Below are 56,985 nucleotides of genomic sequence, written 5' to 3'. Positions count from 1 at the left end.
TCCGCGCCTGCCACCTGCTGATTGAGATTGAGGGCCACATTGCCTCCTGGTGAACGGGTGACCCACCGTTGGGTCTTGAAGGAAGACTCTAGCCACAAAAATCTAGTGTGACTAGGTTTTGAGCGAAAAAGTCGAGTGATACTCGATTTTTGAACCTTCAAATAGACTGAACGGATGTCAACATCCAGGGCTCGGGGCCAGTACGCCAAGGGCGCCGAACGCCGCGAACAAATCATCCAGACAGCTACAGATGTCTTTGCCACGGAGGGCTTCGAAGGCACTGCCCTCAAGCACGTCGCCGAACTGGTGGGCGTCAAGGAAGCCACTCTGTTCCACTATTTCAAGGGCAAACAGGAACTGCTGACCGCAGTCCTGGCCGAACGGGATCGACGGTCACTCGCAGTTGGTGGCGAATCCGAGGTGGGGTTGAGCCTCATGCCGGGCATCGCCGAGCGCAACGAGCGTGAGCCCGGCCTGACCACGCTTTACGCGGTGGCCTCCGCCACGGCCAACGATCCCGGGCATGCCTCCCACATGTACTTCAAAGAGCGCTACGAAACAGTAGTGCGGGACGTCGCCGTGGACATTGAGCGGCGACAGAAGGCAGGCGAGGTACGGACCGACGTCGGGCCTGAAGCGCTCGCGAGGCTGGTGGTGGCCGCTTTCGATGGTTTGCAGTTGCAGTGGCTCTACGACAAATCCGTGGATATGGCAGAGGGACTGACTCAAATGGTGGAAGTCCTGCTGGCACCGACTCACCCAACTAAGTAGCAGTCAAGGCCGTTCTGAGAGCTCAGAACGGCCTTAAGTGCTACTTAGTTGGGGGCGTTGCCCGGGGTGACCCTAGCGGCCGGTGCCGCCATAGACGGTGGCCTCAGCGTCGCCGTCGAGCTCGAACGCATTGTGGATGGCGCGCACGGCGTCGTCCAGGGCATCGGCGCTGGTGACTACGGAGATGCGGATTTCCGAGGTGGAGATCATGTCGATGTTGATGCCGGCGTCGGAGAGGGCCTTGAAGAACGTGGCCGAAACGCCGGGGTGCGAACGCATGCCAGCGCCGATCAGGGAGAGCTTGCCGACGTGCTCGTTGTATTCAATGCTCTCGAAGCCGATCTGGCCTTCAGCTGCACGCAGGGCGGCCAGGGCGTCGGCGCCTTCAACGATGGGCAGCGTGAACGAGATGTCCGTGCGGCCGGTGCCGTGGGTAGAGACGTTCTGGACAATCATGTCGATGTTCGAGTGCGCATCAGCGATCACCTGGAAAATCGCAGCAGCCTTGCCGGGGATATCCGGGACGCCTACTACGGTGACCTTGGCTTCGGACCGGTCGTGTGCAACGCCGGAGATGATTGGCTGCTCCAAGGCAACTCCCTCTTGAATGTTGAACTTTTCGTCGGCACCCGGGATGACCCACGTGCCTTCGTGCTGGCTGAATGAGGAACGGACGTGCAGGGGCACACCGAAACGGCGGGCGTACTCCACGCACCGCAGGTGCAGGATCTTGGCACCGGAAGCGGCCAACTCAAGCATTTCTTCGCTGGAGATACGGTCGATCTTCTGGGCGGAGCTCACAACTCGGGGATCGGCCGTGTAGATGCCGTCCACATCTGTGTAAATTTCGCAGACATCAGCCTCAAGTGCGGCGGCCAAAGCAACAGCGGTAGTGTCCGAGCCGCCGCGACCAAGCGTGGTGATCTCGTTGGTGCTGCGGCTCATGCCCTGGAAACCGGCCACGATTGCGATGTGTCCCTTGTCCAGCGCGGTGCGGATCCGGTGGGGGTCGACGTCGATAATCCGGGCCTTGCCGTGGATGCCGTCGGTAATCATGCCGGCCTGGGATCCAGTGAAGGACTGTGCGGAAGCGCCGAATTTGTTGATGGCCATGGCGAGCAGGGCCATGGAAATTCGCTCGCCTGCGGACAACAACATGTCCATTTCGCGGGCGGGAGCCGAGTCCGTGACCTGGCTTGCGAGATCCAGGAGTTCGTCTGTGGTGTCACCCATTGCGGAGACAACAACCACAACCTCGTTGCCGGCCTTCTGCGCATCCACGACGCGCTGTGCGACCCGCTTGATGCCATCAGCATCGGCAACCGAGGAACCGCCGAACTTTTGAACGATCAGCTGCTTGGTAATGGCAGCCTCGTTGGAGAGCTCTTCGATCTTCACTTCGGTAGTGGGCATAGTCATGCGCGCACCCTCACTGCATCAATAGGGTTCGAACGCGGCATGCTGAATTCCAAATTGGAGCACGCCTGCGTAGCTTATTTGCCCAGTTTATCGCCGCGTGCAGGGCTGGTAGGAATTGTGACCACATAGCGGCCACGTGCTCTCCCTACCACCCGGCAGTGCTCGGACCGCCCTTGAACGGGCCGACGATCTGCCGTGTGATCCAGCCGCCGTAGAAGTCGCCTTGCTGGAATGTCACCTGTTCGCCGTTGATCTCGCAGGAATCCATATGGTTCGGGTAGAGGGCCACCCGGCTGCTGAGCGCCTCGAAACCGCGGGCCGGTTTGGTGTAGGTCCACCCGCCACGGGATACGGCGAAACCGCCGGCAACGACGTCGAAATAGCTCGCTTCGCCCTTGAACTCGCAGAAAGTGGTGCCCCCAACAGGGACGAGCACACCGCTCCGGAAGGCATCCAACGGCACGTAGTAGACAGGCGGATGGCTGGTCTCCAGGACCCGCACAGCGTTGGCGGTGTCAACGATCACCTGACCGCCAAGCCGCACCACAATCCGTTCCGAGCGTGCTTCGATCCTCGGCGGACGCGGGTAGTCCCACACCGATTCCTGACCAGGGCCCGGTTTGATGGGACGGGGGCGCCGAAAGACGCCGTTGCTGGAGACCATGAGCCATGGTGGCACGCTCGGCTGGGATCTCGCCTTGAATTCGTGAAATCGGGGCATACTCCGGACGCTAGGATTATTGCCCATGGATGCGAAGGAGAAGGAACACCTCAACCGGTTGCTGAACCGTCCGTACTACTACGGGTACACCATGAGAGGTAAAACCATCTTTGCGTACACGAAGGAAGAATGGGGCATCGGTGCGAGTTCCGGCGGCGGCGACTACAACCTGATCCGCTCCTTCTATTTCAGTCTGGCACTAACGATTCTGATGGCGCCAGTTGCGCTGGGCTGCCTGATTCTTGCATTTGTCCTCTTGATCAACCTGCAGATCACGGCCCTGATTATGGCATTTTTCGGGCTCATCTTTGGCTTCGCCCTCCTCCAGTGCTACTTCAACGTCAAGGAAGAATGGCTGGGGAGGAAGGCGCGAAAACTCAAGGGCCTTCCGAAGCCTTGGTGGAAAGCGTCCGATGACCAGGCCTACGAATGGTTCTTGACCCACCCATCGCCTCACATCCACATGACCCTGGAGTACTTCCCGGATTCCGTGAAACTCCGGCAGATAGCGGACAATACCGCAGGGAACTAGCCCAATCGATCTAGAGGCCGCACGTTCGCCCGGCGTACCATCCAATTCATGAGGTTTGTGAGCGGCGATGTCCGGCGTTCGTGACCAAGAGGGCGGCTCGGATCCGGGCCGGGCTGAACCCGAATACGAAGTGATCGGCGGCGTCATCGACGATCATCCTTCCAGCACTGCCCGGAAGGCGGATTCGGGGCGGCCGCGCGCATCCGGAACCTTTAAGATGACCGCGGGCGAGGCATGGAGGAACACCCGGAAATCCTTCACATCGTGGTGGTTCTGGTTGGCTTGCGCACTGGGGATTGCGCTCGCGTGGGGGATGGCCGCCGCACTCATTGTTATGGGAGAGGCCAACGGCTGGTTCGAGACCGAGGTTGCCGGCGCCGTGTATTTGCTGATGGCGGCATTCCTGGCACTGGCGGCTGCCATGCTGGGTGCTGCTTGGGGCTTCCGGCATACGAAGGGAAGCATCCCTGTTCTGCTGCTGTCAGGAGCCATGAGGGGGTGGCGTTGGCTGCGACGGGATGCGGTGCGTTGCTCCTGGTGGGCCTCAGCTTCGGCGGACCAATGGCGCTGGCCGGTGACGCCGTCGTCGTCATTGTTCTTGAAGTAGCGCTGTTCGGGCTGATCGGTGCCGGTTCGCGGAGATGCTTCGCCAAGGCAGCTCCCGGTGCGGCTTTGGCTGTGGTGCTGGTGGCTTTCTTGTGCATTGGCAATGTGGTGGTCACGCTCCTGCTGATTCCCGCGACCGCGGGAACAGTCCAGGTTTCGGTGCCCGTCAACATCGAGCGCGACGACTCCGGAAGAGTCATCGCGTACGAATGCGTAGGCAGTCTTCGTACAGTTGAGGTGGCGCACACGGATCGGATTGCCTGGCTGGCCACGTCCAACCCTGTCCTGCTCCTGGGAAGCGTGGGCGGTGAACTGGCAGCTACGGACAACCCGGTTGGATGGATGTTATCCGGACTGCAATGGGCTGCCGACGGTCCCTCACGCGAAGTCCCGTGCCTCGGCGGGGAATCAAGTGCTGGCCTTGCGCCTTCGATCCCCGTCGCTCTGACCGGCTTGGCACTGCAGGGGCTGCTGGCTGCGCTGGTGCTTGTTGCGGGACGCTGGCAGGCCACCCGGCGGGCGGCGGCTAGTTCGGGGCCCGGGTAACCGGCTGACGCACGTACTCGGAAATTACGACGCCTGAGCCGAAGGCCGTCGTCGACACCTCGCTGAAGGCGCTGGGCTGGTAGGCCCCGGGCGCGAAGAGCGGGATCCCGTCACCAAAGAGCAGCGGGCTGCGTTTGAGCACAAGCCGGTCGATTTCACCGGCGAGCTGCGTTGCGAGTTGCCCTCCGCCACAGAGCCAAATCGCCTTCCCGGGCTGTGACTTCAACCGGCGCACAACGTCTACGGGGTCTTCATCGGTAAGCGTCAAATTCGGGTGCTCGCCCGGAATGTCCGCGTCGGTGCGCGTCCGGCTAAACACTATTTGTTCGAGGTGCTGATACGGGCTGGTCATGCCCGCCGGAAGGCCCACGGCGTAGGTATTCCAACCCATCACCACCGTGTCGAACATCGTCCCGTTCCGTTGGATGCCCATGGCGTCCGCGATCACGGTAGGAATGGCGTCAGGGAAGCGTTGATTCTGTGCGGCCATGTGGTCGCCCTCCACTGGGAAGGCATCGAACTCGCCTCCGGGGCCTGCAATGTAACCATCCAGGCTTACGGCAACGTAGTAGACAAGTTCTCGCACGGGACCCCCATCGCGGCTGATGTTGTGATTGCGAGATTACAGCAAAGCGTTGCGCCTGCCCTCGAACGCGCGGCCCAAAGTGACCTCATCGGCGTATTCAAGGTCTCCACCCACGGGCAGGCCCGACGCCAGTCGCGTTACGGTGATTCCGATCGACTTGAGCATGCGGGCAAGGTAAGTGGCCGTAGCCTCACCCTCGAGGTTGGGGTCCGTGGCGATGATGATTTCCTGGATGGCGCCGTCGTTGAGGCGTGTGAGGAGCTCACGGATGCGCAACTGCTCCGGACCGATACCCGCGATCGGATTGATGGCACCGCCAAGCACGTGATAACGGCCGCGGAAGGACCGTGTGCGCTCAACGGCCAGGACATCCTTGGACTCCTCAACGACACAAATGACCGACGGGTCACGGCGCTGGTCGCGGCAAATATTGCACGTTTCCTGCTCTGTCACGTTGAAGCACACACTGCAGAACTTCACGCGTTCCTTCACCGTGGTGATGGCCGTGACCAGGCGCTTCATGTCCTCGGGATCCGCCTCAAGGATGTGGAACGCCAGGCGCTGCGCTGATTTGGGGCCCACACCAGGAAGCCGGCCGAGCTCATCAATCAGCTCTTGAACTGCACCTTCGTACACAATGTCCTCGTTCGGTTGAAATCAATGCTGGAGTCAGCGGGGTTGCAGGGGAGAACCGTCCAAGGCGCGCTCTTCAATCAGCTTCCCGCCCAGAATACGCTCCACCGCGGCGCGCCCAAATACCCGGGACTCCTCGATGGTTTCGTCTTCCGGGCTGGGAATGTCCTCCGCCACCGACTCCGGCTTCGCCTGGGTCCTCACCGGCGCCTGGACACGGCCCGCTTGGGCTTCGGGGCTGTTCGTCAAACGCTGATACAGGCTCTGACGGCCAGTTGGACTGCCCGACGGCGCAGCCTCCTCGAGCGTCGCAACGGAGCCGTGCGCTTCCTCGGGTTGAGTCGCCAACGACGGCCAGGCCGCCGGGGCGTTGCTGGTTGCCGGGGCGGGCATGGATTGCGCTGCGGGCCAGCTCGACGCCGGTGCGACGTCCCAGCTGGAGCTCGGGTTCTCCTCGGCGTTGGTGGGGTGACCATAGGTTCCGGACGCCGTTGCCGGAGCCGGTGCTTGCGCCGCGGCCGGTTCATAGTCCGGGGTGTTAGTCGCGGGCGCGCTTTCTTCGACGTCCTGCGCGGGTTGCTTGCCCACGTTGGACTCCGTACCTACAACCCAGGTTCCCGGCGCCTGCTCGACTGCGCGCGACCACGGATCGTCGGACGCAGTGGTGCTCGAAGCGGGTGACGTTGTGGCTGCGGCCGGGGGTGCGGTTGTGGACGTCTGGGCCGGTGTTGAGGGTGCCGATCCCATTGGGCTTGCCGGCGCTGAGGCCGCCGGTTGGGAGTTCGTGCGGCTGTAGCCCGCGGGTGGTTCCCAGTCCGCCGGAGGCTCTTCGTCCAGCGGAGGGGCGTCCTCGTCGAGCGGCGGACCCCAATCATCGTCGGGGTACGAGTAGTCGCCGGAAGGCTCGGCCGCGGGGGGAGCGGCGGGAGTTGAGGCGGCTGGTGCTGGTACCGGCGCAGCTGGGGCGGGGGCAGCTGCGGTCGCGGTGGGCTCTGCTCGCGCGGGGGTGGACACCGATGGCTCGGGTGCTTCTGCTGGCGCGGATGCGGCGGATGCGGTCGGGGCGGCTGTGGGAGAAGCTACTGGCGCGGAAGCGGGCGCAAGACCCCAAGCGGAGTCGACAGCTGACACTGGTGCCGGCGCCGAAGCTGTTTCCGCAGGCGCTGACGTGACACCTGTGGCTGTGCCCTGGGGGGATCCACTGCCAGACGACGCCGGGGCGCCCACGGATGATGCGGCAGCCGGAGTTTCCCTGCTAGTAGGTGCTTTTGGGTTTGGCTCAGAGCTCGCTGAGCTGTTGCCGCCAGCCACTGCGACGATCTGGCAGTCGATGCCGATGGTCTTGTGGATCGCCTGCCGAAGGTTCTCGGAGTGATCGGCACGTCCGAACGCACCTGCAAGGCCACCGGTTGTGAAGGCGAGCGTCAATACCTGGCCATCAAACTGTGCCACTTGGGCATTCGGTTCAACAAGTGCCCAGGTGCTGCGCTTGATCTTGGTCAGCGTCTGCAGGACGTCCGGCCAGGCGCGGCGCAATGCTTCCACATCGCCGCTGCCTCCGGTAGCGGGAACCGGAGCAGCAGCCGGCTGCGGAGCTGCAGCAGGTGCCTGTTGCGGTGCGGGCGTTGGCTGTGGCTGAGACTGGGCTGCTTGGGATGGGGCAGCTTGCTGCGAGCGGCCCGCAGCCGGACGGTCTTCGACGGGCCAATCGTTGGTGGACACTCGAGGTGCTGTGATGGCATCCCGCGAACCAGCGTCTGTGGACGGATGTGCAGGGGACAGCTCCGGAGCGGACGCGGACTGCTCGGGCGCGGCAGATGCTGCAGCAGGGGCTTGCCGGGAAACGGCCGGTGTCGCCGGGACAGCCGGGACAGCCGGAGTTTCACCCTGTGCCGGCACTGTAGGTGCGATCGGCGTAGTAGCCGTAGGAACCGGTGGGGCAGCAGCCACAGCCGGGGCGCCGTCGTCGCCGGTGTAATTCAGACGACGTTCCACGCGGTCGATGCGGGCAGCGATGCCACGTTCGGTCTGCTCGGCACTGGGCAGGAGGATGCGTGCGCACAGCAGTTCAAGGTGAAGGCGCGGCGACGTAGCACCGGTCATCTCAGTGAGCGCCGTGTTGGTGACATCTGCGGCCCGGGACAGCTCCGCCGCGCCCAAGTTGGTTGCCTGATTGCGCATCCGGGCGATCTGGTCGGCTGGCATGCCACGAAGAATGGCCTGCGCGCTCTCGGGCATCGCCTGGACGATGATGAGGTCGCGGAATCGTTCCAAGAGGTCCTCGACGAAACGACGGGGGTCGTGGCCGGTCTGGATGACGCGGTCCACGGCACGGAACACAGTGGCAGCATCTGCCGCAGCAACGGCATCCACGATGTCGTCCAGCAACGAAGCATGCGTATAGCCGAGCAGCGCAACAGCGAGCTCATAATCCAGGCCATTGGGGCCGGCGCCGGCCATGAGCTGGTCCAGGACGGACAAGGTGTCGCGAACGGAACCGCCACCTGCGCGGATGACGAGCGAGAGCACGCCGGGAGCCACGGGAACGTTCTCCTGCTGGCAAAGGAGCTCGAGATACTGCATCAGCGGCTCGGGCGGCACCAGCCTGAAGGGGTAGTGGTGAGTACGGGACCGGATGGTTCCGATGACCTTGTCCGGCTCGGTTGTAGCGAAGATGAACTTGATGTGTTCCGGCGGCTCTTCAACGATCTTGAGGAGCGCGTTGAAGCCGGCGGACGTGACCATGTGGGCCTCGTCAATGATGAAGATCTTGTAGCGGTCGCGGACCGGGGCGAAGGTTGCGCGCTCGCGGAGATCGCGGGCGTCGTCCACGCCACCGTGGCTGGCGGCGTCGATCTCGATGACATCCAGCGAGCCGGAGCCGCCGCGTGCGAGTTCGACGCAGCTGGGGCATTTGCCGCAGGGAGTATCAGTGGGGCCTTCGGCGCAATTGAGGCAGCGTGCAAGGATGCGCGCGGACGTGGTCTTGCCGCAACCGCGGGGGCCGGAGAAGAGGTAGGCGTGGTTCACGCGGTTCTTGCGGAGCGCCGTCATCAGCGGCTCCGTGACGTGTTCCTGCCCGATAACGTCCGCGAAAGAGTCCGGGCGATACCTTCGATACAGGGCAGTTGTAACAGTCACAAGTGAAACCTACCTATAGGGACTGACAGTTAAAGTAAGTGACCCCTCATGCACCCGCCAGAGCCCATCTACCCTTGCTACCTTCCGGTCCTGGGGGAGTTCAACAGGATGACGCCACATGAGGGGCCGTCGACAAGCTTACCCGAACTTGGGTTGCGGTTCGAATCGGCTGGAAGGGCTGTGGATAAGGCTCGACGGCGGTTGGCTGGCCTTCTCATTTTGTCGGGGCTGGCTGGTAAACCTCGTACTGCAGGAGAGGTTCGTCGGAAAGGTGTAGCTATGGTGCGGGATGGGTATGTACTGCCCCTGTGGATCCAACGGTGCGCAGTTGAGAGTGGACGGCACTCCCAGGAATTCGTCCCAGCGAGCCAAGATCCTTCTACGCGACGCACGTCGGTGCCCGGGTCAGCATGAATTATTCAGAGGGCGGCGGTAGCTGTTGTCACTTGTCAACACTTTGGAATATTCTCAGACCATGAATACCGAGCAGCCCTTCGAAGTGCGTCTCCGTTTGGGGGAACTTCCCGAGCCGGTTGAAGACCTGCTCGCGGAACAGCTTGATGCGATCGTGTCTCGCTTCGCTGGAGTGCCCTATGTGACTGTCCTGCAGGATGCCGCAAGCGGCACGGAGGCCGCCCATAGGGTTGTTGACCAGATTCGTCATCTCGGTGGAGAGGTTCACGCCGTTGATTTCGACTATGTCACAAGGGGTGAGATTGCCGAGCGGCTGGGAACGACGCGACAGGCTGTGGCTCACTGGATTGCTGGCCAGCGGCAAGCGGCCTTTCCATTCCCTCGTCCAGCCATTCAGGCGGGAGTCTCGCTTTGGTGCTGGTCGGACGTCGTCAACTGGGCAACAGTCTCGAGCCATGCCGTCAGCGGGGATGTAAGGCTGTTGTCCGCCGATGAGATCGCAATGATCAATGGAGAATTGGCTGCCGGGCGAATGCCCATCTTTGCCTGACCTGCTCCCCGTTACCGCCAGCCATTCACCGGCCACGTCATGAAGGCAGGCTCCTCATAAGGGTGCGCGGCCCGCAAAGCCCGCACCACGCCGTCGAGCGTGTCCTCCTGAACAACGCACTCAACCCTGGTTTCGGGCACCTGCTCCTCGATCCCCACCTCACCAACAAAGGGGCGCGCTCCAGGCAGTGGCGTGAAACGGCCAGTGCCTGGCGAAGTAAAGGCGCAGTGGGAGTAGTCGCCGATTCGCCCGGCGCCTGCGTCGCCAATGGCCAGGAGGACTTCCTCGATATGCGTCTCAGGAACGTAGACAACCAGGGCATGCAGCTGAGCCATAAGGACATCCTGTCAATGAACTTCGGCTACAAACAGGTCTCAACCATTGCAAAACGAGGGACCGCAGCGGACCATGGGTATGTACACCGATTGGGGCAATCTCAAGGTTGTGAGCTGCGGGGCCTGGGAGCGAGGGGCCGGACCCGGCAGCTCAACGGTGATACCGCAAGAATGGGCGCGTTGGGGGCGTCCATTTTTCCGTTAACGGGCTTATCTTCGAGCCCTTCTACAGGCGGTGATTCGGCCCGATTACACGATGCCGAAATTCTCAGGTACAGTAGTATCTGCTTTCGAATCGGAAGCAAGGAGAATTCGCCTAGCGGCCTATGGCGCACGCCTGGAACGCGTGTTGGGTTAACGCCCTCGGGGGTTCAAATCCCCCATTCTCCGCGTTTGGCCCCAGTCCTCGGACTGGGGCCTTTTGCGTTCCCGGAAGCTAGTCGGCGTCAGCCTGCTGCTCGGCATCCTGCTGCTGTGTTGCCGCGACCCTCTCCAGCACTTCGCGGCAGGCTGCGGTTGCAGGGTGGATGCGGCCGGCGGTCCTGGTGGACGTGAAAACGGTTCGCTTCGGAAGGCCCGGGAGGTCCAGGAGTTGGACGGTGCGGGTTCTGCCCGTCCACACCAGGTCAGGCATGAGCGCCACGGCGTTTCCGGATTCAATGAGCCGGATCTGTGCTTGGAGGTCGGCCGTTTCGTAACGTACGTCGGGCTCGAACCCCGCTGAACGGCACGCCTGCTCAGCCCAGTGCCTGGAGGCGGCCCCCCGGGGTTCCATGACCCACGGCATTGAGGCGGTGTCCGCAAGCGAAGAAACAGTTTCGCCGCCCAATCCCACCGGGGGAGTGGCCAGGCGGATGGCGTCGCTGGTGAGGATCACACGGTCCAGGCCGCTGTGATGCGGGGCGGCGTGGCCTGGGTATTGCTCTGCCACCACGAGGTCGAAGTCGCGCGCCCAGGTTTCGTAGAGTGCAGTCTCGGGCTCGCGCTGCGTCATCTCCACGCGGACCTCTGGATACTCCTGGCGCATGATGCTGAGGAAATCGGGCAGCAAAGCCAACGCGGCCGACTGGAAGACGGCGAGCCGGACAGTGCCCGTGACCATGGAGAGCGAGGCCGCGAGCTCGGTCTCCGCGCGCTCCAAGGTCTCCAAGAGAGCGGCCGTGTGGGCTACGAGGATCTCCGCTTGCGGAGTCAGCTGCACTCGCCGCCCGGCTTTGCGCAGCAGTTCCACACCCGCTTCCTTCTCCAGCAACGTCAGCTGCTGCGAAACCGATGAAGGGCTGTACTGCATCGCGTCGGCGACTTCGGCCAAGGTTCCGCGGATCTTCAATTCGTGCAGCAAACGCAGCCTGCGGACGTCCAGCAAGGCGGCCTCCAAAGGTTCGGGATGGGTAATCAATATTCGTCAGAAAAGATCGCTTTTCCTAACGTGATTGTAGATCCATACTGATGGAAACAAACAAACTTCTCCGCCTCAGAAGGAGCCCCCATGACCAGCACCCTCCCGGATGCCACCGCCCCGCGCACCCAGGATTCCGGGCAGTTCGATGCTTTGGCTCAGGAAGCCATCGCCTTGGTCCGCCACTGGCTTACTGAAGCCAGCAAGATCCCCGTGGATGTGTCCGCGCAGCGCCTCGCCGGCGTCCTGAAGGACCCGAACGGCCTTGACTTCACTGTCGGATTCGTCGACGGCGTCATCCGCCCCGAGGACCTGTCGGTCGCCGGCCGCAAGCTCGCAGAGCTCGCTCCCAAGGTGCCCAAGTTCCTCCCGTGGTACATGCGCAGCGCTGTACGCGTAGGTGGCGTCATGGCTCCGATCGTCCCGCAGGTAGTCATCCCGATCGCCCGCCGCGTGCTCCGCGAAATGGTGGGCCACCTGATCGTGGACGCCACCGACGCCAAGCTCGGCCCGGCCATCGCCAAGATCCGCCAGGACGGTGTTCACCTGAACGTGAACCTCCTCGGTGAAGCAGTCCTGGGCGAACACGAAGCCCAGCGCCGCCTGGATGGAACGCTCAAGCTCCTTGCCCGCGATGACGTGGACTACGTTTCCATCAAGGAATCCTCCACCGTGGCACCGCACTCCCCGTGGGCCTTCGACGAAGCCGTCGACCACGTGGTGGAGAAGCTCACCCCGCTGTATCGCCTGGCTGCATCCTTCCCCAAGCCCAAGTTCATCAACCTGGACATGGAGGAATACAAGGACCTCAGCATGACCATCGCGGTATTCAAGCGCATCCTGGACATGCCCGAGTTCAAGAACCTCGAGGCCGGCATCGTCCTCCAGGCCTATCTCCCGGACGCCCTTGGTGCCATGCAGGAACTCCAGGAGTGGGCTGCGGCCCGCCGCGCCCAGGGTGGCGCTCCCATCAAGGTCCGCGTGGTCAAGGGAGCCAACCTCCCCATGGAGCAGGTTGAAGCTTCCCTGCACGACTGGCCGCTGGCGACCTGGGGCACCAAGCAGGACTCCGACACCAGCTACAAGAACGTCATCAACTACGCCCTGACTCCGGAGCACATTGACGCCGTCCGCATCGGCGTCGCTGGCCACAACCTGTTCGACGTCGCCTTTGCGTGGTTGCTCGCCAAGCAGCGTGGCGTCACGAAGGGCATTGAATTCGAGATGCTCCTGGGCATGGCAACCGGCCAGGCCACGGCAGTCCGCAAGGACGTCGGCAGCCTCCTCCTGTACACACCCGTGGTCCACCCGGGCGAGTTCGACGTCGCCATCGCCTACCTGATCCGCCGCCTTGAAGAGGGTGCCAGCCAGGAAAACTTCATGTCCGCAGTCTTCGAGCTCAGCGAAAATGAAGCCCTCTTCAAGCGCGAACAGCAGCGATTCCTTGATTCTCTCGCCGGAATGACGGACGAGGTTCCTGGGCCCAGCCGCCAGCAGGACCGCCGCCTCCCCGCAGAGCCCGCACCGCTCGAGGGCTTCAGCAACACCCCGGACACCGACCCGGCCCTCCCGGCCAACCGCGCCTGGGGCCGCGACATCCTCAAGCGCATCCCCGGCTCCACCGCGGGCAACAAGATCGTCGAATCCACCAAGGTCTCCGACGCCGCCGAACTGGACCGGATCATCGCCACCGCCGTGGACCACGGCAAGGCCTGGGGTGCCCTTCCGGCCGCCGAACGCGCAGCGATCCTGCACCGCGCCGGCGACATCCTTGAGGCGCGCCGTGCGGAGCTTCTTGAGGTTATGGCTTCCGAAACCGGCAAGACCATCGACCAAGGCGACCCCGAGGTCAGCGAAGCAATCGACTTCGCGCACTACTACGCCGAGCGCGCCAAGGACCTGGAAACGGTCGACGGCGCCACGTTCGTCCCAGCCAACCTCACCGTGGTGACCCCGCCGTGGAACTTCCCGGTGGCGATCCCCGCAGGCTCGACGCTCGCAGCGCTTGCCTCAGGTTCCGCCGTCGTGATCAAGCCTGCAAAGCAGGCCCGCCGCTCCGGTTCCGTCATGGTGGATGCCCTCTGGGAAGCCGGCGTGCCCCGTGAAGTCCTGGCCCTCGTGCAGCTCGAAGAGCGCGAACTCGGCACCCAGCTGGTCTCGCACCCGAGCGTTGACCGGGTCATCCTCACTGGTGGCTACGAAACCGCTGAACTCTTCCGTTCCTTCCGCCAGGACCTGCCGCTGCTCGCGGAGACGTCCGGAAAGAACGCCATCATCGTCACCCCGAGCGCTGACCTGGACCTGGCTGCCAAGGACGTTGTGTACTCGGCATTCGGCCACGCAGGCCAGAAGTGCTCGGCTGCCTCGCTGGTGATCCTGGTGGGCTCGGTGGCCAAGAGCGCCCGCTTCCACAACCAGCTGATCGACGCCGCACGCTCGTTGACCGTCGGTTACCCGGAGGATGCCACCACCCAGATGGGGCCGATCATCGAGCCGGCCAACGGCAAGCTCCTTAGCGCCCTCACCACCTTGGGAGACGGCGAGGCGTGGGCCATCAAGCCCGAGCGCCTCGACGAAACAGGACGTTTGTGGTCCCCGGGCATCCGTTCGGGCGTCAAGCGTGGCTCCTACTTCCACCTCACCGAGTTCTTCGGCCCGGTCCTGGGTGTTATGACCGCAGAGACCCTCGAGGAAGCCATCGCCATCCAGAACGAGATCGAGTACGGCCTCACCGCCGGCCTCCACTCCCTGGACTCCGCTGAAATGGGCGTCTGGTTGGACACCATCCAGGCCGGAAACCTGTACGTCAACCGCGGCATCACCGGTGCGATCGTCCAGCGCCAGCCGTTCGGCGGATGGAAGAAGTCGGCAGTCGGCGCCGGAACCAAGGCCGGTGGACCGAACTACCTGATCGGCCTGGGCAGCTGGCTCCCCGCCGAGGCCAAGGCCAAGCGCGGCACGATGCTTCAGGGTGCTGCCGCGCAGATTCTCGCTGCTGCAAAGTCGGTGGACGTGTCCGCTGAGGAACTCCAAACCCTGCAGCAGTCACTCTTCAGTGACGCAGCAGCCTGGGAAGCCGAGTTCGGCACCCGCAAGGACGTCTCAGCCCTGTCCGCAGAGCGCAACGTCTTCCGCTACCGCTCCCTCCCTGTCACCATCCGCCTCTCCGAAGGCGAGCGGCTCGCTGAGCTGCTCCGCGTGGTGGCAGCCGGCGCAGTGGCTGGTTCGGCGCTCAAGGTGAGCTCCGCCGTCGTGCTTCCCGACGCCGTGGTGACTGTGTTTGCGAACCTGGGCGTCAGCGTCCGGATCGAGGACGACGCCGCGTGGCTGGCCCGTGCAGCAAAGTTCGACGCCGGCCGGATCCGCCTGATCGGTGGCGACTTCGCCGCGCTGAGCGCAGCCATGGGTGGTCGCCCGGACGTCGCGGTCTACCACGGTGCTGTGACCCAGGCCGGCCGGATCGAGATGCTGCCGTTCCTCCGCGAGCAGGCCGTGTCCATCACCGCCCACCGCTTCGGCACCCCGAACCACCTGTCGGATCACCTGATCTAGCCGTTGGATACGGAGGCCGGGCAGGACGGATTCGCTCCGACCTGCCCGGCCTTCGTTGTTATCGGTCCACCAAGCCCATCAGGCGGCGTACCCCAGCCTCTGCAACCTTCGCCGGGCAGCCTGCTCGCTGGGTCCATGGGAGCCCAAGGCAAACCGGACCATGCCCAGCACGGCCCGGGCAGCGGTGATGACGGGCAAGGGAATCGGACCAATCCCGGCACGGCGAATACCGAGCATCTCCCGGTACTTGGGCTCAAGACTTGCCACTGCGGCGGAAAACAGGATGGTGTACCCGGGCTTGAGAAGCGGGCTCAGGGGCGGGTAGCGGATGAACGACACCGTCTCGGCCAAGCGCTCATCAGCCCGGAGTATCCCGGAGGCGCACCACTGCTCAAGCTCGTCACGGACCTGGGCCTCGGTCAGAGGAGGGTCCTCCACTCCCATAAGCCGCCCGGCAGCTGCCCACTCGCGAACGTAGGCGTCGGGCCCGCCTGGGATGGGCCGGCCCCAGATGCGGTTGGCGGTGATGAAGGAGTCAGCGTAGGTGACGTGTACCCAGCGGAGGAGTTCGGGGTCGTTGGCGGCGTACTCACGTAAGACTCCGTTGCCGTCCACATAAGTACCCCGGACGCGCTCGTGGATCTTGCGCACGCGTGCGGTCGCTGCTTCGGCGGCCTCCGTGGAACCGTAGGTCACCGTGAAAATCCATCGGACCGTGTTAGCCAACCGTCCCAGAGGGTCTTTTTGGAAGCCTGAGTGCTCGTAAACTCCGGCCAGCGCGCCGGGATGCAGGGCCTGCATCAGCAGTACCCTGATCCCGGCCACGATGGTGGCAACATGGCCGTGCACGGCCCAGACGGCCGATCCCGGCAGGTGATATCCGGCGTCGTTCCCTTCCGCGAGGCGCGGCACCCACTCTGGAGGCGTGCCCGACGTTCCTGTGAAGGTGCGCTGCAGTTCGTGCCTGTACTCCGTGAGGTAGTTCCTCATAGGTCCCATGAGACCTCGCAATTGCGCCCATGTACAGGGGAAAGCGCGGAGCTTAGGAGCGGACGCGGCGCCGCGACGGTGCTGCCGCAACCAACAGGGCGGCGATGGCGACGGCGGCACTCAGGATGAGGCCCGGACGGTACTGTTCCAGCATGGCTTGGGCGCTGACAGTTCCGGCGGCCTGGCCGTGACCGCTGACCAATGCCGTGGTGACCGCCAAAACCAGGGCCGCCCCAACCTGGGTGCTGGTCTGGATCAAACCCGCAGCCAGCCCCTGCTCTGAATCCTTGATCCCGGCCGTCGCTTGGACGTTGATGGACGGGAAAGCCAGCGCGAAGCCGATGCCCAGCAGGACCACGGACGGCAGGATATCCAGCACGTAGTTCGGCGTGGTGCCCACCCGGAGGAACAGGACATAGCCCAGGCCGAGGGCCGTGAGCCCGGTCAGAATCAGTTGTGTGGCCCCAAACTTCTCAATGAGACGGTCCGCGAACGGCGCGCTCGTAGCCACCAACAGACCTGCCGGCAGCAGGGCCAGAGCCATTCCCAGCGGCGTCCAGCCCAGCACGGACTGCAGGTACATGGTGACGATGAACTGGAAGCTGAGGTAGGAGCCGAACAGTCCCACGGCGCTGAGATTGGCTCGGGCTACCCAGCCCTCCTTGAGGATGCTGAAGCGGATCAGCGGATGCTTGACCCTGTTCTCTATCACCGCGAAAGCCGCCAGCACGGCGATGGACACTGCGAATCCGGCGATTGTTGCCACAGATCCCCAGCCCTGCTCAGGTGCTGAAACCAAGGTGTACACGAGGCCGAGCATCCCCAGCGCGAGAGTGACGGCGCCCCAAATATCGTGCCCGCTGTTCTCCGCCGACGGCTTGTCCTTCGGGATGAACTTCATGCCCAGGAAGACCACGACGACGGCGATGGGCACCGAGACCAGGAACGTCCAACGCCAGCTGAGGCTGGTCATCAGGCCGCCCACCACCAGGCCGAGCGAGAAGCCACTGGCGCCGAACGTGGTGAAGATGGACAGCGCCTTGTTGCGCTCGCGGCCTTCCGCGAAGTTGGTGGTGATGATGGAGAACCCGGTGGGTGCGGTGAAGGCAGCGGCAAGTCCCTTGATGAACCGGGTGGCGATCAGGATGGCGGGATCGTCCACCAGCCCGCCAAGGAGCGACGCTGCGGCGAATACGGTCAGCGCAATGAGGAAGATTCGACGCCGGCCCAACAGATCGGCGAGACGGCCACCGAGGAGCAGGAGGCTTCCGTAGCCCAGGACGTAGGCGGAAACAATCCACTGCAGGGAGTCGGTACCCAGGTTGAGTTCCTGTCCGATGGAGGGCAAGGCAACGCCGACCATGGAGACGTCCAGCCCGTCCAAAGCCAGGACGGTGCACACAACCATGAGCAGCAGCCACTGGGCACGCGTCCAGTGAACGGCTGAAACCAAAGGCGGCTCAGTTGAGGTTTTGAGGGTGGTGGGTGATGTCATGGACTCGAATCTACATGACGCGTCATTCAATGACAAGGAATATGATGTGGAATATTATGACGTGGATTCTAACGTCGAAATGAACTAGAATCAGGGCATGGCAACGACGCGTGACCGTCAACTGCATGACCGCCAATTGGTTGAGCAGTGGCGCAGCATCCAAAACTCCTACTTCCGCACCGCAGGAGCGATTGACCGCGCCCTCGAAGCGAAGTTCGACATTGGCCTCAACGAGTTTGAAATCCTGGACCTCGTTGCCGAAAGTGAAGAGTCTGCGTGCCGGATGAAGGCCTTGGGGGAGCGGACCCCCATGACCCAGAGTGCTGTCTCAAAGGTGGTGGACCGACTGGAAAAAGCCGGCCTGGTGTCCCGCGAAACCTGCGCAGATGATCGCCGTTCCCTCTTCCTGGAACTAACTGAGGCGGGCCGTGCGCTACATGCCAATGCCGCCGTCGAACACCGTGCCCTGCTGAAGGAAAACCTGGGCTCTTAGCCCCGAAAACAAAGCTCAAGATTCTTGAGCCAAAACTGAGCCAACCTTTCGGTAGGCGGCACCCTGGAAGCCTTTCTTTCTCCCCTGATTCCCGCAACAATGGTGCTTGCACGCCAGGCTGGGGTTTGGTGCCGCTGGCTTTGGGGAGTGTATTGTGGGCAACCATCATGAATCAGACCGGGCAGTGGATTTGATCCGCGCCGTAGGCTTCCATCGCGTTCTCATCGCGGGATGCCTCGCCGTCCTGGCTTTCTTTGCGTTTGGCTTCCAACCCTTGAATTCCGTCTCCAGCAGCTCTGTTGGCGGAGCACTGGCGCAGGGGGTGGTGGAACCAACGGCTCTAGGCACCCTGGTGCCGCCGGAAGCCGAGACCTTGGTGATCGACTCCACGCCGGAGCCGCCCGAGCAAATACCCGCCACGCCCATGGTCTACTTCGACCGCGCTCTGGTAAGAACCGTCAGCAAGGACGGTTCCACAGGACTGACCGTTGCCTCCGCAGGCCTTTCGCGACCACCTGCAGGGAGCCTCTACTCACCGCTTGAGGTCCTCAACAAGAGCTCGTCTTACGGCTACCGCTACAGTCCCTTGACTGGCCTGGCCGGAGAATTCCACTGGGGTCAGGACTACGCAGCCGCCTGCGGTACGCGGGTCTACGCCGCAGACGCCGGCGTAGTGCGGGCTGTCGGATGGCATGTGTGGGGCGGTGGCAACCGGGTTGAAATCGAGCATGGCAACGGCTTGGTCACCACGTACAACCACCTTCAGGCAATCGGCGTCACGCAAGGCCAATCGGTGCGGGTGGGCGAGGTTATCGCAGAGGTTGGGACCACGGGCTGGTCCACAGGATGCCACCTTCACTTCGAGACGATCGTCAACGGTCTCCATACTGACCCCGCGAACTGGACACTGCTGTCCATTCGGCAGACTGATCCGCTGCAGACCATCGCCATGGTGAACTACCAGCCCGGTGTCGGAAATGGCGCCTCCGGAACCCCGCAATGGGCCGTTCCTGTATCGGATGGAACCAACCGGGCCGTCATCGGTGGAGAGCACGAACACGACGAACCGCTTCCTGTTCCACCGCCGGCCCCGTCCGGCAGCACTCCGCCGGCCACTTCAACGCCGGGCAACCCCGGCGGAACTCAAACCACTCCGCCGGCCACCTCGACGCCGGGCACCCCCGGCGGAACTCAAACCACGACGCCGACACCCTCACCTTCCGTGACGGCCACACCGACGCCAACCCCGACAACCACTGCTACGCCAACGCCAACGGTTACGCCGACTCCGACGACCACTGCAACGCCGACTCCGACTGGCACCTCCACGCCGTCGCCGTCGACCAGTGCCCCGGAAACCAGTACCGTCCCGCCGACGCTGACCACGGCCCCGGTGGCACCATCTCTTCAATCGGCCATCGCCCCGCCGCCGGCGGTTGTTGAACCGGCTCCGCTCGCGCCCGCGGTCGTGGAGCCAGCTCCGGTAGCTCCCGCTCCGGCGCCGGCAGTGCTTGAACCGGCGCCGGTTGTGCCGGCTCCAGCGCCCGTGATGGTGGAACCAGCGCCCGTTGTCGTGGCGCCAGCACCGGTCATTGTGGAACCAGCGCCGGTAGTTACCCAGGCCGTTCCGCCGGCTCCTGCACCTCCGGTGGCGCCCGCACCTGCGCCCGTCGCTGTCCTTCCAACTGCGCTCCCGGTGGTGGTGCTTCCGCCCGGATACATCCTGATAGCACCGGACCTGGTCCAGCGGCCGGATGGTGTGATCGTGCCGTTGTCCACGCTGATCCTCCCGGCACCCTAAGCCGGACACACGCTGACGGCACGTGAAACGCCGGATAACCCTGCATTTCGCGGCCCCAAGCCAGCTCCCGTAAGCTCGATGGCGGCAAACCCGCCAGACGACGTCGTCAGGAAGCGAATCCCATGTCCAGCCTTTACAGCATTCCCCTCACCTTCAACGATGGCACCGAAGCAGACTTCGGCCGGTTCGAGGGCAAAGCGGTGGTGGTGGTGAACGTCGCTTCTGAGTGCGGCTACACACGCCAGTACGCGGGCCTGGAAGAGCTGTACGGCAAGTACCGGAGCCAGGGGCTGGAGATCCTCGGAGTGCCCTGCAACCAGTTCGGCGGGCAGGAGCCTGGCGCAGACCACGAAATCGCAGAATTCTGCGAGCGCAACTTCGGAGTGTCCTTCCCCCTGACCAGCAAAGCCAACGTCCTTGGCAAGCAGCAGCATCCCCTGTTCGCGGAGCTGGCCCGGGACGAGGACGGGCAGCCGGCCAAGGTGAAATGGAACTTCGAGAAGTTCGTCATAAACCGCGGTGGCGAACTCGTGGCAAGGTTCCCATCCGCAGTGGAGCCTGACTCCGAAGACCTTGTGAAAGCAGTGGAAGAAGCGCTGGCATAGAGCCACCAGTCCTGAAAGGAGGAAAGTAATTTTCCAACATTCCGCCGGAAATTAGCCAGTTGTTGGCTTGTTGTCTGGTTGGATTGGCCCTACTGGATTGATACGGGAGAAGCCGTCTCCCACCAAACGCTAAGGCGAAGCTATGGAGCTCATCGAGGCCGAATACCCCAAACCAGGTCATGTGCTTTTGCACCTGAGCGATCTTCACCTGGTGGGGGGTCCGGGCACGCTCCACGGCTCGGTGGACAGCGCAGCCAGGCTCCAGGAGATCTGCGAGCAAATCATCGCCTCCAGGATCAGGCCCGAGGCCATCATTTTCACCGGAGACCTCGCAGACAAAGGTGAGCTGGAAGCCTACAAGCAACTCCGCGAGATGATTGAACCTCTGTGCGCGTCACTGGGAGCCAAAGCCATCTGGGCCATGGGCAACCATGACAACCGGGCAAACTTCCGTTCCGCGTTCGCCGATGCCTCTGCGGCCAGCAAGCCACAGGATCCCGTGGACCGCAGCTACTTTGTCAACGGACTCCGCATCATCACCCTGGACACCACGGTTCCCGGCCACCACTACGGCGAACTGTCAGAATCCCAGCTGGAGTGGCTGGCCTCTGAACTGGCCACGCCAGCCCCGGACGGCACCATCCTTGCCCTGCATCACCCGCCCGTCCCATGCGTGCAGGACCTCGCCGTGATGGTGGAGCTGCGCGGCCAGGCCGCACTGGCCGCCGTCGTCCGTAACACAGACGTCCGCACCATCCTGGGCGGCCACCTGCACTACTCCACGACGGCGAGCTTCGCAGGCATCCCGGTATCGGTCGCCTCAGCTACCTGTTACACGCAGGACCTGGCGGTGCGCGCCGGCGGACAGCGCGGACGTGACGGGGCGCAGTCCTACAACATGATCCACGTCTACGAGCACACGATCGTGCACTCCGTGGTTCCGATGTCCGGTGGCGTCACCGTTGGGGAGCCCTTGGATGCAGCCGAGGTTCAGCGGCGCCTGGCGGCCGCCGGCATTCGCATTCCGCACGAGTCCCGAGTGGGAGCCCACACTTCGCCGGGCACGCACACCTCGTCGCTCCCGCTTGTTTCTCCCGGTGGCTTTACTTCTCCCAAGGCGCCTTGACGGGGAAGTACTTCTCCAGGAAGTCGGTCACCAGGTCGGCTCGTTCATTTGCCTCGACTTCGGGGAAGCTGCCGTCGTTCAGGCAGAAGAAGTCCATGTGGCGCTTGGCCAGGAGCTTAGGCAGGTAGTGCAGTCCGGCCCACATGGTGGAGTCCACATACCTGACTTTGGCACTGGTCTGCGTGACCGCGCGACCGGTAAGCAGGGCGTAGTAGTGGTAGAACGAGTTGGTCACCGAGATGTTGTCCGCGGCACGGAACCGACTTCCGGCGGTCTTTGCGAACTCGGCCGGGAATTCCTTCTCCATTTGGGCCACCACGCTGCGGCGCAGCGGCGCGGCCGTGTGCTCAAGGTGCCTGGTGGTGATCCGGCCGAAGCGCTCCCACAGCAGCTTGCGGTTCACACGGGCTGCGTTCTCAAAACCGCTGCGTTCGGCGTCATTCTCGCCCAGCCCAATGCGGGTGTCAGCTTCGATGAACTTGGTGATGCCACCGGGCGTGAAGAACATGTCAGGGCCTACGGGGCGGCCAAAGAACATATCGTCATTGGAGTACAGGAAGTGCTCTGAGAGGCCCTTGATGTGGTGCAGCTGGCACTCCACGGCCTGCGAGTTGTGGGTGGGCAGCACAGAGGGGTCTGCGAAGAACTCCTCGCTGCGCACAATGGTCACTGAAGGGTGGTCGGCCAGCCATTCCGGTGCGGGGGAGTCGGTGGCGATGAAGATCCGCCGGATCCAGGGCGCGAACATGTGCACGGAGCGCAGTGCGTACTTCAGCTCGTTGATCTGCCGGAAGCGTGCCTCATGATCGTCGCCCTCGCCAAGGACAGCCTCGGACTGCTGGGCACGCCTCCTGGCGATGTATTCGGGGTCGCTGCCATCCACCCACGAGAAGACGATGTCGACATCGAAGTCGATGTCGCTGGCGTGGTCAGCGAACATGTTCTCGATGGTGGGCCAGGACAGGCCGTGCCGTTGTACTGTGCCGCGCACCGCGTCCTGGCGAAGCATGGTGCGACGGGTGAGGGAATTCTCCACGGGGAGTTCCAAGTGATCGCCCTCAAACCGCCACAGCTCAAGCTGCACGCCCAAGGCCGGGCCGTACCAGAGCCCGCCGCCGATCTCGACGCGCGGCCGGTACAAGCGGAAGATGCGGGCTTTTCGGTTAGCCGAGAGATCGCCGTCCGCCACCAACATGGAGGTCTTCTTCTTGGCGTCCACGGTCATGGAATAGAAAGGCTCATTCCGGAACGCAGTGACCAGCGCCTCCCGAACGTCCTTGCGTGACTCCCAGTCAACGGCGATAACGGGCCGCTCATCATTACCGCGCACCAGGATGAAATCGATACCAGCAGCGTCCAAGGCGGCCCTGACCGCCAGAAGATCGGACACCATGGCCTGTTGCGGAGTCAGGTCGCCGTTGACCAGGGCGTACCGCCCGCGGTGACGGACGACGTCGGACCTGTGCCTAAGATGCGCGACGACGGCAGGCGAGATCGCCTCAGCAATCGTGTCCTCTTCGATGGACGGGCTGCCGTGGTAAATCGGATCGACCTGTGCTTGTGTGATGGCTGTATCTCCGGGATCGTTGCGGTGCAGGTTGCTCTAAGACGTTAAAACTATGATGCGCTGGAACTTAGATCGAAAGGGCTTCACGCCAGCTGCGGAGGAAAGCGCCGCCGGCGTCGTCGTGGATCACGTCATCCGCCAGTTCAAGGTCGGCTGCCGTCAAAATGGTGTAGGGCTTCACCGGTACGCCGTCTGCGGGCCGGACGTCCACGTGCTTCACATCGTGATCGTTGTGGTGAAGCCAGTCTGCCATGGCGTAGTCCGTGCGGGAATCACCTACCGTCCGCCAGGAGAGCGGAGTAATGCCCTGGGCTGCCAGGAGTTCAACCGCGCGGCTGGCTCCGAGGTCCTTGCCCAGTCGGACCGATTCGATGTCCGTGGAGATGATGGTGGGGTCCAGGCGGTAGTCCGCGGCGTCATCGGACTCAGGTGCGTGGTGGTCCAGGATGGCCGCGTTGAGGCCGTGGCGTCCCATGATGTCCAGGGCATCGGCGTCGAAGAGTTTCTGCTCGGCCAGGTAGTCAGCGCTGGCCACGTCCAGGTGCTGCTCCACCGAAACCATGGCGCGCTTGGTCTCGTCGAAGAACATATGTGCTGAATAGTCTTCAGCAACAAGCCTGCGGATATCGTCGCCGTAGGCCTTGGGAACTGCGAGTTCGTGGTCCACGTGGATGGGGCCGGGGCCTTCGGCTGTGTAGCTGAACCACACGGCGCCCTTCTCGCAAATAGCGTGAATGACAGTGTCCGCCGGCATGCCCGCTGCAATCATGGGTTCCATGACTTGCTCACTGATGAACGCGTCAGAGCGGCCCGTGTTGAAGATGACGGGGATCCCGGCCGAAGCCAGGGCCACCATGTCCGCGATGATGTCAGGCTTGACGTCCCGCGTTACAGGACTGGCGATAGGACCGTCGACATCCAGCAGCAGCGCCAAAGCGGGCGTGGCGCGGGCAGCGGTCCGGTCAGTACCTTGCAGCGGTTGAGTCATGATCCCATTCTGTCAGTCCCGGCGGTTCCCATCACAGCTATGACGCGCGACGTCGGATAGTCACCTTTTGGCCACAAGGTGCCTGTGCTGCGGGTCACAAGTTCCGTTAGCGCGGCTTCTTCCATAGGCTTGCAGAGTGATCTTCAAAGCTGTGGGCGAGGGACGCCCGTACCCTGACCATGGATACTCTGCGCCGCGGGACTGGGCTGCCCTGCCCCCGCGTCCTATCCGCCTCGATGAACTCGTTACTACCAAACGGACCCTGGACTTGGAGGCACTGTTGGCTGAGGACTCAACCTTCTTCGGTGATTTGTTCCCGCACGTCGTCCAGTATCAAGGCGTTATGTACCTCGAGGACGGGCTTCACAGGGCGGTCCGCACGGCACTCCATCAGCGGACGGCCATTCACGCACGCGTATTGGTGATCGATGGCTAGCAAGCGCAGGCGTCCCAAAGATGTGACGCAGCTCCACGGCCACCATGTAGTGACGGGCCCGGAGCTTCGGGCAACCTTTGCCGAGGACGCCCAGGCGCACAAAGGCCGCTTCCGGCGGCGGCTGTTCCATGGAATCGTCCTGGTGCTGCTGGTTGGCGTCATAGCGGCCGGAGCCGTTGGTGCGTGGGCGATCATGAACGGCGTGGTCAAGGTTCCCAGCTCAATCGCCAGCAAAGCACCCACCAGCCTCTGTCCCACCACCACGTTTGACTATGTCCCCAACGAGACCGTGGCCCTCAACGTTTTCAATGCCACGTCCCGCGCCGGGCTGGCCAGCACAGTTGCTGACCAGTTCACGGCGCGTGGCTACAAGGTGGCCTCCGTCGACAACAGCGATACCGCTTATTCAGGCGTTGGAGTGGTGGTCTCCGGGGTCAAGGGCCAGGCAGCGGCGTTCAACGTCCAGAGGAATCTTGCCGGAACGGACTACTTCGAAGACAACCGTGAGGACGAGTCCGTGGATGTCATCCTGACGCCTGGTTTCGAAGGCTTGGTGGAGCCCCAATTGGTGGACCAGACCCCGGGAACGCTGCAGTGCCCGCGTGAGGACCTGCGCATTGCGGACAACTCCAAGTGGCCCATCATTCCCACGCTCCCCGCGGATCAGTAGCCAGCTGGGTTCAGTAGCTAGCTGGCGAGGGCGTCGTGGGCCGGCGAATCCAAGCGCACTGGCGTGCCGGCTTGGTCGAAGCGGGCTCCCGCGCCCAATTGGATGAACCGCACTGTTTGTGCCGTGTGGAGTTCGATGGCCGTGTGAACTTCGACGGCTGTGTGAAGCTCGACGTCGGAGGCTGGCGGCGGCGGGGGAGTCCCGCCGTCGGGCGTTCGGTTGCGTCGTGCGGCGCTGGCGGAAAGCGTTCCATGAATGAGCCGCGCCAACTGGGCGACGTCGGTGTCCGGAAGGTAGCCCTGCTCCACACCGTCCTGGAGGATGTCCTGAAGCAGGACGTTAAGGTCACCCACATGGTCTGCGAGCTTCGCGAAGGAACCGGGGGAGAGGACGGCGGCCATGGCCGGTCCTGGCGGCAAGTGGCGGCGGCTGAGATCCTCCACCTGGGCCCGGACATAAAGGGCGAGCCTGTCAACGGGGTTCTCCAGTGCAGCCAGTGAATCGCGGAGGTCCACGATGAAACGCTCGGTTTCGTCCAAGGCGTACGCGATGAGCAGTTGCTCCATATCCGCGTAATAGTTATAGACCGCGGTGCGTCCCACGCCCGCGTGCCGGGCCACATCCGTCATGGTCAGTCCCGGGAGGCCGTGGGTGAAGAGGAGCTCTCCAAAAGCGGTCAGAATCCGACGTTGGGTCTCGGCGCGTTGGGCAGCATTCGTGGCGGCCGTGATCCTTGGCATATAGACACTTTACAGCGATCTGTCACTAAGAGCCGTGAGGCCTCAGCATCAGGTTGCTGCTGGTGCCCGGGCGGTGGTTTTGCGGAGGACCAGGTGCGGCGTTCGGACCACGCTGCCCGGTGACTTTGCCCCTTCGATCCGGTCCACGGCGCGGCCAACGGCGGCGGCGGCAAGGAGCGGAGCGTCCTGGCTGATGGAAGATAACTGGACGTAACTGAGCTTGGCGAAATGGCTGTCGTCATAGCCGAGTACCGATACATCTGCCGGAATGCTGATTCCGGCGGCTCTGAAGCTCGCCATGATGCCGAGGGCCGACCTGTCGTTGAAGGCGATGACAGCCGTGGGCAGATCAGCCTGAAGGATCTGCCCGGCTCCCATGCCATCCTCTTCTCCAGGACCACCAGGGACAACCACGGGTTGGAGCCCGCGTCGGATCATTTCCGTGCGGTATGTCTCCCGGCGTCTGTCAGAAGAGACGGCAGCGCCGCCGTCGACGTGGACGATCCGGCTATGGCCGAGACCAACCAGGTGGTCAACGGCTATCGCGATGCCTGCGTAATCGTCACTGCTGACCGAATCCACGAGGTCGCCCACGTTGTCGCGAAGGAGGCTCACCACCGGCACTTGGCGGGCATGTAGTGCGAGGTCCTCCACGTTGAGGGTGGGCGCGATGATGATCAATGCCTCCGCGCCGACATCCAGCAAGGTTTCAACGGCGCGGGCCTCGGGCCGACCGCTGGCCACCGCGCTCAGGGCTATTTCATAGCCCCTGGCGGAGGCTTCGGCGTAGGCGGCATCCACAATTTCCGCGTGAAAGGGCTGTGAGCTGGAAAAGATGAGGCCCAGGAGCTTGGTCCTGCTGCTCCGCAGCAGCCTCGCCCGGGAGTCTGCCCGATATCCGAGTTGGCGGGCCGCGTCCAATACTCTTTGTCGCGTCGATTCCGCCGCGCCGGGTGCACCCCGCATCACGATGGAAACCAAGGCGCGGGAGACGCCGGCAGCCTCGGCTACGTCCATCAAAGTAGGGCGGCGCTGCAATTCCGACATATTTCCTCCTGGGTGCGAACAGTCTATAGAACGATCTAGACGTAGGGCGAATGACATGTCAGGATGGTGCGACTAGAACGATCTAGAAGACTATTTCAGGAGCTACCATGGGTTACCTTCAGCATCCGGTCACCGAAGACCGGCCCGTTCGTATCGGACTGATCGGAGCGGGATGGATCGGAAGCTTCCACGCTGAGTCCGTTGCGCACCGCATCCCCAATGCCCGGCTTGAAGCAATCGCGGATCCTGCCCTTCCGGCCGTCGAGGAACTGGCCGGCCGCCTGGGCGTTGCCAAGATCAGTAGTGACCCGGCAGATGTGCTGAACGATCCTGATGTGGATGCTGTTCTCATCGCCGCGCCGGCGCGCTTTCATGCGGGGCTGATCGCCGCGGCTGCGCGGGCGGGTAAGCACGCTTTCTGCGAAAAGCCGGGCGGCCGTACCGTGGAAGAACTTGATGACGCACTGGACGCAGCAGGGGCTGCGGGTGTGATCGTCCAGTTCGGTTTCAACCGCCGCTACTCAAGCGACTTCGCCGCCGCCCGCAGGCTCATTGATGACGGTGCCATAGGAACCCCGCAGTTGCTGCGGTCCTTGACCCGCGATCCCGGCAACCCGGACGGGATCGCCAACCCGGAGCGGATTCCGCCGGGCACCATCTTCCTGGAGACACTCATTCACGACTTCGACACCTTGAACTGGCTGAACCCGGGGGCTGTCCCTGTTCGCGTTCATGCTGTGGCTGACGCGCTGGTAGCGCCTGAAGCAAAAGAGGGTGGCCTGTTGGATACCGCTGTAGTCACTGTGACCTACAGCAACGGAGCCATTGCTGTAGCTGAGGCCAACTTCAATGCACTCTACGGCTATGACGTGCGGGGAGAAGTTTTTGGCTCTGCCGGGATGGTGACAGCGGGAGGCCCGCAGGCCAGCGCGGCCATGAGTTACACCGCTGCCGGCATCAATGCGTCCACCGTCCGCCTGAACGTGGACCTCTTTCACGATGCGTATACGGCTGAACTCGTCCACTTCGTGGACTCCGTGAAAGCTGACCGTGACGGTGTCCAAGCTCCCGCCGCGCAAGCTGCCGGTGGAACCGACGCACGGAACGCCTTGGCCGTGGCCTTGGCCGCCTCCCGTTCAGCCCAAACCGGGCTGCCGGTTGACGTGGCAACGATTGCCGAATTGCGTCCAGCGGAACCCGCACTGCACGCCGTAGGTGATGAAGCATGAGCTTCCGCTTGGCTGCCTGCGCTGAAATGCTCTACGGCGAATTGCCTTTGACGGAGCGCGTGAAGAGGATTCATGAGCAAGGCTTTGAGGTGGAGTTGTGGGACACCCGGGGCCGGGACATCGCGGCCCTGGCAGCAACTGGTGCCCGGTTCTCGTCCATGAGCGGTTATTTTGGCGGTAGCCTCACTGATCCCGCCAGCGCCAACGAGGTGCTGGCATCGGCGGAGAAACTGATTCCTGTCGCGCTTGAACTTGGTATCGAGCGTATGGTGGTCCACCCTGCAGAGCTCGGGGAAGGCGGCCGGGCCGTCCGCCCCGTTCACCGATCTACCGGCGAGATGTGGCTGACCGGTGCGCGCACGCTCGAACGCCTGGCGGCATTGGGCGAGAATCACGGAGTGGTCTTCGCGTTGGAGAACTTGAACACTGTGCTGGACCACCCCGGCATCCCCTTGGCACGCGCAAAAGACACTCTGGCGCTGGTCTCGGCGGTTAACCACCCCAACGTCAGGATGATGCTGGACCTCTATCACGCCCAAATTGGTGAGGGCAACCTGATCGAACTCATCCGTGCCGCGTTGCCCTGGATAGGAGAAATACAAGTGGCCGACGTCCCCGGTCGGTGCGAACCTGGCACGGGGGAAATCAACTATCACGTCATCGCCAGTGCTCTTGGAACGGCCGGATACGACGGGGTTGTCGGTCTCGAAGCGCAGGCCGCCGGAGGAGCCGGCCTGGAAGCAGGAGACACCGCACTGGCGGCTTTCCGTGCGGCCTTTGAAAGCTAGCCAAGAGCGGTCGGCGCGCTTGCCATGGGCGATAGTGCACTGCGTCAAAGGGCAAAATCTCGCGTAGCATCAAGGAAAACCGGTCAACAGCAGCGCCGGCCAACAGCAGCTAGGGGGCGTCTTGCGCGCAACGGTCAAGGACGTAGCGCGCCGTGCAGGGGTTTCGCCTAAAACGGTCTCGAACGTGATGAACGGGATCGTGCCCGTGAGCGGCCCCACGCGGCTCAGGGTTGAGCAGGCGATGGCGGAACTGGATTATGTCCCGAATCTCTCGGCGCGCGGACTGCGCAATGGCCGTTCGGGTGTTATTGGACTGGCGCTGCCGGATCTGGCGACTCCCTTTTCTGCGGAGATTGCCCAAAGCATTGTGGAAGTTGCCCACGAGCAAGGTTTCAGCGTGCAGATCGAGGAAACCGGCTCCGACCCGCACCGTGAGCATGAGTTGATGACGCGGGCGCGGGCTAACCTCATCGACGGACTGATTCTCAACCCCGTGGTGCTCAAGGAGAGTGCCGTGCAGGTAGGCGTCGCACTGCCACCAGTTGTTCTCCTGGGCGAAGTCACACAGCAGCTGGCCGACCGCGTCTTTGTGGACAGCTTCGCTGCGGCGCGGGACATGACCCTCGCTTTGGCCAGGCCCGGACGCCGGCGTATCGCAGTTCTGGGTGTGAATCGCGGAAGGCAATCCGCTACGGCGATCCAGAGGGCGGGCGGCTATGAGGCTGCACTGCAGATGCTGGGAATTGCCAAGGATGAGTCGTTGCTGATTTCCTGCGACAGCTGGACGCCTGCTTCAGCGGCTGAATCGCTGGCTGAGTATCTGGACACAAATCCCTTGCCCGAGGCGCTGTTCTGTTTTACGGACTCCATGGCAATCGGTGCCCTGAATACCTTGTGGAAGAGGGGGGTGCACGTTCCGGATGACATCGCGGTAGCCGGTTTCGACGACGTGATCGACGGACGATTTGCGGTACCTTCCCTGACTACCGTGTCCTTCGACAAACGGGCAATTGCCACGGAGGCCTTGCGCCTGTTGACCGAACGCATGTCCGACAGGTCCCACGGGCAACGCTTGGTTGAAATCGATTACGCCATCGTGGAGCGGGACAGCAGCCGAGGCTGAACGCAGCACCCGGGACTGAATCCAGAGCTTGTAAATAAGATTGTGCGCGCTAACAATTTCTCTTGCCCTGTCTATTACAACGATGTAATGTGAGACTCGCATCACCCCAGGGCCAACCTTTACCCGAGCGTGGAGATGCACCGGAACCGGACTTTGCAGTGAAGCAGTGACCTTTCAGCGGACCCATCCAAAGGAGTGACGGGTGAAGCAGTTTGAATCTTTGACCGGGAAAAGTTTGTCCCGGAGACAGTTATTGACAGGATCAGCGCTACTTGGCGGCGGCCTTCTGACCGCAGGCATCACCGGTTGTGGCGGACCCGCCGGAGCCGCGTCCAGGCAAACCATCAACTTTTGGCATCTCCTCTCCGGAGGTGACGGCACCAAGATGCAGGCCATGATCGCGAACGCCAATCAAGCCAACGCGGGTTTCAAGGTGCATCCCACTGTGCTGGCGTGGGGACCGCCCTACTACACCAAACTCGCCATGGCGTCTGCAGGCGGACGGCCACCAGAGGTTGCCATCATGCACGCAAGCAGGGTCCCCGGATATGCCCCGGGCGGCCTCATTGAGCCGTGGGACTTGGGATTGCTGGCGGAGAACGGCATCACCCCGGAGAACTTCGCCCCGCGCATCTGGGAAAAGGGACAGCAGGGTGGAAAAGTCTTCTCCCTGGCACTGGACTCCCACCCGTTCATCATGTTCTACAACACGGATGTGGCCGGCAAAGCCGGGCTTTTGGAAAGCAACGGCCGGTTGCAGGAGGTGAGCTCCCCTGAAGAGTTCAAGGCCATGGCACTGGAGATGCAAAGGATCACCAAGGCCCACGGATTGTCCTTCGGCTACCTGAATTTGGGGTCGCAGATGTGGCGGCTGTTCTACACGCTCTACAAGCAGCACGGGGCGGAGATTGTGCTGACCCCCGGTAAGCCCATGGAGGCCGACCGCGATGCCGCCATCGAGTCACTGGAGTTCATGGCCTCACTCTTCGACGACACCATCGCGGCCAAGAGCGGTGATATCAATACCGGCATTGCAGAGTTTGTCCGGGGTGACTCGGGAATGCTCTTCAGCGGCGGCTGGGAACTGCCCACCATGAAGAAAGCCAACTTGCCGGTTGATGCCGTCACCATCCCTACTCTCTACGGAACGCCCGCTTCCTATGCGGATTCCCATTCCTTTGTCCTTCCACGACAGCTCGCCGTTGATGAAGAGAAACGGAAGGATGCGTACAAGTTTGTTAGCGACGTCTTGAAGGGCTCGCTGTTGTGGGCCGAGGCAGGCCACATCCCGGCCTTCCAGCCTGTTATTCAATCGCCGGCTTACCGCGAGCTCACGCCGCAGGTGCATTACGCCAACGCCGCCGACATCATCGCCTACGATCCCGAGGCCTGGTTCAGTGGCTCCGGCTCGGACTGGCAGACCTACTTTGCCGAGCATATTCAGAACGTGCTTCTGGGACGCGATAAGGCAGTCACAGGTTGGGACGGCTTTGTGGCCCGCACCAACGATCTTCTTTCCCGACCCAACCCGGTCTGACCGGCACCAGCGCACCGAGCGACATAGGAGTCCTTCATGAGTTCCTCTACAGCGTCCCGGCAGGTCAGCCAACCGCGGACAAACCTCAGCCCTGGCGTTAAAACCGGGTTATCCCTCAGGAGAAGAAGGGACAACCTGAACGGTTGGGCGTTTGCAGCCCCCTTCCTGGTGTTCTTCCTCGTCTTCCTCATTTGGCCCATCCTCTACGGCTTCTACATGAGCCTCACGGGCAAATCCCTGACAGGCGCCAACGACAGCCTCATCGGTTTTGCCAACTATGCGGAAGCATTTGCCGATTCGGGCATGTGGCGTTCACTGGGCAACACCCTGTATTTCACGGTCATCAGTACTGTCCCGCTGGTGCTGGTTGCGTTGGTGATGGCGGCGCTCCTGAACATCGGCCTTCCGGCCCAATGGCTATGGCGGCTCTCCTACTTTGCGCCGTTCCTGTTGGCTTCCACGGTTGTTTCGTTGTTCTTCGTCTGGATGTACAACCCGCAACTCGGCCTGATCAACGATTTCCTGTCGAAGTTCGGAATACCAAAAGTCGGGTGGCTGAACGACCCCAACGTGGCCATGTGGTCGATCGTGATCGCGACACTCTGGTGGACAGTGGGCTTCAACTTCCTGCTGTATCTGGCAGCCATGCAGAACATTCCTGCACAGCACTATGAGGCGGCGTCCCTTGACGGTGCCGGCGCTTGGCGGCAGTTCTTCTCCATTACCTTGCCGCAGCTGACACCGACCACCGTGATGATTGTGTTGCTCCAGATCCTTGCTTCCTTGAAGGTGTTTGACCAGATCTACCAGATGACGGCGGGCGGGCCGGGCGGATCTACCCGACCAGTTGTCCAGTACATCTTCGAAACCGGGTTTACCGGATACCGGCTGGGATATTCAGCAGCCATCTCCTACATCTTCTTCGGACTGATCGTGCTGGTTTCGGTGCTGCAGTTCGTCATCACACGTCGCAGGAGTTCATAGCCATGGCAATTTCCACCCTTACCCGTTCCACGCCCGCCACAGGTTCCAGCCAGGTCATACGCCAGCCGCGCAAAAAGTGGACCGTGGGCAAGATCGCGGCAGTGGCGGTCGCCGCCTTCATCGCCGTTCTTTGGCTGGTTCCCTTCGCCTGGGCGACAGTTACTGCCTTCAAGTCCGAAGCAGATGCCTCAGCCTCCAAGGTCAGTTGGTTTCCGCCGTCGGGTTTTACCTTTGACGCCTTTATCAATGTGTTCCAGGCCGGCAATATCCCGCTGTGGACGTGGAACTCCCTCTACACCTCAGCGGCCATCACAGCCATCACCCTGGTGATCTCGGCCCTCATGGCTTACGCCTTGTCCAGGATTGAGTTCAAAGGCAAGAAGGTCCTGATGGCGGTGATCATCGCCGCCATTATCGTCCCGCCACCCGTGCTGATGATTCCGCTGTTCTACCAAATGCTCGCATTGAAAATGATCGACACCTCCTGGGCCATCATCCTGCCCCAGGTCATCCATCCCGCCATGGTGTTCGTCCTCAAAAAGTTCTTCGATCAAATCCCCCATGAGCTGGAAGAAGCGGCTGTGATGGATGGTGCCAGTCGTCTCCGAATCTTCATGCAGATCATCCTGCCGTTGTCCCGGCCGATCCTGGCCGCCGTCGCCATCTTTGTCTTCATTGGGGCGTGGAACAACTTCCTCTGGCCCTTCATCTCCACCAATGACGACTCCTTGCTGACCCTCCCCGTGGGCTTGCAAACCATCAAGAGCGCCTACGGCGTGCAGTACGCACAAAACATGGCGTCCGCACTGCTGGCCGCACTTCCACTGATCGTTGTTTTCCTCTTCTTCCAGCGCCAAATCATCAAGGGCGTTGCGACCACGGGACTCGCCGGAACGTAACCGGCACCCTTTCGCGAACCACCAGTTTCAGAACACCACAGATTTAGAACACAACCAAGGAGATACATGTCCCGCGCACGCATCACCCTCGACCGCGACTTCACCATTGGCGAGGTACCCCGACGACTCTTCGGCTCCTTCGTGGAGCACATGGGCCGTTGTGTCTACACCGGCATCTATGAGCCCGGGCACCCCGAGGCTGACGGGAACGGCTTCCGCCAGGACGTCCTCAAGCTCGTCAAAGAACTCGGCGCCACCGTCATCCGTTACCCCGGCGGCAACTTCGTTTCCGGATACAACTGGGAAGACGGAATCGGCCCGCGCGAAAACAGGCCACGTCGGCTGGACGGAGCCTGGCACACCGTGGAGACCAACGCCTTTGGCCTGCACGAGTTTGTGGACTGGTCCAAGCAGGCCGGCACGGAAATCATGGAAGCCATCAACCTGGGCACCAGGGGAGTGGACGCTGCACGCGAGATCGTGGAGTACGCCAACCACCCCGGAGGAACCTACCTGTCCGATCTCCGCGCCAAGAACGGCCACAAGGACCCGTTCAACATCAAGCTCTGGTGCTTGGGCAACGAGATGGACGGGCCCTGGCAGATCGGCCACAAGACCGCCGACGAGTACGGACGCTTGGCGCAGGAAGCAGCCAAGGCCATGCGATTCGTGGACCCCTCGCTTGAATTGGTGGCTTGCGGCAGCTCCAACTCCGGAATGCCGACGTTCGGTGCCTGGGAGCAGACAGTCCTCACGCACACTTACGACGAAGTGGACTACGTGTCGCTCCACGCCTACTACTACGAGCACGAAGGCGACGTGGGCAGCTTCCTGGCCTCCGCCGTCGATACCGACTATTTCATCGAATCAGTGATCGCCACGGCCGACGCCGTTCGTGCCAAGGGCAAGCACAAGAAGCACATCAATCTGTCCTTCGATGAGTGGAACGTCTGGTACCAGCGCGGCCTGGACACCGAGGACCAGCCACACAACGTGATTAAGGCCGGATGGCGCGAGCACCCGCGCGTCATTGAAGACAAGTACAACGTCACCGATGCTGTGGTGGTGGGGACGCTGCTCAACTCCCTGCTCCGCCACGGTGACCGCGTGAAGATCGCCAACCAGGCCCAGTTGGTTAACGTGATTGCGCCGATTCTCTCGGAAGAGAACGGACCGGCCTGGAAGCAGACCATCTTCCACCCGTTCGCGCGGATGGCCGAGCTCGCCAAGGGCCAGATCCTGCGGCTTTCGGTGGATTCGGACAAGTACTCGAACAACCGCTTCGGGGACACGGACCTGGTGGACGTCAGCGCTACGTGGAACGAGGAAACCGGACGGGTCGCACTCTTCTTCGCGAACCGCGGACTGGAAGAAGCCGCCGACGTCGAGGTTGCCCTGCGCGGTTTCGACGCCCGCCAGGTGCTCCGCGCCGAAGTCCTCGAAATCCCCGAGGACGGCGACCGCTTCACCATCAATTCCCAGGACCAGCCGGGCCGTGTTGGCCTGACGGCACTGGAAGGTGTGAAGGCGACCGGTTCCGAACTCCGCCTGACACTGCCCGCCCTGTCCTGGGCCGTCGTCGAGCTTGATGTGGTGAAAGCCTAGATACGCACCCAACTGGGTAACAGTAAACGTCGCAATGAGCGCTCATTGCGACGTTTACTGTTACCTACTTGGGTTAGGGTTCGACGGCGGGGGCTACTTAGACTGCGCAGCCGTCCGGGCCGCAGGCCTCGGCGTCGGAGGCGCCCACGGGGATCAGCGGGTTGGCTTCCTGCCATGCCTGGTTCAGTGCTTCGCTGAAAAGATCAACCGGCTGGGCACCGGAGATGCCGTACTTGCGGTCGATGACGAAGAACGGGACACCGGTGACGCCGATGGCGCGGGCCTCGTTGATGTCCTGCGTGACCTCGTCCGCGTACTTGTCGGAGGTGAAGAGCTCGGCAACCTCGTCGGTGGGCAACTTAAGTGCTGCGCCGAGTTCCGTGAGGTACTCGTGGTTGCCGATGTCCTTGCCGTGCTCGAAGTGATCACTGAGCAGGCGTTCCTTGGCGGTGTCCTGGCGTCCGTGGGCGGCGGCAAGGTGGATGAGGCGGTGGGCGGTGAAGCTGTTGGCCACAACAACTTTGTCGAAGTGGTAATCCAGTCCTTCGCCCTTGGCGGTCTCCGTGACATGGCTGAACATCTGCTTGACCTGCTCCGGAGCCATACCCTTGCGCTTGCTCAGGTAGTCCAACTCGGTGCCGTCGTAGTGTTCCGGGACCGAGGGATCCAGCTGGTAGCTCTTCCACTCCACGTCAACCGAATCGCGGTGCGGGAACTGTGCCAGGGCGCTCTCAAAACGGCGCTTGCCGATGTAGCACCACGGACACGCGACGTCTGACCAGATCTCAATCTTCATGTTGGCTGCAACGCCCTGACGTGGCCCGACATTCCGGGAGCCTGCTGTTAGTTTCCTCACCTGCCCAAAGGGTGTTGCCGGGGCGGCCGCTCAAGAATATGTTGGAAGCAGGTTATGCAGACAGCCTATGGGTTGGGGGTCTACACAGAGAAGATCTCGTGCGCATCGGACTCATAGTTGGACCTTGGTTTACCGTACCGCCCGAAAAATACGGCGGAACAGAGCGTGTGGTGGATGCGTTGGCGCGGGCCTTGTCCGACGCCGGCCACGAAGTCCTGCTGGCAACGGCGGCGGACAGTACTTGCCCTGTGCCCCAAATCCCGGGCGTTGGCCCAGCCGTTCCGGAGGACCTCGGGCAGAGCTTCAGCGAATTGGGGCACGTCATCAAGGCCTACGCGGAGCTGCGGGACGTGGACATCATCCATGACCACACCCTGGCCGGTCCGCTCTATGCGCACAGACCACCGGGCATCCCGGTAGTCACCACCATTCACGGACCTTTGTCGCCCAGCTACGCGCCGCTGTACCGCGACATGGCACAGGACACCGCCATCATCGCCATCTCCCATGATCAATGCAGCCGGGTGGAGGACCTTGAGATCTCCGCAGTCATCCACCACGGGATCGACCTCTCGGCAGTGAGCGTCGGCCGCGGTGCCGGGGGATACGCCTGTTTTGTGGGCCGTATGTGCCCGGACAAGGGGCTTCTGGAAGCGATAGCGGTGGCTCGGCAGGCAGGGATGCCCCTTCGCATCGCCGCTAAGATGCACTCTCGGGATGAGGTGCAATTCTTCGACCACGTTGTGGAGCCCATGCTGGGTCCCAACGAAGACTTCCTGGGCGAGCTGTCCGACCCCGAGAAGTACGAGTTGATGGGTGATGCCTTCGTCTTGCTCAACCCCATCCAATGGCCCGAGCCCTTCGGACTGGTGATGATCGAAGCACTTGCCACAGGAACCCCTGTCCTGGCAACTTCCATGGGGGCCGCGCCGGAAATCCTGTCCCATGGAGTCAACGGGTTCCTTGCCCCCACTCAAGACCTGGCCGGGTACATGGACGCGGTAGCGGGGATCAGCCGGGACGTGTGCCGCCGCTCGGTAGAGGACAACTTCACAGCCGCCCGCATGGCTGCGGACCATCTGGAACTGTATGGCCGTGTGATCGAACAATTCAAGGCAAAAGGCCTTCCCGCCGACGGCTTGTTGCAAGAGAATCAGAGTCAGGCCCTGTAGCCCTCTGCGGCGCTGTGGATTACCAAACCCCTTAGTGGAGGAGGCCGGCTGGCCATGACCGCTTGGAACGCCGACCCGGAAGCCGGAACCTCGGAATTCGGCGCGGTGACCGTCGTCGAAGGTTCCTCTTTCTGCATCTCCGGTCACACCGGTGACATCCACGGCGGTGGGGCCCAAGGCGCCTACTACCAGGACACTCGCATCGTGTCGCGCTGGATACTCCGGATCAACGGGGCTTTCAGGGAGCCCTTGGTGGCACGCAATCCTACGGCCTTCCAAGCGGAATTCGTGGGCCGGGCGTTGTCTGCGGACGGCAGGTTCGACAGTCCTTTGGTGGTTCAGCATCAACGGCATGTGGGATCCGGGCTCAGGGATGACATCACCATCCGGAACTATTCCGGACAGACTGCCACGTGCGGGATTGACCTGCAGATCGACGCAGACCTGGCCGACCTTTTCGACGTCAAAGGTGGCCGGACAGGCAAGGCCGGAACCGCGGTGAAGACCGTACACAAGAAAGAGCTGCACATAGAGTCCGGACACCCCAACGGGGAACGCCGTGGTGTGGCCTTCCGTGCTTCCGGTGGCAAGCCCACTGAGGAAGGGCTGATCTTCCACGTCAGCATCCCGGCACGGAGCCAATGGACAACCAGCGTAATCGCCGTCCCGCTGACCAATGGGAAAAGACCCAGCGAACCGTTCACCGAAACCATGCCCCTCCACCACACCCCGGGGGTTCGGCGCCATGTCGCGTGGGAAGAACACGTACCGCGGATATCCGTCGCAGACGCAAATGTGGAGGAAGTCCTGGAACGGAGCCAACGCGATCTCGGCTCATTGCGCATCTTCGACCCCCAACACCCCGGCCGTACAGCGGTGGCCGCAGGCGCGCCCTGGTTCATGGCACTGTTCGGCCGCGACTCGCTGCTGGCCTCCTACATGTCGCTCATGGTGGATCCGGGACTGGCCGCAGGGACGCTGCAGACGCTCGCTGAACTTCAAGGCAGCAAAGTGGACGTCGACTCCGAGGAGGAACCTGGACGCATGCCCCACGAGGTACGGCTCGGGGTCACGGCTGGACTCGCCCTGGGCGGGACCGCCTACTACGGAACCGCAGACGCGACACCCCTGTTCGTCTCTACGCTCAGCGAGCTGAGCAGATGGGGTTTGAGTGCGGACATCATCGAATCCCTCCTGCCCAACGCCGATCGTGCCATCACGTGGATGGAGGACTACGGAGACCGCGACGGTGACGGCTTCATCGAATACCAGAGGCCCAACGAGCATGGACTGGTGAACCAAGGCTGGAAGGACTCCTGGGACGGCATTAACTTCGCTGACGGCACCATGGCAGAAACCCCCATCGCCTTGGCAGAGGTCCAGGCTTACGCATACGCGGCCTACGTGGGGCGCGCGCTGCTGGCGCGATCGGCGGGCGATACCGCCGTCGAACGCCGTTGCGCGGATCGGGCAGCAGCGCTGAAGGAGGCTTTCAACGATAAGTTCTGGCTCCCGGACAAAGGCTATTTTGCGCTCGCATTGGACAAAGACAAGAAAGCTGTGGACTCGTGTGCGTCGAACATGGGGCACTGCCTCTGGGTGGGCATTGTGGATGAAGACAAGGCCCCGATGGTGGCTGAGCGGCTGATGTCGCCGGAGATGTTCACCGGCTGGGGCATCCGTACGCTGGCCTCGGACATGGGGGCGTACAACCCCGTCAGCTACCACAACGGTTCCGTCTGGCCCCACGACACCGCACTCGCCGCCACAGGACTCATGCGGTACGGCTTCGTAAAGGAGGCCAGCCGAATTGCGAGCGGACTGTTCGACGCCGCCGAGCACTTCGGCGGTCAGCTTCCGGAGCTGTTCTGCGGCTTTGATCGTGCGGACTTTTCCCAGCCGGTCCCGTATCCGACGGCGTGTTCCCCCCAAGCATGGGCGGCTGCGGCACCGATTCAGCTGGCTCGCATCCTGCTCAGGTTCGATCCGGACTTCACCCGGAACGTGCTGCACCTGGCGCCGATCCTCCCCGACTCCCTGGGGGAGTTCAGGGCAGACAACGTGTTGCTGGGGCGCTCGCGAATCACCATCCAAGCCTCTGGTTCGTCCGGCACAGTGACCGGACTTCCTGTCGGGTTGGAACTGCGTTCGGATCCCCGGCCGCCGCTGACGGGGGATTTATTCGGCTAGCTCTCTTAGAGCTCGTGCTCCATGACGAAGTCGTGCTCCACGGTGTCGCCGAGCTTGAACGACTTGGTGCCCACCCGCTGGAAACCGCTCTTCTCGTAGAAGCGGATGGCCTTCGCGTTCTCGCTGTTGACGCCGAGCCACACCCCGGCCGCACCCTTGTTAGCAGCATCGGCCAACGAGGCCTTGATGAGCTGTGATGCGGCGCCCTTGCCGTGGTGGTCGGGGTGGACGTAGCACTTGCTCAGTTCCGTGGACGGGAGCGCTGAGAGCACCGAGGCGACGTCCGGGTCGCTGGCCGGCTTGGCAATCAGCATGGTGTATCCGTTGAGCTGTCCGTCGTCGTCGAGCACCAGAACTGTGATGTTGGCGTCGGCGAGGTAATCCTCGAAGTTGGCCTCACTCAACGTTTTCTCAAGGTGTGCCTGGATGTCCGCCGGCGAGGAGCCGGGCGGGCATGCCAGCGGGAAGGTGACGGCGGCAAGCTCAGCCAGCTTCCCGGCGTCGTGCGTTGTTGCGGTGCGGATGGTTTCGGCCATGTGAGTCAGGATACGGCCGAGACCGTCAATTTCCGTACTAATGCTGTCCCGCCCTCCACACTGAGCTGCGTGCCCACGTTCTCGGATGCGGGGAACACCAGATCGGTCAAGACAACCTTGCCACCTTGTGCGAACACCTCCATGGAGCCGTGGTCGACGATCACACGGAGCCTGAGCACGCCATCCTCAAGGGTCACGGGGGCAGACTCTGCTGATGCGAACTTTTCGTGGAAAGCGGTGTTGCCGGAGTTGCGGCGGTCCAGGGTGAGTTGGCTCGTGGCAGCCTCGAAGCTGAGAAGCGTTGCGGCATCCCCGGCCGGTGCGCCGAAAAGGCTCAGGGTGGTTGTTCCGGCAGTTCCGGGCAGGATCTCGGCGTCAATCACGTGCACAGAATCGACCCGCAGGACTGAAGCAGGATCTGCCTGCGGCAATTCAACCGTGGAATCGTGCATCTCCTGGTCCTCCATGGTGTAGATGCTTGGCCCGAGCTCGGCCGGCAGCACGGGGCGCTGGACCAGGCGGGGCAGGCCGTCGATGGTGGACAGCTCAACCTCGCGGGCCAGCGACATGCTGGATCGCCAAGGGGACGTGGGCAGGGAATTGGCGTAGTCCCAGTTATTCATCCAGCCAATCATGATGCGGCGGTTGCCCGGAACATTGCTGAAGGAGACTGCTGCGTAGTAGTCGCGCCCCCAATCGAGCCATAGGCACTGCCTCAGGTTGGTATCTCCGTCCTCAACCAATGAATCGCTGTCTGCGGTGAACTGAACCCCGTCGAAATGTCCCACGAAGTACTGTCCGCCCGATCCTCCTGCCACGGCACCGGGGTTGATGTTGACTACCAGGACCCACTTGACGTGGTCCGGGCTTCCGTCGACGGGAAGAGGGAAGAGATCAGGACATTCCCACTCGCCGCCCGTGGCATTGGCTGGCCCGAACGTGCTCAGGTACTCCCATTTCTTAAGGTCGGCCGAGCGGTACAGGACAACTTGCTGGTGCTGTGCCTCCACCGCCACCATCACCCAGAATGAAGCCGACGCATCCTCGTACCGGAACACTTTGGGGTCGCGGAAATGTGCCGAGCCTCTGTTGAGGACCGGGTTGCCGGCGTACTTCTGCCACGTCATGCCAGCGTCCGTTGAGAAGGCAAGAGACTGCGCCTGAGTCCCTTCGAGTCCCGAGCCTTTTTTGAAAGCGCTGGTGTAGATGGCAACCAAAGCCGGGTTTTCCGGGGTGCCAAAGCCGGTCGTATTGCCCTCATCCACCACGATGCTTCCGGAAAACACGTCCTCCCGATCATCACAGGCGATGGCTACGGGATGCTCGTTCCAGTGAAGCAGGTCCTCCGAGGTTGCATGGCCCCAGGACATGTTGCCCCAGACGTTGTCGAAGGGGTTGTTCTGGTAGAAGAGGTGGTAAACGCCTTGGTAGAACACGAGTCCGTTGGGATCGTTCAGCCATGTGCTGTTGGCCGTGTAGTGAAGTACGGGCCGGCTCATGAAGACCGTGTGTTCGGCGGGACCGGCAGCATGAGTCGTTGTATCAGTCATTGGGGTTCTTTCGGGAAGCGTGCGCCAGTTCCAGGGATTCGGTCAGTTCGGCTCGTGTGGGCGGGTTGGCTCCGTGCCGTCCCACGGTGATGGCCGCAGCGAGGGAGGCAGCCGTGCCCAAGCGGGTGAGCTTGGCGGCGTCGAATTCGCCCTGGGGGTTCTCCATCAGTCCTGCAATCAAGGCGGACATGTAGGAATCGCCGGCCCCGACGGTATCTTTGACCGTCACGGAGCGCGCCGGCACGTGGACGTGGGCGGTCTTGGACCACAAGTAGGACCCGGAACCGCCATCAGTGATGATCGCCGCTTCCGGCCCAAGGCCAAGAAGGTGGTGGCCGACGGCGGTGGGGGACCACTGGGGGTAAAGCCACTGCGCGTCTTCTGAACTGAGTTTCACTACGGTGGACAAGGCTGCTGATTCTTCGAAGGTCCGGAGAGTCGCAGCATGGTCCGGCAGAAGCGTCGGGCGAATGTTGGGGTCGTAGGTTATCAAGCCGGAAAACGACTCCAGCAACGCGCGGACCTGCTTTGCTCCTGGCTCCAAAAAGGTAGCCAGCGAACCCGTGTGCAGCACCTTTTGGCGGATTGGGAGATTCAGCTGCGGGAGTTCCCAACGGATGTCGAAGTCATATTTCGCCGAGCCGTTGCTGTCCAGGAGGGCCGTGGCCGTGGAAGTCCTGGGGAGATGCCCGGCTCCCGGCAGCATGGAAGCTCCGGCGCCCGCCAGATGCTCTTGGATTCGCGTGCCACGCTCGTCCTTGCCCAGTGCGGTAAGAAATGAGGTGCTGACACCCAACCTGCCGAGTCCGAACGCAACGTTGAGACCTGAACCACCGGGGAACTCGACGGCTCCCGCTGCGGTGTCAATAATGTCGATGAGGGCCTCACCGACTACCAGGACATCCGTTTCAGGGCAGGAGGGGTCAGGGCGGCTGTGCATCTATGGTCCTTTGTGGGTTTGGGGCGTCCGAGTCTGGACGCAGATGAAGTCAGGTGTTGGTGCCTGCGGTCAGTTCTGCGCTACTGTCGCCTGTCCCGGACTGGGGGAGGCCACGGAATGACGCAGGACCAAAGGGCAGGGAAGAACGGTGGGGTGGGCAGTGAACAGTTGCAGGTCCGTTTTTCCCTCAATGGCGTCGATCAGGTTCTTTGTAGCCCACGCCCCCATTTCATAGTGCGGAAGGGCGACAGTGGTCAGCGATGGGTAGAGGTTTTCGGCAATGAGCTGCTGGTTATCGAACCCCACGAGTGAGAGGTCCCCGGGTATTCGCAGCCCAAGTTCGCCGGCCGCCCTGTAGGCGCCCATGGCCATGCGGTCGTTGTAGCAGAAGATGGCCGTGGGCCGGTTGGGGGACTCCAGGACCCGCATTGCCGCTTGATAGCCGCCCGGCACCTCGGATAGTTCCGAGTGGACCAGCTCTTCATGAAACGCCAGCCCGGCATCGGCCAGCGTGTCCTTGAACGCCTTCAGCCGGGAATGGGTTGCCGGGACGTCGTCGGTGTTGTTGATCATGCCGATCCGCGTGTGACCGGCGTCGATCAAGGTTTGCACCGCGAGCCGTGCGCCGCCGGCCTCATCGGGGATGACTGAGGAGACGGAGTGGTTGATGTCCTGGGAGTCCACCAGGACCGCCGGAACTCCGGCCAGATTCTTGGGAACGGACAGTTTCCGGTGATACATGGTGGCGTACAGGATGCCATCCACCTGCCGATCCAGCAGGTCAGCGACGTCGCTTTCGCGTGAATCCTGGGAGCCGGTGCTGGTGGAGTTGATGATCATGATGTTGTACCCACGGGCCCGTGCCGTTTCCTCGGCCCCGAGGATGATCCTGCCTGCGTGCGGAGTGGTGGCAATCTCTTCGCTGATGAAACCGATCATGCCCGAACGTTGGGTGCGCAGGGCCTGGGCCAGGCGATTGGGTCCGTAACCCAGACGCTGGGCAGCTTCATGGACGCGTTCCCTGGTTTCGGTACCTACGCGGGCGTAAGCAACGTCATTGAGGACATGGGAGACGGTGGTGACAGAGACACCGGCCGCGGCGGCCACGTCTTTGATACCTACAGATCTTTTGGTCATTGCTTTCCCACGTCCTCATGGTGTTGATGTTTGTTGCTGATCCTACGTTCGGCTTACTCATCCCAGTAGGCTATCGATGAATACCCGCTGCCTGGCTCGTTTGGGCGGTCTCTGCCGCGAAACCAATGGTCGGCGTGGCCCTCACAGCGTTGACGCTCCTGTCTGCGATCACCTGGGCGTTATTTCCGGAATCAAGGATGGTATTCCGGGCGGAGGCTGCATCAACCAGGACCGCCGTCACTGCAAGGCCCTCCGAAGCCCCGGTGGTCAACAGCGCATCCACTTGGGCCGAGAAGCAAGAGTCGCTGGACGCGGCGCGAACGTCCATGGCCACCACGTGATTGTTGGAGACGAAGTTGCCTGCGCCCTCTGCCAAATGGATGATCACGGGTGTGGCCCCCGATGGTCGAATGCTCTCTGCGTCCACTATTTCAGAGAAGTGGTTGCCGATCACCGAGTTGTTGTTGCCACTGATGCTCAGCAGCCCGTAGAGGTCAGTCCGCCCGTTGTCGACTCCCAGGAAGGGAGTCCAGGGTTCGTGGTCCCTCAGGAAGTGGTTGGAGGCCACGAGGTTCTCGGAGCTGTTCTCTGCGAGAACCACCATCCCGGGATAGAACGAGTGCAGGCGGTTGTTGGACACACTTGAACGGGTGACGCCGTCGAAACGGATGCTGCTGGCACCGCGGGGGAAGATGTTGTTCGCAGTGATCAGGAGCCCACCATGGTTCTGGGCGTAAATCGAGTGACCCTTGAATCCGGCCCCCATCAAATTGTCGGTGATCTTGGACGCCTGGCCCCAGCCACGGAGTTCGATGCAGCTTCCGCATTCGGCAATGAAGTTGTCGTGAAGGGAAAGGGCGTCCGCCTTATAGATGGTGAGCGCATTCTCGAGGTAGACGAATCCCATTGCGTTTACCCGGAAGGAGTCATTGGCACTTGCCACATAGATGCCGGTCTTGCCGTTGACGTAGCTGTTCTCTGCAGGCAGCCCTGAACCATCCGGGGTGAAGTGCAACCCATCGATGCAGAAGTTGGAGAATTCCACTGAGCTGATTCGGGGGCTCCCGCTCCGCTCAATGTAGAAGGCGGCGCCCTTGGATTCGTCCTTGCCGGGCGAGTCGTCGCTGAGCGGAATGTCGACGATGACGCGGCTTCCGCCTGGCCACAACTCATGGAGGTCCGGCCATTCTTCCTCGGGAACGTTGAACCGGATGCTCGAGGACGTAAAGCCGTGGCCCGAGCCTTGGATCTTGAGGAAGCTGACATCGATGACCACCTGCGTGCGGAGGTGATAGTCCCCGGGCGGAAGGTAAATCACCGCTCCCGGCTTGCCGCCGTCGTTCTCATCCGTGACCGTCTGGCGGGCCTTGATGTCCGCGATGATGCTGTTGATGACTTCACCAACGTCCTCGGACGCGTTACCGATTGGCCACGTGGTGACGTCGTAGTGGTTGCTGTTGGACATGGGGTCCTCTCTTAGATTGAAGATTTCCTTAGCCCTTAACAGCGCCGAGCGTCATGCCTGCAACGATTTTGCGCTGCAGGAGGAGGGTCAGGAGGATGACGGGAATCGAGTAGACCGCTGCGAGTGCGGTCATGGATCCCCAGTCCAGTCCGAACTGGGTCTGGAAGTTCGCGATAACCACAGGGGTTGTTTGTGAGCGGATGGCGGTCATGAGGAGAGCGAACAGGAATTCGTTCCACGAGGCCAGGAAGGCGAAGATCGCGGTGACTGCGATGCCTCCGGAGACCACAGGGATGACCACCCGCCAGAGCGCTCCAAGCCTGCTGCAGCCATCAACCGTTGCCGCTTCCTCCAAGTCCCGGGGCACGGCCTCGAAGAAGCTGGACATGAGCCAGATGGACAGTGGCAACGAGATGGTGGTGTGGGCGATGGACAAAGCGATGGGCGTGTCCGCGAGCCCTGCGGAGGACATCATTGATGCCAGCGGGATGCCGATGGCCACCGGAGGGACCATGCGCGTCACCAGTGCAGCCATGATGAACACGCGGCCGCTGGGAGTCTTGTAGCGCGTGATGCCGTAGGCAGCAGGGATAGCCAGGACCAGTGACAGCAGCGTGCTGATAATGGCTGTCTGCACGCTGTTGATGAACGAAGCCAGCACTCCGCTCCGGCCCAGCGCGTTGGCGTAGTTCTCCAACGTCCATTCCCTGGGAAGAATGGTGGGCGGAACGGCGATGGTGTCGATCGGCGTCTTGAACGAGGTAAACAGCAGGTACAGGAACGGGAAGCCGTACAGCACCATGGCCACTGCCAACAGGATCCACAGGATGGTCCGTGTGCTTCGGCGTCCGGCTTCCAGCCCTTCGCGGTTGACGCCGCGACGCTTGCGCAGGCTCTGGGATGCGGTGACTTTCGACGTCGGCTGTGCGGCTTGGCTGGTCACGTCGCCCTCAGTTGCGGCTCGGTTCCGTGAAATCGCGGTCCGGGAGCTCATCAGTTGTCCTTTCCTGGCCGCCAGATGGTGGCCACCGCGAAGAATGCGACGGCGAGCATCGCCAGCAGGTAGATAGTGCCCATGGCGCTGGCCAGGCCGGGATCGCCGAAGCGGATCATGGTGCGGTAGATCAGCAGGCTCATGGTTTCGGAGGCGGACTGGGGGCCGCCGTTGGTTTGAATCAGGATGGTGTCGAAGGCGCGGGCGGCGTCGATTCCCCGGACAACCAGCGCTACTGCGATCACCGGGCGGAGGAGCGGGAGGATGATCTGGAACAGGAGGGCAGGTGCCCTGGCGCCATCCAAGCGCGCAGCTTCAATGAGGTCACCGGGGATGTTCTGGAGGCCGGCGAACAGCACGAGGCACATGAAGGAAGTGGTGAGCCAGATGTCCGGGATTGCCACCGAGAACAGCACAATGTTTGGATCTGACAACCACCCGATCTGGTTGGGGTTGGAGAGGATACCCGCCTGGTGCAAGAGGGTTCCGATGAGGCCGAAGTTGTCGATCATCAGGAACTTCCACAGCAAGCCGGCAACAATCGGGGCGATCATCAGCGGATACAGGAAGACGGTCCGCCAAACCTGCGAGCTGCGCCCGAGCGTGGTGAACAGGAGCGCCATTCCCAGGCCGAGGGCGAACTCGAGGGTGACTACCACCAAGGTGTAGGCGAGGGTTCGCCACCCTGCCCCCATGAAGGCTTCGGAGGCGAATGCGGTGACGTAGTTCTGGAATCCCACGAAGTCACGCGGGCCACCGGCGATGGGCGAGATCTTGAAGAAGCTGTCAGCGATGAGGCGGAACAGGGGGTAGGCCACGAAGACGGCCAGGAACAACGCCGCCGGGGTCATCAGGTATAGGGCGAAGCGGCGATCGGAGATGCGCACGATTTTCTCTTCTGCTGGTTGGGGCCGCGGCCGACACGGGGTTTATGGTTCCGGGTGCCGGCCGCGGAGTCTTTACTTGAGGAGGTCCTGGATCTGCTTCTTGGCTTCGGCCAGGAGGGTTGCGGAGTCGCCGCCGGCCACTGCCTTCTGCAGGAGCGGGACCAGCACGGTGTCAACGATCTGCTGCCACTTGGCCGTTGCCGGGCGGGTAGCTGTAGCTTTGCCGTTGAGGGTTTCGATCAGTGGTTTGAAGCTCTCGTATCCGGGCTGGTCCTGGTACTTCTCGAACGCGGAGATGCGGGAGGCCAGGCCAAGGCTGGATTCAATGCCCAGACCGTTATGGTCGTAGGCGCACTTGATGAACTTCTTTGCGGAGTCTGCGTTCTTGGTGGCCTTCGGGACAGACAGGTACCAAGGTCCCGGAACACCTGCGACGCCGGCGCTGCCGCCAATCATTGCTGCGGCTCCCACTTTGCCTGCCACCGGTGAATCCTTGGGGATCTGACGGTAAGCGTGCGCCCAGAAGCGGGTCATGGCGGTCTTGCCCTGGTTGAACAAGTTCTGCGCTGCGGCCCAGTCAACCTGTGCAGCGCCCGGAGGCGCCGACTTTGTCAGGCTTACGTAGAAGTCGAGTGCTTCTTTATGGGCTGCGTTATCGATTACTACGTTGTCGCCGTCGAGGACCATGGGGGAGCCGGCCTGCAGGACGTGGGCAAGCCATTCAGTTTCCACGGCGCCCTTCACATCCGTGCCGTACATTCCGTCCTTGGTGAAGAACTCCGAGATGTCCTGGTACTGCTTCCACGTGGTGGGTGCGGCGAGTTCGTAGCCGTACTTTGCCTGGAAATCGGCCTTGTTTTTGGCGTCTTCAAAGAGGTCTTTGCGGTAGAGAATGATCTCGGCATTGGTCCATGCCGGCAGGCCGATGAAGTGGCCGTCCACGTTTGCTTCCTTGACCAGTGCGGGGAAAATGTCTTTCTTGGCCTCATCGGTGAAGATTTCGTCGATGGGCTGAACCGCGTCCTTGAAGCTCGGGAGCCACACGGAGTCGAGGGCGGCGACGTCGAAGGAAACGTTGCCGGAAGAAAATTCACTGGAGAGCCGGTTGAACATGCCGTCGTAAGGCAGTTCCACAAAGTTGACGTCGATTCCGGTGTCCTTCTTGCACTGTTCGGCAACGCCGGTGAGTTCGGCGTGACCGCCGGCTTCCACAAGGACGTTGATGGTGCCTGCGGCGCTACCCGACGTTGGTGCCGGGCCCCCTGCGCCGCATCCGGTAGCCGCGAGTGCGACGGCGGTGCATATGCCGCCAAGGGTGACGAGCCTGGAGATGGTGTTTCGAGTGGACATCGCTGTCGACTCACTTTCTCTCGAACGGGATGGCAAGACTGTTTGGGGTGAAGAATCGTTTTGCCAAAACGACTTGGCAACACTGTAGAGCTGTCTCTTTAGGAGTGTCAAGGGTCACTTTGACCGGCTGTCGTTGCCAAAAAACCCGCCAGGATTTTGTCGTTGACACCCTTCTTCAACACCGCTTAGTCTTTCTTCCAGCTCGCGATAAACCGTTTTGGCAACTTTGGCGGTGTTCGGCTTCGTGTCGCGCCCTTTCCCGCCACACGCTCCAGTCCTCGCGGGTGCATTTGGCGGCAAAGGGTGCGGTTTTTCGAGCCTTGGCACAGCATCCGGGTGCCAACGCCATCTTGGCTCTTTCCGAGGGAGGCCCAACGCACGACGGCGGCCGGTCACCTAGGTGACCAGCCGCCGTCGTGATTTCTGAAGTTAGTCCGCTTTGACCGCCAGGACCGGGCAGTCTGCCTCCAGCAGGATCCGTTGGGAGACGCTGCCCATGATGAGCTTGCCTACCGGGCTGCGGCGGCGAAGGCCGATGACAATCAGATCGGCATCGTTCTCGTCGGCTGCGTCCAGGACTTCGGCAGCCGCGTCATGGCCGCGGACCGGTTGCTTGATGATGTGCTGGATGCCCTGATCAGCGAGCCGGTCCTCGATGCTCTGGATGTCCGGCTCCTGGGCGTACCGGTTGTCCACCAAGGCGTCGCCCTTGGAGGAATTGATGACCAGCAGGGTGGCATTGCTCTTCTTGGCCTCGGCGATGGCCTGCGTCAACGCCGCTTCGCCTTCTGGTGTGGGGACGTATCCCACCACGATGGTCATGGTTTCTCCTTGTTGGCTTGGTTGTTGGGGAGGGGGCTGGCAGTGCCAGGCGCCAGGCTAGCCGTCACTTCCGCCGTCGCCGTCTGCGGTTCCGTCGGCGCGGTGGCTGCCGTGGCTGACGCCGCCGGCTTCCCTCGGGACTGTGGCGCCGGAGTTACCCGGGACCACTGTGGCTGCAACGGGACGGTTGCGGCGGATGAGCTTGAAGATCAGCGGCCAGGCCAGGATGAGCGCCACGATGATGTAAACCACAATCGCGATGGGCTCACTGAACAGGCCGGCGGGATCGCCTGCGCTCAGCTGCAGCGTCTTGCGGAGCTGGCCCTCAATGCGCGGGCCCAGGATGACGCCGAGGATCAGCGGCAGGACCGGAAGTCCAAAACGCCGCATCATGAATCCGAGGGCACCGAGCACCAACAGGATCACAAGATCGAAAGCCTGCAGGTTGACCGAGTAGGCACCCAGGGTGGCGAAGAACAGGATGCCCGCGTAGAGGTAGGGGCGGGGGAGTTGCAGCAGCTTTGCCCAGACCGGTGCCAGGGGCAGGTTGATGAGCAGGAGCAGGAAGTTGCCGATGAAGAGGCTCGCAATGAGTGCCCACACCAGCGGTCCTTCGCTGGAGAACAGCTGCGGGCCTGGCTGAATGCCGTAGGACGTAAAGGCTGCAAGCATGACGGCGGCTGTTGCGTTGGTGGGGAGGCCGAGTGCGAGCAGCGGTGTCATGGTCCCGGCGGCGGCAGCATTGTTGGCCGCCTCTGGTCCGGCGACGCCTTCAATAGCGCCCTTGCCGAACTCTTCCGGGTGCTTGGTGAGCCGTTTCTCAGTGACGTAGGAGAGGAACGTGGGGATCTCGGCGCCACCGGCGGGCAGGGCACCGAACGGGAAGCCAAAGGCGGTGCCGCGAAGCCAGGGCTTCCAGGAACGTCCCCAGTCCTTCTTGCCCATCCAGGGACGACCCACGGGGATGACATGGAGCGGCGTGCGACGCAGGTGGGCCGCAACCCAGAGGGCTTCACCCACGGCGAAGATCGCGACGGCGACCACCACAATGTCCAAACCATCCACCAACAGCGGCTGACCAAAGGTCAGGCGGCGTTGGCCGGTCACGGAGTCGATGCCCACCAGTCCGATGGCCAAACCAAGGGCAAGTGACGCAAAGCCGCGGAGCCTGGACGAGCCAAGGACGGCGGTCACCGCCAGCAGTGCGAGGACCATGATGGCAAAGTAGCTGGGAGCACCCAGGCTGACGGCGAACTGCACCACGATGGGTGCGAAGACCGCCAGTAGCGCGGTGCCAATGGTTCCGGCGATGAACGAGCCGATGGCCGCTGTGGCAAGCGCCTGTGCGGCCCTGCCGGCTTTGGCCATCTTGTTGCCTTCGATGGCAGTCACCACCGACGACGATTCACCGGGTGTGTTGAGGAGGATGGAAGTGGTGGAACCGCCGAACATGCCGCCGTAGTAGATGCCGGCGAACATGATGAAGGCGCTGGTGGGCTCCAGGGCGGCGGTGACCGGAAGCAGCAACGCCACAGTCATGGCCGGGCCCAGCCCGGGAAGGACACCGACGGCGGTGCCCAAGAGTACGCCGATCACGGCGAACAAGAGGTTCATGGGGGTCAGGGCGGTCGCGAAACCGTCCATCAGGGAGGACCAGACGTCCATTAGAGGATTCCTTCCAGGAGCCCGGCCGGCAACGCGATGCCCAGGCCGAGGTAGAAGCCGTAGAAGGTGAGCAAGGACAAGGCGACGGAAATAAGGCCGTCACGGATGTAGCGTCGGCTGCCGAGTGCCAGCACGCTGCCCCAGAAGAGGACCGTTCCGGAAATGACCCAGCCTGCCCAGTCGATGAGCAGGATATTCAGGATGAACGCTCCGGCCAGCGGAAGGACGGTCTTCCAATCGGCAGGGTGTGCCAGGTCAACGTCTTCGCCGCCCTCGGCCTCACCCTTGCCGCCGCGGAGGACATTGATGGCAAGCAGAACGGCGCAGATAATCAGCAGACCGGAAACAATGAACGGGACGGTCTTCGGACCCACCGGGTCCGACTGCGAGTAAGGGGTGACCAAGCCGTTCGCGTCCAGAAAGACCAGGACGCCGACCACGCCGAGCAGGAGGGCTACCCCCAGCTCGGCGCGGCCTTTCAGGCCTGTGGCTAAGGAGCTCACGCCAACCCGAGCTTGGTCAGGACGTCCGCCACCCGCTTGTCCTGGTCTGTCAGGAACGTCTGGAATTCGTCGCCGGTAACGAAAGCGTCGGTCCAGCTGTGGGTCTTGAGTGCTTCCTTCCAGCCGGCGGAGGCGTGCATCTTCTCAAGGGCTGCGATCAGGGATTTCTTGTCGTCCTCGCTGATGCCCGGAGGGGCCACAACGCCGCGCCAGTTGGTGAAGACCAGGTCGATGTTGGATTCCTTCAGCGTGGGAGCGTCCACACCTTCCAAGCGGTTCTCGCCACTGGTGGCCAGGACCCGGATCTCGCCGGACTTGATCTGCTGCAGGTACTCGCCGGCGCCGGAAGCGGCGAAGCCGAGCTTGTTGCCAAGGATGGCGGGGAGGAGGTCGCCACCGCCGTCGTAAGAGACGAAGTTGACCTTGGTGGCATCGATGCCCACCGCGCCGGCCAACTGCATGGGCAGGAGGTGGTCCGGGCCGCCGGGCGAAGAACCGCCACCAACTGCGATGGAAGCCGGGTTGGCCTTCCACGCCGTCACCAGGTCATCGATGGTCTTGTACGGGGAGTCCTTGCTGACCATGATGGCGCCGGGTTCCTCGATGAGTTTTGCCAGCGGGGTGGTCTCCGTCAGCTTCGACTCGGACTTGTTGGTGTAGCTTGCTCCAACAACGCCCAGGCCCATGAGCATGGTGAGGTCGCCGTTGCCCTTTTCGTTGACGATGCGGGCAAGGCCAACCGTTCCGCCGGCGCCGGCAAGGTTGAACACCTCGGTGTTGGTGGAGATCTTCTCGTCGTCCAGTACCTTGGCTGCTGCCCGTGCGGTGGTGTCATAGCCACCTCCGGGAGTGTTTGGAACCATGATCTGGAGTCCGGTGATGGGTCCTGCTGCGCCGGTGCTGTCAGAACCGGTGGACTTACCTGTGGCACCGCAGCCGGTGGCCATCAGGGCGATGCCGGCGGCGACGGCGGCGACTCGCAATGCGCGGATCTGGCGCATGGTGTTCCTCTTCTCATCATCGAAAATTCGGTGTAGGGCGAACAGCGTTGTGCCCCGTTGATTTGATGCTAGGCGCGTAAGTGACAGGGATCACTCTTGTGTTCGCAGTGATCTTTAAGTTCATTGCGTTCACGGGTTTCTGCGGTCTGAACTGGTCTTTCGGGCCGCTGGGGTCTTCTGTGCCACTGGGGTATAGTTCCGATACGCCACGGGGGAAGCTGTAGTCAGCCCCTCCCCTCCCAGGCACCATCAAAGGAACCCGGCAGTGACTCGACTCACTCGACTGTCTCGAAGAAGAGGCATGTCCCTGGCAGGGCAGTACCTTGTGCTGCAGTTGCTGATCGTCCTGGCAGTTCTTGTTGCCGTTGTTGCCATTTCACTGGCCCAATCCGCCGCCACCTTCGAGCGGAATGAAGGGCGCCGTGCACTGCTGGCTGCTGAAGCCTTGGGCAGCAACCCCACTGTCCGCGCGCTGCTGCCGGAGGCCGAACCGCGCGTGGGTTCAGCCCTCCCGGCCGTGGCCGAATCCGTGCGCACAGTTTCGGGATCATCACATGTGGCACTTGCCAAACTTGACGGCACCGTCGTGGCGTCATCGGATCCCAGCCTGTTGGGCCAACCCTTGCCGCTGGGTGAGAGCCAAGTGATGGAGGGGCGCGCCTGGACAGGTGTCCTGCCAGGCAGCAGCGGAGCAGTGCTGTCCGCCCACGTCCCCGTCCTGGACGATTCCGGAAACGTCATAGGCGTTGCGTCCATCAGCAGGAACTACCCATCCACCATTGAGCGACTAGGCGACGCCGTTCCCAACCTGCTCACCTATCTCGGTGTCGCCAGCGTCCTGGGCGTCGCCGGATCCCTCCTGTTGTCCCGCCGCGTCAAACGGCAAACCCTCGGTATGGAACCGCGGGAAATCACCGGTCTCGTGGAGAACCGTGAAGCGATGCTGCAGGGCCTGAAGGAAGGCGTGGTCGCTCTGGATCCCCACGAGCGCATCACGGTGGCCAACGAAAGCGCCAGGCAGCTTCTTGGCCTGCCGCCGGACTGCGTGGGTAAGAAGTTGCGATCCCTCCACGTAGACCCTGCGCTGAAAATAGTCCTCACCCGCGAACAGTCAGACGCGGATCAATTGGTCCTCGTGGGGGAGCGGCTGGTGGTCATGAACCGCGTTGCCCTGCGTTCCCACGGACGCGACATCGGTTCCGTCACCACGTTGAGGGACCGGACCGAGCTGTCCTCCCTGGAGAGTGAACTCGGCGCCACCAAGACTGTGACCGACACTTTGCGGGCCCAAGCCCACGAGTTCGCCAATCAACTCCACGTCATCTCCGGCCTGATCCAGATAGGCGAATACGATTCCGTGGTGCAGTTCGTCAACGGAGCCACGGTAGACCGGACGCGGCTCAACGACGACGTCACCAGCCGCATCGAGGACCCCGCGCTCGCAGCCCTGCTGATTGCCAAGGCCAGCCTGGCAACGGAGCGCGGCGTGGAGCTGAAGCTGGATCCGAAGTCCGCCCTGCCGCGCGTCAATGAGGAACTGTCGCGCGACCTCACCACCGTGGTGGGGAACCTGGTGGATAACGCGTTCGACGCCGTCACTGGACTTCCCGGGGCGTCGGTCCAAGTGCTGGTGGTTAACTCGGGTGACGCCGTCACAGTCACAGTCAGGGACAACGGTCCCGGCGTTCCTTCCGGCTCCGCAGAGGATATTTTCCGACAAGGCTTCTCAACGAAAGAGCCTGGACCTGGCGATGCGCGGGGCTTTGGGTTGGCGTTATCACGGGTGATCTGCCGGCGCTCCGGAGGTGACCTGACGGTGTCCAATGATGAGGGGGCAGTGTTCACTGCACGCTTCAACAAAAACACCTCTAACTCGGACAAACCCGACTCCACGAAGGGGACAATGCAGCCGTGATCAAGGTACTGATCGTCGACGACGACTTCATGGTGGCCAAGGTCCACGCCGGGTTTATCCAAAGGACACCGGGCTTCGGGGTGGTGGGCGTGGCGCATACGGGTGCTCAGGCCCTGGTGGAAACGGAAAGGCTCCAGCCCGACCTCGTGTTGCTGGACATCCATCTCCCGGACATCAACGGACTGGAACTCATGCACCAGCTGCGCGATGTTGCACCGGACCTCGATGTACTGGTGATCAGTGCTGCCCGCGAGGTGGAAACCGTCCGGAAGGCGTTGCGCGGCGGGATTGTGCACTACCTCATCAAACCCTTCTCCCAAGCCGATCTGCAGGAGAGGCTGGAGCACTACCTCAGTGCTTACCAAGGCTTGGACGCCTCCAAGGTGGAGGCCGAGCAGTCCGACGTGAACCGCGTCTTCGGCTTGGGCGTTTCCGAGCGGACCCTGCCTAAAGGCTGCAGCGTGGAGACGCTCGAACTTGTTGAATCAGCACTAAAAACAGCGCCGGGTGACCTCTCTGCCGCCGAGCTCGCCGAGCAGTTGGGTACCTCCCGCGTGAGCGCCAGGCGTTACCTTGAGTACCTCCACGACGAGGGGGCGCTGGAGGTCAGACTGAAGTACGGCGTCGGACGCCCTGAACGGCGATACCTGCTGAAGGGGCGGTGAGCCTCGGCGGCGCTACGCTCTATGCGACCGGTTTCCACCCCAAGGCTGGGCCCAATTTTGTCGCAATGTCGGTGAGGATCTGCACGTAGTCCTCGTGGTCGAAGCTGAAGGGCAGTGCGAACGCCACCTCGTCCACTTCCTGGAAACCCGCATGGGCGTAAAGTTGCCGGGCAATTTCATCGCTGGTGCCGATCAGATCCCGGGCGAACAGCATGCCCTTCGGCCCCTGCGGAGCGCTCGTGCGGGGAGTCCGTTCATCGACGTACCGCTGGTACTTCTCGCGCTGGGCGCTGGAAGCGGAATCAGTGGGGATGACCACTAAGCCTTGCGAAGCCCGGGCCGTGTTTCCGGACGCGTGGGCGGCGTCGCGGTACGCCCGAATCTGCGATTGCTGTACCTTGGCGAAGTCCGGATCCTGATCCTTGTCGGGAAAAATGACGCTGCTGGAGAGCAGGTTGAAGCCGTTTGCCCCCGCCCACACGGCAGACTTCATGCTTCCCGCCCCGTACCAAAGACGGCTGCGCAGTCCGGGGGAGTGCGGCTCCACCCGGTTGGAGAACTCCTCCACAACGCCCTGCTTACCGGAGAAGTCCCTCACTTTTTCGCCCGCAACCAGGCGGGCGAACCTGTCTACCCGGTCGTAGCTGAAGTCTTCGACATCCCAGGAATCGGCGTAAAGATGGTGCTTCACGGTGTCGTAGTGCATCGGTTCACCCACGCTCAGGCCCGGATTGATCCGTCCCCCGGCGAGCAGATCCACCGTGGCCAGGTCCTCCGCCAGCCGCAGGGGGTTCTCCCAACCCAACGGGGTCACGGCGGTGCCGAGCTCAATCCTGGACGTGCGCTGGCTGGCGGCGGCCATCACCGCGACAGGGGAGGAGATGCCGAACTGCAGGTGACGGTGGCGTAACCAGGCGCTGTCGAATCCCAACTGCTCGCCGAGCTCGATGATCTCCAATGTCGACCGGTGGCCGGCAGCCGGATCAGCGGGATCGAACAGCCCGATAATCAGGAATCCGAGCTTGCGGAGGGGACTTTCAGGGCTGGGCATGGCATTCCTTCGCGTTTGGCGGGGCGGCTACTGCCCAGACTAAGTGCCGGTACCGACGACGACGGCGGGAGGTTACCTTTTGTGATGGGCGCGAGGTAGCTGGGAGCTGGGAATTAATGCCTTGGCCACTGCTTGGAACCTCGCGGGTGAAAGTAGGTGAAACTGGTAAAAGAGGTGAAACTGACGTCGGCCTACCACCTGAGACCCTCCCCTTGCCCAGCCCCTAAGCCCCCACAGTCTTCAGGTAGTTCCGGATCCCATCCACCACCAATTGGTGGTCCTCTTCCGAGCTCAACCCGGACACCGTAATCGCGCCGATGACGCCGGCGCCTCGCACGCGGATGGGGAACGATCCGCCGTCGAGCGTGTAGTCCTCCGGAGCCAGCCACCCGCCGCCAAGGGGGTTGCGGTCGGCAAACCTTTCGCCCAACAACGCCGTGCTGTGCTCGAACCGCAGCACGGCTGCCGACTTGCGGCGGATCCACTCTTCCTGGTCGGCGGTGGAACCGGGCAGGACGCAGCGGAAGAGGACAATGTTGTGCCGCCGGATATCTATCGCCACGCCGAACTCCGATGCAATGGCGTGGTTGGCGATCAGCGAGCCGAGCCGCCAGGCATCGTGGTTGTCGAAACTTGAAAAGACCAGTTCTTCTTCCTGCTGACGGAGTTCGGCAAGGCGCGGTGAATCACTCATTCTTGGGTTCCTTCCAGGACAGCGTCAGATTCGTAGCGAAGGCCGATTTGCTTCCGAATCTCATCCATAGCCGCCATGATGGCCACCGTCTCGGCCGGTGGCAGGATGATCCCCGCAGTTTCGCCGGCGCGGATCAGGCGTTCGAGTTCTGCTGCTTGGTACTGCATGCCCCGGCTGTTCACGGGCTGGTCGTAGCGCTCCACAACAGTGCCATCCACGGCATGAACCGTGAACGGAACCGGGTTGTACCAGGTGTGTTCGATG

General features: G+C 62.5%; 52 protein-coding genes, 1 tRNA gene and 1 other RNA gene (1 of these 54 cut by a window edge). 24 read left to right on the top strand and 30 right to left on the bottom strand.

Translation table 11 applies throughout. The features are described 5' to 3' along the window. Positions 1–174: 174 nt before the first annotated feature. On the top strand, positions 175–771 hold the full coding sequence (locus ACZ881_RS04890; protein ID WP_476112942.1) for a TetR/AcrR family transcriptional regulator: 597 nt from the start codon (positions 175–177) through the stop codon (positions 769–771). Between the two features lie 72 nt (positions 772–843). Here ACZ881_RS04890 and ACZ881_RS04885 read toward each other — a convergent pair whose 3' ends face one another. Then, positions 844–2,190 (bottom strand): aspartate kinase, encoded by a 1,347-nt coding sequence (locus tag ACZ881_RS04885; protein ID WP_091465188.1) that lies wholly within the window; start codon positions 2,188–2,190, stop codon positions 844–846. 145 nt (positions 2,191–2,335) lie between these two features. Further along, entirely contained in the window at positions 2,336–2,854 is a 519-nt protein-coding gene (locus tag ACZ881_RS04880) for a DUF427 domain-containing protein (RefSeq protein WP_476113860.1), read from the bottom strand. Positions 2,855–2,936: 82 nt separating this feature from the next. Between ACZ881_RS04880 and ACZ881_RS04875 the strand changes: the two genes are divergently transcribed. The 3 genes from ACZ881_RS04875 to ACZ881_RS04865 all read left to right on the top strand — a co-directional run bounded on the left by ACZ881_RS04875 (position 2,937) and on the right by ACZ881_RS04865 (position 4,595). Further along, positions 2,937–3,443, top strand: coding sequence for a hypothetical protein (locus ACZ881_RS04875; RefSeq protein WP_476112939.1), 507 nt, complete (start codon positions 2,937–2,939; stop codon positions 3,441–3,443). A gap of 67 nt (positions 3,444–3,510) precedes the next feature. Beyond that, complete coding sequence (locus ACZ881_RS04870) at positions 3,511–4,050, top strand: hypothetical protein (protein ID WP_476112937.1); 540 nt, start codon at positions 3,511–3,513, stop codon at positions 4,048–4,050. After that, positions 3,948–4,595 (top strand): hypothetical protein, encoded by a 648-nt coding sequence (locus ACZ881_RS04865; RefSeq protein ID WP_476112935.1) that lies wholly within the window; start codon positions 3,948–3,950, stop codon positions 4,593–4,595. Before ACZ881_RS04870 ends, ACZ881_RS04865 begins: the two co-directional genes overlap by 103 nt. Here ACZ881_RS04865 and ACZ881_RS04860 read toward each other — a convergent pair. From ACZ881_RS04860 to ffs, 4 genes are all read right to left on the bottom strand, one after another. Continuing rightward, a complete protein-coding gene (locus ACZ881_RS04860) occupies positions 4,576–5,181 on the bottom strand; it encodes a dihydrofolate reductase family protein (RefSeq protein ID WP_476112933.1) in 606 nt (201 codons plus the stop codon). The genes ACZ881_RS04865 and ACZ881_RS04860 overlap by 20 nt on opposite strands. A 36-nt stretch (positions 5,182–5,217) precedes the next feature. After that, positions 5,218–5,817, bottom strand: a complete 600-nt coding sequence (recR, locus tag ACZ881_RS04855; RefSeq protein WP_017198356.1) for a recombination mediator RecR — start codon at positions 5,815–5,817, stop codon at positions 5,218–5,220. A 33-nt stretch (positions 5,818–5,850) separates the two neighbouring features. Beyond that, positions 5,851–8,955 carry a DNA polymerase III subunit gamma and tau gene (locus tag ACZ881_RS04850; protein ID WP_476112930.1) on the bottom strand — a complete coding sequence of 1,035 codons (3,105 nt, stop codon included), beginning with the start codon at positions 8,953–8,955 and terminating at the stop codon, positions 5,851–5,853. 34 nt (positions 8,956–8,989) lie between these two features. Next, positions 8,990–9,086: signal recognition particle sRNA small type (ffs, locus tag ACZ881_RS04845), an RNA gene on the bottom strand. Positions 9,087–9,430: 344 nt separating this feature from the next. Here ffs and ACZ881_RS04840 point away from each other — a divergent pair. After that, positions 9,431–9,919 (top strand): hypothetical protein, encoded by a 489-nt coding sequence (locus ACZ881_RS04840; protein WP_476112928.1) that lies wholly within the window; start codon positions 9,431–9,433, stop codon positions 9,917–9,919. Positions 9,920–9,930: 11 nt separating this feature from the next. On the opposite strand, the gene ACZ881_RS04835 is transcribed toward ACZ881_RS04840, so the two are convergent. Further along, on the bottom strand, positions 9,931–10,254 hold the full coding sequence (locus tag ACZ881_RS04835; RefSeq protein ID WP_178993274.1) for a YqfO family protein: 324 nt from the start codon (positions 10,252–10,254) through the stop codon (positions 9,931–9,933). A gap of 305 nt (positions 10,255–10,559) precedes the next feature. Between ACZ881_RS04835 and ACZ881_RS04830 the strand changes: the two genes are divergently transcribed. Next, positions 10,560–10,644: transfer RNA gene (locus ACZ881_RS04830), tRNA-Ser, on the top strand. Positions 10,645–10,690: 46 nt separating this feature from the next. Here the strand turns inward: ACZ881_RS04830 and ACZ881_RS04825 are convergent. Next, on the bottom strand, positions 10,691–11,620 hold the full coding sequence (locus ACZ881_RS04825) for a LysR family transcriptional regulator (RefSeq protein ID WP_091467496.1): 930 nt from the start codon (positions 11,618–11,620) through the stop codon (positions 10,691–10,693). 123 nt (positions 11,621–11,743) lie between these two features. Between ACZ881_RS04825 and ACZ881_RS04820 the strand changes: the two genes are divergently transcribed. Next, complete coding sequence (locus tag ACZ881_RS04820; protein ID WP_476112926.1) at positions 11,744–15,205, top strand: bifunctional proline dehydrogenase/L-glutamate gamma-semialdehyde dehydrogenase; 3,462 nt, start codon at positions 11,744–11,746, stop codon at positions 15,203–15,205. 78 nt (positions 15,206–15,283) lie between these two features. Here the strand turns inward: ACZ881_RS04820 and ACZ881_RS04815 are convergent, their stop codons facing one another. Beyond that, entirely contained in the window at positions 15,284–16,204 is a 921-nt protein-coding gene (locus ACZ881_RS04815; protein ID WP_364307754.1) for an oxygenase MpaB family protein, read from the bottom strand. A gap of 43 nt (positions 16,205–16,247) precedes the next feature. Beyond that, positions 16,248–17,690 carry an MFS transporter gene (locus ACZ881_RS04810; protein ID WP_091465205.1) on the bottom strand — a complete coding sequence of 481 codons (1,443 nt, stop codon included), beginning with the start codon at positions 17,688–17,690 and terminating at the stop codon, positions 16,248–16,250. Positions 17,691–17,787: 97 nt separating this feature from the next. Between ACZ881_RS04810 and ACZ881_RS04805 the strand changes: the two genes are divergently transcribed. The 4 genes from ACZ881_RS04805 (at position 17,788) to ACZ881_RS04790 (ending at position 21,715) form a co-directional block, all read left to right on the top strand. After that, positions 17,788–18,183 (top strand): MarR family winged helix-turn-helix transcriptional regulator, encoded by a 396-nt coding sequence (locus ACZ881_RS04805; RefSeq protein WP_011773425.1) that lies wholly within the window; start codon positions 17,788–17,790, stop codon positions 18,181–18,183. Between the two features lie 154 nt (positions 18,184–18,337). Beyond that, positions 18,338–19,984 (top strand): M23 family metallopeptidase, encoded by a 1,647-nt coding sequence (locus ACZ881_RS04800; RefSeq protein ID WP_476112922.1) that lies wholly within the window; start codon positions 18,338–18,340, stop codon positions 19,982–19,984. A 122-nt stretch (positions 19,985–20,106) separates the two neighbouring features. Beyond that, positions 20,107–20,589, top strand: a complete 483-nt coding sequence (locus ACZ881_RS04795; RefSeq protein WP_091465210.1) for a glutathione peroxidase — start codon at positions 20,107–20,109, stop codon at positions 20,587–20,589. 142 nt (positions 20,590–20,731) lie between these two features. Beyond that, entirely contained in the window at positions 20,732–21,715 is a 984-nt protein-coding gene (locus tag ACZ881_RS04790; protein ID WP_091465212.1) for a phosphodiesterase, read from the top strand. On the opposite strand, the gene ACZ881_RS04785 is transcribed toward ACZ881_RS04790, so the two are convergent. Both ACZ881_RS04785 and ACZ881_RS04780 read right to left on the bottom strand, forming a co-directional pair. Beyond that, entirely contained in the window at positions 21,693–23,282 is a 1,590-nt protein-coding gene (locus tag ACZ881_RS04785; RefSeq protein WP_476113857.1) for a stealth family protein, read from the bottom strand. The two genes, ACZ881_RS04790 and ACZ881_RS04785, sit on opposite strands and share 23 nt — an antisense overlap. 67 nt (positions 23,283–23,349) lie before the next feature. Then, on the bottom strand, positions 23,350–24,270 hold the full coding sequence (locus ACZ881_RS04780; protein WP_091465215.1) for a Cof-type HAD-IIB family hydrolase: 921 nt from the start codon (positions 24,268–24,270) through the stop codon (positions 23,350–23,352). 136 nt (positions 24,271–24,406) lie between these two features. Here ACZ881_RS04780 and ACZ881_RS04775 point away from each other — a divergent pair, with 136 nt between their 5' ends. Then, positions 24,407–24,706: a type II toxin-antitoxin system VapB family antitoxin gene (locus tag ACZ881_RS04775; protein WP_011773432.1), complete on the top strand. Its 300-nt coding sequence runs from the start codon at positions 24,407–24,409 to the stop codon at positions 24,704–24,706. A gap of 22 nt (positions 24,707–24,728) precedes the next feature. Next, on the top strand, positions 24,729–25,376 hold the full coding sequence (locus ACZ881_RS04770) for a LytR C-terminal domain-containing protein (RefSeq protein ID WP_091465216.1): 648 nt from the start codon (positions 24,729–24,731) through the stop codon (positions 25,374–25,376). Positions 25,377–25,393: 17 nt separating this feature from the next. On the opposite strand, the gene ACZ881_RS04765 is transcribed toward ACZ881_RS04770, so the two are convergent. Beyond that, positions 25,394–26,116: a TetR/AcrR family transcriptional regulator gene (locus tag ACZ881_RS04765; protein ID WP_476112918.1), complete on the bottom strand. Its 723-nt coding sequence runs from the start codon at positions 26,114–26,116 to the stop codon at positions 25,394–25,396. A 48-nt stretch (positions 26,117–26,164) separates the two neighbouring features. After that, positions 26,165–27,163, bottom strand: coding sequence for a LacI family DNA-binding transcriptional regulator (locus tag ACZ881_RS04760; RefSeq protein WP_476112916.1), 999 nt, complete (start codon positions 27,161–27,163; stop codon positions 26,165–26,167). A 107-nt stretch (positions 27,164–27,270) separates the two neighbouring features. Between ACZ881_RS04760 and ACZ881_RS04755 the strand changes: the two genes are divergently transcribed. The 7 genes from ACZ881_RS04755 to arfA all read left to right on the top strand — a co-directional run bounded on the left by ACZ881_RS04755 (position 27,271) and on the right by arfA (position 35,328). After that, positions 27,271–28,392, top strand: a complete 1,122-nt coding sequence (locus ACZ881_RS04755) for a Gfo/Idh/MocA family oxidoreductase (protein WP_476112914.1) — start codon at positions 27,271–27,273, stop codon at positions 28,390–28,392. Further along, positions 28,389–29,180, top strand: a complete 792-nt coding sequence (locus ACZ881_RS04750) for a TIM barrel protein (RefSeq protein WP_476112912.1) — start codon at positions 28,389–28,391, stop codon at positions 29,178–29,180. Before ACZ881_RS04755 ends, ACZ881_RS04750 begins: the two co-directional genes overlap by 4 nt. A gap of 121 nt (positions 29,181–29,301) precedes the next feature. Then, positions 29,302–30,303, top strand: coding sequence for a LacI family DNA-binding transcriptional regulator (locus ACZ881_RS04745; RefSeq protein ID WP_179018840.1), 1,002 nt, complete (start codon positions 29,302–29,304; stop codon positions 30,301–30,303). A gap of 202 nt (positions 30,304–30,505) precedes the next feature. Further along, complete coding sequence (locus ACZ881_RS04740; protein ID WP_476112909.1) at positions 30,506–31,840, top strand: extracellular solute-binding protein; 1,335 nt, start codon at positions 30,506–30,508, stop codon at positions 31,838–31,840. A gap of 36 nt (positions 31,841–31,876) precedes the next feature. Continuing rightward, a complete protein-coding gene (locus tag ACZ881_RS04735) occupies positions 31,877–32,824 on the top strand; it encodes a carbohydrate ABC transporter permease (RefSeq protein ID WP_476112907.1) in 948 nt (315 codons plus the stop codon). A gap of 2 nt (positions 32,825–32,826) precedes the next feature. Further along, positions 32,827–33,723 (top strand): carbohydrate ABC transporter permease, encoded by an 897-nt coding sequence (locus tag ACZ881_RS04730; RefSeq protein WP_476112905.1) that lies wholly within the window; start codon positions 32,827–32,829, stop codon positions 33,721–33,723. Positions 33,724–33,789: 66 nt separating this feature from the next. Further along, positions 33,790–35,328 carry an arabinosylfuranosidase ArfA gene (arfA, locus tag ACZ881_RS04725; protein ID WP_476112903.1) on the top strand — a complete coding sequence of 513 codons (1,539 nt, stop codon included), beginning with the start codon at positions 33,790–33,792 and terminating at the stop codon, positions 35,326–35,328. Between the two features lie 97 nt (positions 35,329–35,425). Here the strand turns inward: arfA and ACZ881_RS04720 are convergent, their stop codons facing one another. After that, the gene (locus tag ACZ881_RS04720) at positions 35,426–36,124 is read right to left on the bottom strand and encodes a DsbA family oxidoreductase (RefSeq protein WP_476112902.1); all 699 of its coding nucleotides are present in this window, start codon (positions 36,122–36,124) and stop codon (positions 35,426–35,428) included. Positions 36,125–36,282: 158 nt separating this feature from the next. Here ACZ881_RS04720 and ACZ881_RS04715 point away from each other — a divergent pair, with 158 nt between their 5' ends. After that, on the top strand, positions 36,283–37,356 hold the full coding sequence (locus ACZ881_RS04715; protein ID WP_476112900.1) for a glycosyltransferase family 4 protein: 1,074 nt from the start codon (positions 36,283–36,285) through the stop codon (positions 37,354–37,356). 54 nt (positions 37,357–37,410) lie between these two features. Continuing rightward, a complete protein-coding gene (locus ACZ881_RS04710) occupies positions 37,411–39,546 on the top strand; it encodes an amylo-alpha-1,6-glucosidase (RefSeq protein WP_476112898.1) in 2,136 nt (711 codons plus the stop codon). Between the two features lie 5 nt (positions 39,547–39,551). Here the strand turns inward: ACZ881_RS04710 and ACZ881_RS04705 are convergent, their stop codons facing one another. The 12 genes from ACZ881_RS04705 to ACZ881_RS04650 form a co-directional block, all read right to left on the bottom strand. Continuing rightward, on the bottom strand, positions 39,552–40,082 hold the full coding sequence (locus tag ACZ881_RS04705; protein ID WP_476112896.1) for an N-acetyltransferase family protein: 531 nt from the start codon (positions 40,080–40,082) through the stop codon (positions 39,552–39,554). A 5-nt stretch (positions 40,083–40,087) separates the two neighbouring features. Next, positions 40,088–41,632 carry a glycoside hydrolase family 32 protein gene (locus ACZ881_RS04700; protein ID WP_476112894.1) on the bottom strand — a complete coding sequence of 515 codons (1,545 nt, stop codon included), beginning with the start codon at positions 41,630–41,632 and terminating at the stop codon, positions 40,088–40,090. Further along, positions 41,625–42,572: a carbohydrate kinase family protein gene (locus ACZ881_RS04695; protein ID WP_476112892.1), complete on the bottom strand. Its 948-nt coding sequence runs from the start codon at positions 42,570–42,572 to the stop codon at positions 41,625–41,627. Before ACZ881_RS04695 ends, ACZ881_RS04700 begins: the two co-directional genes overlap by 8 nt. 69 nt (positions 42,573–42,641) lie before the next feature. Continuing rightward, the gene (locus ACZ881_RS04690; RefSeq protein WP_178993298.1) at positions 42,642–43,709 is read right to left on the bottom strand and encodes a LacI family DNA-binding transcriptional regulator; all 1,068 of its coding nucleotides are present in this window, start codon (positions 43,707–43,709) and stop codon (positions 42,642–42,644) included. Positions 43,710–43,779: 70 nt separating this feature from the next. Next, complete coding sequence (locus ACZ881_RS04685) at positions 43,780–45,174, bottom strand: NosD domain-containing protein (protein ID WP_476112889.1); 1,395 nt, start codon at positions 45,172–45,174, stop codon at positions 43,780–43,782. Between the two features lie 28 nt (positions 45,175–45,202). After that, positions 45,203–46,168 carry a carbohydrate ABC transporter permease gene (locus ACZ881_RS04680; RefSeq protein WP_476112887.1) on the bottom strand — a complete coding sequence of 322 codons (966 nt, stop codon included), beginning with the start codon at positions 46,166–46,168 and terminating at the stop codon, positions 45,203–45,205. Then, positions 46,168–47,055: a carbohydrate ABC transporter permease gene (locus tag ACZ881_RS04675; protein ID WP_091465247.1), complete on the bottom strand. Its 888-nt coding sequence runs from the start codon at positions 47,053–47,055 to the stop codon at positions 46,168–46,170. Before ACZ881_RS04675 ends, ACZ881_RS04680 begins: the two co-directional genes overlap by 1 nt. 72 nt (positions 47,056–47,127) lie before the next feature. Next, positions 47,128–48,405, bottom strand: coding sequence for an ABC transporter substrate-binding protein (locus tag ACZ881_RS04670; RefSeq protein ID WP_091465248.1), 1,278 nt, complete (start codon positions 48,403–48,405; stop codon positions 47,128–47,130). A 429-nt stretch (positions 48,406–48,834) separates the two neighbouring features. Further along, positions 48,835–49,227 (bottom strand): universal stress protein, encoded by a 393-nt coding sequence (locus ACZ881_RS04665; RefSeq protein WP_091465250.1) that lies wholly within the window; start codon positions 49,225–49,227, stop codon positions 48,835–48,837. A 57-nt stretch (positions 49,228–49,284) separates the two neighbouring features. Continuing rightward, entirely contained in the window at positions 49,285–50,892 is a 1,608-nt protein-coding gene (locus tag ACZ881_RS04660) for a tripartite tricarboxylate transporter permease (protein ID WP_091465251.1), read from the bottom strand. Continuing rightward, positions 50,892–51,395 (bottom strand): tripartite tricarboxylate transporter TctB family protein, encoded by a 504-nt coding sequence (locus tag ACZ881_RS04655; protein WP_091465253.1) that lies wholly within the window; start codon positions 51,393–51,395, stop codon positions 50,892–50,894. Before ACZ881_RS04655 ends, ACZ881_RS04660 begins: the two co-directional genes overlap by 1 nt. After that, entirely contained in the window at positions 51,392–52,396 is a 1,005-nt protein-coding gene (locus tag ACZ881_RS04650) for a Bug family tripartite tricarboxylate transporter substrate binding protein (RefSeq protein WP_091465255.1), read from the bottom strand. Before ACZ881_RS04650 ends, ACZ881_RS04655 begins: the two co-directional genes overlap by 4 nt. Positions 52,397–52,697: 301 nt before the next feature. On the opposite strand from ACZ881_RS04650, the gene ACZ881_RS04645 reads away from it, so the two are divergent. Both ACZ881_RS04645 and ACZ881_RS04640 read left to right on the top strand, forming a co-directional pair. Continuing rightward, a complete protein-coding gene (locus tag ACZ881_RS04645) occupies positions 52,698–54,311 on the top strand; it encodes a sensor histidine kinase (RefSeq protein ID WP_476112883.1) in 1,614 nt (537 codons plus the stop codon). Then, the gene (locus ACZ881_RS04640; RefSeq protein WP_476112881.1) at positions 54,308–54,976 is read left to right on the top strand and encodes a response regulator; all 669 of its coding nucleotides are present in this window, start codon (positions 54,308–54,310) and stop codon (positions 54,974–54,976) included. Before ACZ881_RS04645 ends, ACZ881_RS04640 begins: the two co-directional genes overlap by 4 nt. Before the next feature lie 19 nt (positions 54,977–54,995). On the opposite strand, the gene ACZ881_RS04635 is transcribed toward ACZ881_RS04640, so the two are convergent. The 3 genes from ACZ881_RS04635 to ACZ881_RS04625 form a co-directional block, all read right to left on the bottom strand. After that, complete coding sequence (locus tag ACZ881_RS04635; protein WP_476112879.1) at positions 54,996–56,027, bottom strand: LLM class flavin-dependent oxidoreductase; 1,032 nt, start codon at positions 56,025–56,027, stop codon at positions 54,996–54,998. 223 nt (positions 56,028–56,250) lie between these two features. After that, the gene (locus tag ACZ881_RS04630; protein ID WP_476112877.1) at positions 56,251–56,721 is read right to left on the bottom strand and encodes a heme-degrading domain-containing protein; all 471 of its coding nucleotides are present in this window, start codon (positions 56,719–56,721) and stop codon (positions 56,251–56,253) included. Continuing rightward, a protein-coding gene (locus ACZ881_RS04625) for a Gfo/Idh/MocA family protein (protein ID WP_476112875.1) crosses the window boundary here: on the bottom strand, positions 56,718–56,985 show its 3' portion. Its footprint extends 761 nt past the window's final position; 268 of the gene's 1,029 nt are visible here — the last part of the coding sequence; its start codon lies beyond the right edge, outside the window — the gene reads right to left on this strand; its stop codon occupies positions 56,718–56,720. The genes ACZ881_RS04630 and ACZ881_RS04625 overlap by 4 nt, the downstream gene beginning before the upstream one ends.

The sequence above is a fragment of the Paenarthrobacter sp. TE3676 genome, from assembly GCF_056279165.1.
Note: the sequence above shows the minus strand (reverse complement) of the source record. Positions and strands in the feature narration are given on the sequence as shown.

Bases quoted from the DNA above. Each gene is read 5' to 3' on its own strand.
- ACZ881_RS04635 (WP_476112879.1), bottom strand. From the start codon at position 56,027: ATGCCCAGCCCTGAAAGTCCCCTCCGCAAGCTCGGATTCCTGATTATC.
- arfA (WP_476112903.1), top strand. From the start codon at position 33,790: ATGTCCCGCGCACGCATCACCCTCGACCGCGACTTCACCATTGGCGAG.
- ACZ881_RS04880 (WP_476113860.1), bottom strand. From the start codon at position 2,854: ATGGTCTCCAGCAACGGCGTCTTTCGGCGCCCCCGTCCCATCAAACCG.
- ACZ881_RS04840 (WP_476112928.1), top strand. From the start codon at position 9,431: ATGAATACCGAGCAGCCCTTCGAAGTGCGTCTCCGTTTGGGGGAACTT.
- ACZ881_RS04820 (WP_476112926.1), top strand. From the start codon at position 11,744: ATGACCAGCACCCTCCCGGATGCCACCGCCCCGCGCACCCAGGATTCC.
- ACZ881_RS04790 (WP_091465212.1), top strand. From the start codon at position 20,732: ATGGAGCTCATCGAGGCCGAATACCCCAAACCAGGTCATGTGCTTTTG.
- ACZ881_RS04815 (WP_364307754.1), bottom strand. From the start codon at position 16,204: ATGGGACCTATGAGGAACTACCTCACGGAGTACAGGCACGAACTGCAG.
- ACZ881_RS04695 (WP_476112892.1), bottom strand. From the start codon at position 42,572: ATGCACAGCCGCCCTGACCCCTCCTGCCCTGAAACGGATGTCCTGGTA.
- ACZ881_RS04645 (WP_476112883.1), top strand. From the start codon at position 52,698: ATGTCCCTGGCAGGGCAGTACCTTGTGCTGCAGTTGCTGATCGTCCTG.
- ACZ881_RS04710 (WP_476112898.1), top strand. From the start codon at position 37,411: ATGACCGCTTGGAACGCCGACCCGGAAGCCGGAACCTCGGAATTCGGC.
- ACZ881_RS04755 (WP_476112914.1), top strand. From the start codon at position 27,271: ATGGGTTACCTTCAGCATCCGGTCACCGAAGACCGGCCCGTTCGTATC.
- ACZ881_RS04705 (WP_476112896.1), bottom strand. From the start codon at position 40,082: ATGGCCGAAACCATCCGCACCGCAACAACGCACGACGCCGGGAAGCTG.
- ACZ881_RS04835 (WP_178993274.1), bottom strand. From the start codon at position 10,254: ATGGCTCAGCTGCATGCCCTGGTTGTCTACGTTCCTGAGACGCATATC.
- ACZ881_RS04735 (WP_476112907.1), top strand. From the start codon at position 31,877: ATGAGTTCCTCTACAGCGTCCCGGCAGGTCAGCCAACCGCGGACAAAC.
- ACZ881_RS04780 (WP_091465215.1), bottom strand. From the start codon at position 24,270: ATGACTCAACCGCTGCAAGGTACTGACCGGACCGCTGCCCGCGCCACG.
- ACZ881_RS04875 (WP_476112939.1), top strand. From the start codon at position 2,937: ATGGATGCGAAGGAGAAGGAACACCTCAACCGGTTGCTGAACCGTCCG.
- ACZ881_RS04885 (WP_091465188.1), bottom strand. From the start codon at position 2,190: ATGACTATGCCCACTACCGAAGTGAAGATCGAAGAGCTCTCCAACGAG.
- ACZ881_RS04680 (WP_476112887.1), bottom strand. From the start codon at position 46,168: ATGAGCTCCCGGACCGCGATTTCACGGAACCGAGCCGCAACTGAGGGC.
- ACZ881_RS04660 (WP_091465251.1), bottom strand. From the start codon at position 50,892: ATGGACGTCTGGTCCTCCCTGATGGACGGTTTCGCGACCGCCCTGACC.
- ACZ881_RS04685 (WP_476112889.1), bottom strand. From the start codon at position 45,174: ATGTCCAACAGCAACCACTACGACGTCACCACGTGGCCAATCGGTAAC.
- ACZ881_RS04650 (WP_091465255.1), bottom strand. From the start codon at position 52,396: ATGCGCCAGATCCGCGCATTGCGAGTCGCCGCCGTCGCCGCCGGCATC.
- ACZ881_RS04805 (WP_011773425.1), top strand. From the start codon at position 17,788: ATGGCAACGACGCGTGACCGTCAACTGCATGACCGCCAATTGGTTGAG.
- ACZ881_RS04795 (WP_091465210.1), top strand. From the start codon at position 20,107: ATGTCCAGCCTTTACAGCATTCCCCTCACCTTCAACGATGGCACCGAA.
- ACZ881_RS04720 (WP_476112902.1), bottom strand. From the start codon at position 36,124: ATGAAGATTGAGATCTGGTCAGACGTCGCGTGTCCGTGGTGCTACATC.
- ACZ881_RS04665 (WP_091465250.1), bottom strand. From the start codon at position 49,227: ATGACCATCGTGGTGGGATACGTCCCCACACCAGAAGGCGAAGCGGCG.
- ACZ881_RS04760 (WP_476112916.1), bottom strand. From the start codon at position 27,163: ATGTCGGAATTGCAGCGCCGCCCTACTTTGATGGACGTAGCCGAGGCT.
- ACZ881_RS04765 (WP_476112918.1), bottom strand. From the start codon at position 26,116: ATGCCAAGGATCACGGCCGCCACGAATGCTGCCCAACGCGCCGAGACC.
- ACZ881_RS04890 (WP_476112942.1), top strand. From the start codon at position 175: ATGTCAACATCCAGGGCTCGGGGCCAGTACGCCAAGGGCGCCGAACGC.
- ACZ881_RS04630 (WP_476112877.1), bottom strand. From the start codon at position 56,721: ATGAGTGATTCACCGCGCCTTGCCGAACTCCGTCAGCAGGAAGAAGAA.
- ACZ881_RS04810 (WP_091465205.1), bottom strand. From the start codon at position 17,690: ATGACATCACCCACCACCCTCAAAACCTCAACTGAGCCGCCTTTGGTT.
- ACZ881_RS04750 (WP_476112912.1), top strand. From the start codon at position 28,389: ATGAGCTTCCGCTTGGCTGCCTGCGCTGAAATGCTCTACGGCGAATTG.
- ACZ881_RS04690 (WP_178993298.1), bottom strand. From the start codon at position 43,709: ATGACCAAAAGATCTGTAGGTATCAAAGACGTGGCCGCCGCGGCCGGT.
- ACZ881_RS04870 (WP_476112937.1), top strand. From the start codon at position 3,511: ATGTCCGGCGTTCGTGACCAAGAGGGCGGCTCGGATCCGGGCCGGGCT.
- ACZ881_RS04730 (WP_476112905.1), top strand. From the start codon at position 32,827: ATGGCAATTTCCACCCTTACCCGTTCCACGCCCGCCACAGGTTCCAGC.
- ACZ881_RS04670 (WP_091465248.1), bottom strand. From the start codon at position 48,405: ATGTCCACTCGAAACACCATCTCCAGGCTCGTCACCCTTGGCGGCATA.
- ACZ881_RS04700 (WP_476112894.1), bottom strand. From the start codon at position 41,632: ATGACTGATACAACGACTCATGCTGCCGGTCCCGCCGAACACACGGTC.